The following is a 45,216-nucleotide window of genomic DNA, read 5'->3' on the forward strand; positions in this document are numbered from 1 at the left end:
AGATCCTGGCGTCGGGGGTGGCGGTGCCGTCGGCGCTGAACGCCGCGCAGATGCTGGCCGCGGAGTGGGACGTCGCCGCCGACGTGTGGTCGGTGACCAGCTGGGGCGAGCTGAACCGCGACGGCGTGGCCGTCGACCGGGCGCGGCTGCGCCATCCGGACCGGCCGGCCGGCGTCCCGTACGTCACCCAGGCCCTGTCAAACGCCGTCGGGCCGGTGGTCGCCGTTTCGGACTGGATGCGTGCGGTGCCCGAGCAGATCCGGCCCTGGGTGCCGGGCACCTACGTCACCCTGGGCACTGACGGGTTCGGCTTCTCCGACACCCGGCCCGCGGCGCGGCGGTACTTCAACACCGACGCCGAGTCGCAGGTGGTGGCGGTGCTGGAGGCGCTGGCCCGCGACGGCGAGATCGACCCGTCGGTGCCGATCGCGGCCGCCCGCCAGTACAAGATCGACGACGTGCTGGCCGCCCCGGAGCAGACGTCCGACCCCGGCGTGGCCTGACCCCGGGACGCACCTCGCTCGGCCCAGGACCTGCACCCCGCTACCCGCAACCTTGAGGCATTCTTAAGAACGCCACGCGCCGCCTTTGGCGGAAACTTCCAGAAAAGGCGCGTAGGTTTTAGGGGTGAATGACAACCCCTTCGCCGGTCCGTTCGCCAAGCAGCCCCGATCCCCCCTGGAGCTGCTGGACACCGTGCCGGATTCCGTCCTGCGGCGGCTGAAGCAGTACTCCGGTCGGCTGGCCACCGAAGCGGTCTCGGTGATGGGCGATCGGTTGCCGTTCTTCGCCGACCTGGAAGCGTCGCAGCGGGCCAGCATGGCGTTGGTGGTGCAGACAGCCATCAACAACTTCGCCGAGTGGATGCAGGACCCGCACAGCAACGTCAGCCACACCGCGCAAGCGTTTGAGCTGGTGCCCCAGGACCTCGCCCGCCGCATCGCGCTGCGCCACAGCGTCGACATGGCGCGCGTGACCATGGACTTCTTCGAAGAGGCCGTCCCGCTGCTGGCCCGCTCCGACGAGCAGCTGACCGCGCTGACGGTGGGCATCCTCAAGTACAGCCGCGACCTGGCGTTCACCGCCGCGACCGCCTACGCGAACGCGGCCGAGGCCCGCGGGACCTGGGACAGCCGGATGGAGGCCAGCGTCGTCGACGCGGTTGTCCGCGGCGACACCGGCCCCGAGCTGCTGTCCCGCGCAGCCGCACTGAACTGGGACACCACCGCCCCGGCGACGGTCGTGGTCGGCACCCCGGCCCCCGGGCGTGACGGGTCGACCGGCCCGGACGACAGCGAGCGCGCGAGCCAGCACGTCCGCGATATCGCCGCACAGCACGGGCGCGCGGCCCTCACCGACGTGCACGGCACCTGGCTGGTCGCGATCGTCTCCGGCCAACTGTCACCAACCGACAAATTCCTGGGCGATCTGCTGGTCGCGTTCGCCGACGGCCCCGTGGTCGTCGGACCTACCGCGCCCATGCTGACGGCCGCCTACCACAGCGCCAGCGAGGCGATATCCGGCATGAACGCCGTCGGCGGCTGGCGCGGGGCGCCACGTCCGGTGCCGGCCCGCGAACTGCTGCCCGAACGGGCCCTGATGGGCGATGCGTCGGCGATTGTGGCGCTGCACACCGACGTGATGGGCCCGCTGGCCGACGCCGGTCCTACGCTGATCGAGACTCTTGACGCTTACTTAGATTGTGGCGGCGCGATTGAGGCTTGTGCCAGAAAGTTGTTCGTTCATCCAAACACCGTGCGCTACCGACTCAGGCGGATCACCGACTTCACCGGCCGCGATCCCATGCAGCCCCGTGACGCATATGTGCTGCGAGTGGCAGCGACGGTCGGCCAGCTCAACTATCCGACCACTCCGTCCAGCGCCGCTGGCAACGCCATGCCAGCGGTCCCGCTGCCGGTCAAAGGGGCCGTTGTGAGGCAATCCGGGTGACAGTGACTTAGGCGACAGGTCGCGCCACGATATCAAACCAGTAGCTTAAGGAGCCGTTTTGTAGGGTCTACACAAAAAGCTAAGACGAGGTTCATAATCTGTTACACCCGCCAAAACCGTTTCCACAGTGTTCTCTTAAACACGTGATTGCATTGCTTGCGCCCGGACAGGGTTCGCAGACCGAGGGGATGCTCTCGCCATGGCTGGAGCTCGCCGGTGCCGCTGACCAGTTGGCGCTGTGGTCCAAGGCCAGTGGCCTCGATCTCGCGCGCCTGGGCACCACCGCATCGACCGAAGAGATCACCGACACCGCGGTCACCCAGCCGCTGGTCGTGGCCGCCACGCTGCTGGCCCACCAGGAGCTGACCAAGCGCGGTCTGCTGTCGGACGCCGACCTGGTCGTGGCCGGCCACTCCGTCGGAGAGATCGCCGCCTACGCGATCGCCGGCGTGATCGCCGCGGACGACGCCGTCGCGCTGGCCGCCACCCGTGGCGCCGAGATGGCCAAGGCTTGCGCCCTCGAGCCGACCGGCATGTCTGCGGTGCTCGGCGGCGACGAGGGCGAGGTCCTGGCCCGTCTCGAGCAGCTCGACCTGTTCCCGGCCAACCGCAACGCCGCCGGGCAGATCGTCGCCGCCGGCCCGCTGACCGCGCTGGAGAAGCTGGCCGAAGACCCGCCGGAGAAGGCCCGGGTGCGTGCCCTCGGTGTGGCCGGAGCGTTCCACACCAAGTACATGGCGTCGGCTCTCGATGGCTACGCCGCCGCGGCGGCCGCCATTCAGACGTTCGAGCCCACCGCCAAGCTGCTGTCGAACCGCGACGGCAAGCCGGTCGCCTCGGCGGCCGCGGCGATGGAGGCGCTGGTCAATCAGCTGACCCAGCCGGTCCGCTGGGACCTGTGCACCGCGACGCTGCGTGACCTGGAAGTCACTGCGGCAGTGGAGTTCCCGCCCGCGGGCACGCTCACCGGCATCGCCAAACGAGAACTTCGGGGGGTGACGGCTCGTGCCGTCAAGTCGCCCGCAGACCTGGACGCTTTGGCCGAGCTCTAAAGCCAGCTCGACCAGTTGCACAACCAGTACAACCGCATATCAAGTCAATTCGACTAACACGCAACACATCACGAAGGGAAGCACGCTGTGGCTGTCAGCCAGGAAGAAATCATCGCCGGTATCGCCGAGATCATCGAAGAGGTGACCGGTATCGAGCCCTCCGAGGTCACCCCGGAGAAGTCCTTCGTCGACGACCTGGACATCGACTCGCTGTCGATGGTCGAGATCGCCGTTCAGACCGAAGACAAGTACGGCGTCAAGATCCCGGACGAAGACCTCGCCGGTCTGCGTACCGTCGGTGACGTCGTCTCCTACATCCAGAAGCTCGAGGAAGAAGACCCCGAGGCCGCCGCAGCACTGCGGGCGAAGCTCGAGTCGGAGAACCCCGACGCCGTGGCCAACGTCAAGGCGAGGCTGGAAGCGGACACCAAGTGAGCAAGCCTTCCACTGCTAATGGCGGTTACCCCAACGTTGTGGTAACCGCCGTCGCGGCGACGACTTCGATCGCGCCGGACATCGAGAGCACGTGGAAGGGATTGCTGGCCGGCGAAAGCGGCATCCACGTACTCGAAGACGAGTTCGTCCATAAGTGGGACCTGCCCGTCAAGATCGGCGGTCACCTCAAGGAGCCCATCGACGAGCTCATGAGCAGGCTGGACATGCGGCGCATGTCGTATGTCCAGCGGTTGGCCAAGCTGCTGAGCAGTCAGCTGTGGGAGACCGCCGGTAGCCCCGAGGTCGATCCCGACCGGTTCTCGGTCGTGGTCGGCACCGGGCTCGGCGGCGCCGAGCGGATCGTTGAGACCTACGACCTGATGAACGAGGGTGGCCCCCGCAAGGTGTCGCCGCTCGCCGTTCAGATGATCATGCCCAACGGCGCCGCGGCGGTGGTGGGCCTGCAGCTCGGTGCCCGCGCCGGGGTCATCACCCCGGTCTCGGCCTGCTCGTCGGGTTCGGAGGCCATCGCCCACGCGTGGCGTCAGATCGTCATGGGTGACGCGGACTTCGCCGTCTGCGGTGGGGTCGAGGGCCCCATCGAAGCGCTGCCCATCGCGGCGTTCTCGATGATGCGGGCGATGTCGACGCGTAACGATGAGCCCGAGCGCGCATCGCGGCCGTTCGACAAGGACCGCGACGGCTTCGTGTTCGGTGAAGCCGGGGCGATGATGATCATCGAGACCGAAGAGCACGCCAAGGCTCGTGGCGCCAAGCCACTGGCCCGGTTGATGGGTGCCGGCATCACCTCGGACGCTTTCCACATGGTGGCACCGGCGGCGGACGGCGTGCGCGCCGGTCGCGCAATGACCCGGTCGCTGGAGTTGGCGGGGTTGTCCCCCAAGGACGTCGACCACGTCAACGCCCACGGGACGGCAACCCCGATCGGTGATACGGCCGAGGCCAACGCCATTCGCGTCGCGGGTTGCCAGGAGGCGGCCGTGTACGCACCGAAGTCGGCTCTGGGGCACTCCATCGGTGCCGTCGGGGCTCTGGAATCTGTTCTCACGGTATTGAGCCTTCGGGACGGCGTGATACCGCCAACACTCAACTACGAAACCCCCGATCCCGAGATCGACTTGGACGTTGTCGCGGGCGAACCTCGCTACGGCGACTTCCGTTATGCGATCAACAACTCGTTCGGGTTCGGTGGCCACAACGTGGCACTCGCCTTCGGGCGTTACTGAGCGCTGCCAAGCACGGAAGGAACTTTCGCAAGACCCATGACAGAGCTGGTTACCGGGAAAGCGCTCCCGAATGTGGTCGTCACTGGCATTGCCATGACGACCGCCCTGGCAACCGATGCCGAGAACACGTGGAAGTTGTTGCAAGACGGGCAAAGTGGCATCCGCACTCTCGAGGATCCGTTTGTCACGGAATACGACCTGCCGGTCCGCATCGGCGGCCACCTGTTGGAGGATTTCGACAGTCAGCTCACCCGCATCGAGCTGCGCCGGTCGGGCTACCTGCAGCGGATGTCCACCGTTCTGGGCCGGCGGGTATGGGAGAACGCTGGTTCGCCCGAGGTCGACACCGGCCGACTGATGGTGTCGATCGGTACCGGCCTGGGCTCGGCCGAAGAGCTCGTCTTCGGGTATGACGAGATGCGCACGCGCGGCTACCGGGCCATGTCCCCGCTGACCGTGCAGAAGTACATGCCCAACGGCGCGGCTGCGGCGGTCGGCCTGGAACGGCACGCCAAGGCCGGGGTGATGACGCCGATCTCGGCCTGTGCTTCCGGTTCGGAGGGCGTCGCGCGGGCCTGGCAACAGATCGTGCTCGGCGAGGCCGACATCGCGATCTGCGGTGGCGTGGAAACGAAGATCGAGGCGGTGCCCATCGCCGGCTTTGCCAACATGCGCATCGTGTTGTCCACCAACAACGACAACCCCGCCGGTGCGTGCCGCCCCTTCGACCGGGACCGCGACGGGTTCGTGTTCGGCGAGGGCGGCGCGCTGATGGTGATCGAGACCGAGGAGCACGCAAAGGCGCGTGGCGCGAACATCCTGGCCCGGATCATGGGGGCCAGCATCACCTCGGACGGGTTCCACATGGTGGCGCCGGATCCCAACGGCGAACGCGCCGGCTACGCCATGAGCCGGGCGATCCAGCTCGCGGGCCTCACTCCCGGCGACATCGACCACGTCAACGCCCACGCCACCGGCACCTCGGTGGGTGACCTGGCCGAGGGCAAGGCGATCAACAACGCCCTGGGTAGCAACAAGCCCGCGGTGTACGCGCCCAAGTCCGCCCTCGGCCACTCGGTGGGTGCGGTCGGTGCGGTGGAATCCATTTTGACCGTGCTCGCCCTGCGCGACCAGGTGGTCCCACCCACGCTCAACCTGGAAAACCTCGACCCCGAAATCGACCTGGACGTCGTGGCCGGCAAGCCCCGTCCCGGTAACTACGAGTACGCGATCAACAACTCGTTCGGCTTCGGCGGACACAACGTGGCCATCGCCTTCGGGCGGTACTGAACCGAGCAACACCGAATATCAGGAGACCTGCGATGACTATCACGGCCCCCGAGACGGTTGGCGAGTCGCTCGACCCTCGCGACCCGCTGTTGCGCTTGAGCACCTTCTTCGACGATGACACCGTCGAGCTGCTGCACGAGCGCGATCGTTCCGGCGTCCTTGCCGCCGCGGGGACCGTAAACGGAGTGCGCACCATCGCGTTCTGCACCGACGGCACCGTCATGGGCGGCGCGATGGGCATCGAGGGTTGCACGCACATCGTCAACGCCTACGACACCGCCATCGAGGAACAGAGCCCGATCGTGGGCATCTGGCACTCCGGCGGTGCGCGGCTGGCCGAGGGTGTGAAGGCACTCCACGCGGTAGGCCTGGTCTTCGAGGCGATGATCCGGGCGTCCGGCTACATCCCGCAGATCTCGGTGGTCGTCGGCTTCGCGGCCGGCGGCGCCGCCTACGGGCCGGCCCTGACCGACGTGATCGTGATGGCTCCGGACAGCCGGGTGTTCGTCACCGGGCCCGACGTGGTGCGCAGCGTCACCGGCGAGGACGTGGACATGTGCTCGCTCGGTGGCCCGGAGACCCACCACAAGAAGTCCGGGGTGTGCCACATCGTCGCCGACGACGAGCTCGACGCGTACGAGCGTGGTCGGCGGTTGGTCGGGTTGTTCTGCCAGCAGGGGCATTTCGACCGCAACAAGGCCGAGGCCGGTGACACCGACATCCATGCGCTGCTGCCCGAGTCGGCGCGGCGGGCCTACGACGTGCGCCCGATCGTGACCGCGATCCTCGACGCCGAGACACCGTTCGACGAATTCCAGGCCAACTGGGCACCGTCGATGGTGATCGGCCTGGGCCGGCTGTCCGGCCGCACAGTCGGCGTGCTGGCTAACAACCCGCTGCGTCTGGGCGGTTGCCTGAACTCCGAAAGCGCCGAGAAGGCAGCACGTTTCGTGCGGCTGTGTGACGCCTTCGGCATTCCGCTGGTGGTGATCGTCGACGTGCCCGGCTATCTGCCCGGTGTCGACCAGGAGTGGGGCGGCGTGGTGCGCCGCGGCGCCAAGCTGCTGCACGCGTTCGGCGAGTGCACGGTTCCGCGCGTCACGCTGGTCACCCGAAAGACCTACGGCGGGGCCTACATTGCGATGAACTCGCGGTCGCTCAACGCGACCAAGGTGTACGCGTGGCCGGACGCCGAGGTTGCGGTGATGGGCGCCAAGGCCGCCGTCGGCATTCTGCACAAGAAGAAGCTGGCCGCCGCGGCGGATCACGAGCGCGAAGCGCTGCATGACCAGCTGGCCGCCGAGCACGAGCGGATCGCGGGCGGTGTGGACAGCGCCATCGAGATCGGCGTGGTCGACGAGAAGATCGACCCGTCGCACACGCGCAGCAAGCTCACCGAGGCGCTGGCCCAGGCGCCCGCGCGTCGCGGCCGGCACAAGAACATCCCGCTGTAATTTTTTGGCGCCCCAGCGCGCTTATGCTCGCGGCGCCAGCGGGCCCAGGATCGCCGAAAGCGCTTGCCGTAGCGCCCCTTCGGGGTCGTCGGGAAGTTCGTCGACGCGCCACCCGACGAAGTCGTCCGGGCGGATCAGCAGCGCCCCGTCCGGCGGCAGTCCGGTGACCGCGGCCCACTCGTCACTGTAGAAGCGATGCGCGGCCAGCGACGCCGAAGCCGCTGCCGCACACCATCGCCCGTCCCCGGACAGCACGGTGAATCGGGGCCCCAGCAGGTCGAGCGTCGAGATGCCCTCGCGCACCCAGACGTGCGGCACCCGGGTGCCGGGTTGGGCGCGCAGCTCGTCCACCAGGCCGTCGCCGTCCGCATCGCTTGTCACGACCGCGGCCGAGCGATACCGGTATCCGATAAGCAGGGCGAACATCGAGCACTCCTCGTCGGCCGGCAACTGCGGCACGTCGCTACCCGCCCGCAGCAGCGCCACCGACGGTCCGGTGAGCGACTGGCGCGCGGCGAATCGGCCCACAGGATGACGCTCGGCCTGGTAGGTGTCGAGCAGTTCGGGTCCGGCTTCTCCGCCGAGAACGGCGGCGAGCTTCCACGCCAGGTTGTGCGCGCTTTGAATGGCGGTGTTGGCGCCCCCGGCCTTGAACGGTGGCATGGTGTGCGCCGAGTCTCCGACGAGAAATGCTCGCCCACAACGGAATTGGTCGGCCACCCGTTCGTAGGGTTGCCATGCCGCCACCTCGATGATCTCGATGTCCATCGGCTCGCCGAAGGCTTTGGTCAGCACCTCGCGGCAGCCTTGCGGGGTGAACTGCTCGGCCGTCTCGCCCGCGCCTGGAAAGTAGGTGGTGATGAACATGCCGAGATCGTCCTTGACGACCAGGAAGATGCCGTCCACGTCGTCGTTCTTGACCTGCACGCCGTCGCCGTCGTGCAACTCCGCGAGGAACCGTCGCCACGGCGCCCGGAAGTAGACGAAGACGACGTAGATCGGCAGTGCGCCGTACCCGGATGTGGTGATGCCCAGCCAGTCACGGATCGGGCTGTGCACGCCGTCGGCGCCGACCAGATAGTCGGCGCGGACGGTCTCCGGCTCCCCCGACACCGCGTCGCGCACCACCGCGGTGACACCGGTCTCGTCCATCTCGATCGAAGACAACTCCGTGCCGTAACGCACGTCGCTGCCGCCTCGTCGCGCCGCATCGCGCAGTATCGGCTCGAGCCGACTCTGCGGGCAATACTGTGCCGCCGGCTCGGGGCTCAGCTTGTCCAGGCCGGCGAAAATCGCCTCGACGTCGAGCGCCGGTTCTTCCACGGCGCTGTTCAGCGTGGGTCTGACCACCATCGCCGAGACGTGTTCGGCGACCGCGCGCACCTCGTCGCGAAGCCACAGGCCGCGCAGCACTTCAGAGCTGCGGAAACTCAGATTGCGGGCCTTCGGATAGAGGAAGGACTCCCGTCGCTTCTCGACCAGTAGCGAGCGGACCCCGTGCTGGGCCAGCAGCGCCGACGTGGCCAGCCCGCCGACGCCGGCTCCGACGATGAGCACCGGAACACGCGTTGCCACCGCACCACCTCCGACCGCCAGAACCCGACAAAGTGATAGTAACTGTCATTACATATTGACTGTCATCAATTGGTGTTGATGTTCTCCAGAAATTCCCGCAGAGGGCCCGTTGCCGCTTCAGCTGAAGTGGGTAAACAACGCACCAGCGGGCGTCAGTGGAATCAGTTCCTAGTCAGAAGGCGGCATCGAATGGTTCGTGAAGAAGGGGGCCGGTGGGACGTCGGCATCCAGAACAACGCGGTTTACCTCGCGCGCATATCGGAGAGCGACAAACGGATATTCGACGATTCGATATCAGCTGAAGAGGCCCGTGATCTCGCTGGCCTATTGACGAAGTTCGCGGCCAAGCTCGAAGAGGCCGCGGACTCCGACACCACCGAGGAGTCCAAGGAGTCCAAGGAGTCAAAAGACGACAAAGACTCCGAGGACGACAAAGACTCCACAGACGACAAAGACTCGACAGACGACAAAGACTCCACAGACGGCAAAGACTCCGAGGACGACAAAGACTCCGAGGACGACAAGGACTCCGCTAAGTCGTCGGACTAGGTTCGGCTAGCCGAAGCGCGCCAGGAACTCCTCGGCGACGGCGACAGCCCGCTCCCGATCGCGCGCCACCAACCCGATCCGGGTTCGTCGGTCGAGGATGTCGGAGACATCCAGCGCGCCCTCATGGGTTATCGCGTAGGCGAATTCCGCTCTGCTGACGTCGATTCCGTCCACGACCGGCTCGGTCGGCCGGTCGCAGGCTGCGACGGCGACAACCTTGGGGCCCTCGGCGCCGTAGCGCTGCCCCAGCGACGCCGGCAGCGCGGTGTCGTCGGCCGCGATCACGCCGGGATTGGCCGGCGCCCCGACTAGCGGCAGGTTGCGGGTCTGGCATTTCCCGGCGCGCAGGCGGCGCACCCGAATCGCGCGATCCAACACATCCTGTGCCATATAGCGATACTCGGTCAGCTTGCCGCCGATCACACTGATCACCCCGGACGCCGATTCCACGACGGCATGCTCGCGGGAGACGTCGGCGGTGCGGCCTTCGCCGGTATCGATCAGCGGCCGCAGCCCGGCGTAGGCGCCGATCACGTCGGTGGCGGTGAGCCCGGTGCCCAACGCGGTATTCACCGTGTCCAGCAGGAAGGTGATCTCTTCGACCGACGGCTCGGGCACATCCGGAATCGGGCCGGGAGCCGCTTCGTCGGTCAGCCCCAGATAAACCCGGCCCAGTTGTTCGGGCATGGCGAAGACAAAGCGGTTCAGCTCGCCCGGAATCGGAATGGTCAGCGCCGCAATCGGATTGCCGAAGGCCTGCGCATCGAAGACCAGATGCGTCCCGCGACTGGGCCGCAACCGCAACGCGCCGTCGATCTCGCCCGCCCACACCCCGGCCGCGTTGATGACCGCGCCCGCCGACACGTCGAACGATTCCCCGGCGCGCAGGTCGGTCAGTCGCACCGAGGTGCCGGTGGCCCGCGATGCCGACACCCGGGTCAGGATCCGCGCGCCGTGCTGCGCCGCGGTGCGTGCGACCGCGGTCACCAGTCGGGCATCGTCGATCAATTGACCGTCGTAGGCCAGGAAGCCGCCATCCAGGCCGTCGCGCCGCACGGTCGGCGCCATCTCCACGACGCGCTGGGCCGAAACCCGGCGCGAGGGGGGCAGGGTCGACGCCGGGGTGCCGGCGAGAAACCGCAGCGCGTCACCGGCAAGGAAACCGCCACGCACCAGCGCCCGCTTGCCCGGGCTCATTGACGGCAGCAGCGGAACCAGCTGGGGCATCGCGTGAACCAGGTGGGGGGCGTTGCGCGTCATCAGGATTCCGCGCTCGATGGCGCTGCGCCGGGCGATGCCCACGTTGCCGGTCGCCAGGTAGCGCAGCCCGCCGTGCACGAGTTTCGAGCTCCAGCGGCTGGTGCCGAACGCCAGATCGTGCTTTTCCACCAGCGCCACCCGCAGGCCGCGCGCCGCGGCATCCAGCGCGATGCCGGCCCCGGTGATACCGCCGCCGATCACGACGACGTCCAGCGCCTCCCCGTCGGCGAGCGCGGCCAGATCGGCGGCGCGGCGCGTGGCGTTCAGGGCGGTCGGATCGGGTATCACGACAGGTATCCGTTCAGCGAGTAGGCCAGCTCGGTGGCCAGCGCGTCGGCGTCGAGCATCGGTTCGACGATCCCCGCCGACTGGATGGTCGACTGGGCGATCAGCAACACCATGGTTGCCATCTGGACGGGGTCGCCGAGCCGGACGCTGCCGTGCCGCTGAGCCGCCCGCAGCCGGGCGGCGAGGGCATCGATCAACATGCGCTGGCTGGTCCCCAGGCGTTCGGTGATGTACGTCGACGCGAGATCCGAGTGCAGCACCGACATCACCAACTTGTCCGCCCGCAACAGATCGGTCACCGTAACTATCTGTCGCACAAGCGATTCCCGGTCGTTCCCGAGCAATGGGGCGTCGCGCATCACCTCGGTGATGTGCTGGGTCAGCAGCGCCGCCACGATCGACGGCGTGTCCGGCCAGCGCCGGTACACCGTCGGCCTGCTGACGCCCGCGCGCCGGGCTATCTCGGCGAGGGTCACCCGGTCCACGCCGAAATCCACCACGCAGCTGGCGGCCGCCGCGAGGATGCGCTCGCCGGTGTCCAACTTTGTGTTACGGATTAACAACATATGTAATACTGTAACGCATGACCGATCCCCCGGGGCTGTTGCCGCCGATGAAATGGAACGCGTGGGGAGACCCCGCCGCGGCCAAGCCGCTCTCGGAAGGGATCCGGTCGTTGCTGCAGCAGGCCGTGGGGGTCGAGGGGTCCCGCACGGCCGAACTGCGATCCGACCAGGTGCAATTGCGCCCGTCGGCGTTGTCGCAGTCCGATCGGGACGCACTGGCCGAACTCGTCGGCGCCGAATACTGCCGCACGGCCGACCCCGATCGGTTGCTGCACGCGGGCGGTAAATCCACCATCGACCTGCTGCGTCGCCACGACCAAGGGGTCCAGGATGCGCCCGACGCCGTGTTGCTTCCCGACGATGACGACGCCGTTGCCGCGATCCTGCGCTACTGCTCGCAGCATCGCATCGCCGTCGTACCCTTCGGCGGGGGCACCAGCGTTGTCGGTGGGCTCGACCCCGACCGCGGGGAGTTCTCCGCCGTCGTCTCGCTTGATCTGCGCCGCTTCGACCAACTGATCTCGCTGGACGACGTGTCCGGGCAAGCCGTTTTCGGGGCCGGGGTCACCGGACCGGAAGCTGAACGCCTCCTTGGTGCACAAGGCTTTTCGCTCGGCCATTTCCCACAGAGTTTTGAGTACGCCACCATCGGCGGCTTCGCCGCGACCCGCTCCTCCGGTCAGGACTCGGCGGGCTACGGCCGGTTCAACGACATGGTGCGCGGTCTGCGCGTGGTCACTCCGGTGGGCACCCTGGATCTGGGTCGCGCACCGGAATCAGCGGCGGGCCCCGACCTACGCCAGCTGTTGATCGGCTCGGAGGGCACCCTGGGCGTCATCACCCAGGTGCGGCTGCGCGTACACCGCGCGCCGGAAGCCGTCCGCCACGAGGCGTGGTCGTTCCCCGACTTCGCGACCGGGGCCGCGGCCCTGCGCGCCGTCACCCAGAATGCCACCGGCCCCACCGTCATTCGCCTCTCCGACGAGGCCGAGACCGGAGTCAACCTGGCCACCACCGAGGCGATCGGCGAATCTCAGATCACCGGCGGGTGCCTGGCCATCACCATGTTCGAGGGGACCACCGAACACGTCGAAAGCCGGCACGCCGAAACCAGCGCGCTGCTGGCGGCCCAGGGCGGAACCTCGCTGGGCGACGGTCCGGCGCAGGCCTGGGAGCGCGGCCGATTCGGCGCACCGTACCTCCGCGATTCGCTGCTCGCGGCGGGCGCGCTGTGCGAAACGCTGGAGACCGCGACCGACTGGTCCAATCTCACCGCGCTGAAAACCGCTGTCACCCAAGCACTTACTGAAGCACTCGCGGCGACCGGCACGCCGGCCCTGGTGATGTGTCACATCTCCCACGTCTACCCCACCGGCGCCTCGTTGTACTTCACCGTCGTCGCCGGGCAACGGGGCAACCCGATCGAGCAGTGGAAAGCCGCCAAAAAGGCCGCGTCGGATGCCATCATGGCCACCGGCGGGACCATCACCCACCACCATGCGGTCGGTGCCGACCACCGGCCGTGGATGTGCGACGAGATAGGCGAGCTGGGAGTGCAGGTGTTACGCGCGGTCAAGGCGACACTGGATCCGGCCGGAATTCTCAATCCCGGCAAGCTGATTCCGTGACGGCCGAGCTGCGCCGCCGAGAGATCGGCAAGGTGATCGCGCTGACCAATCCGGTGTCGGGTCACGGCGCCGCGGTTCACGCCGCCCAGCTGGCGATCGCCCGGTTGCACCGCCGCGGCGTGGAGGTCGTCGAAATCATCGGCGACGACGCGCAAGACGCGCGCCACCTGGTCGGCGCGGCCCTGGAGAAGGGCACCGACGCGGTCATGGTGACCGGAGGCGACGGCGTCGTCTCCAACGCCCTGCAAGTGTTGGCGGGCACCGACGTTCCGCTGGGCGTGATTCCGGCAGGCACCGGCAACGACCACGCCCGCGAATTCGGCATCCCCACCAAGGACGCCGAGGCCGCCGCGGACATCGTCGTCGACGGCTGCACGGAATCCATTGACCTGGGCCTGATTCAGGGAAGCAGCGGCGCCAAAAGCTGGGAGAAATGGTTCGGCACGGTGGCGGCCACCGGCTTCGATTCGCTGGTCACCGATCGCGCCAACCGGATGAGCTGGCCGCACGGCCGGCTGCGCTATTACGTCGCGATGCTCGCCGAGCTGTCACAGCTGCGGCTTTTGCCATTTCGCATGGTGCTCGACGGCAGCAAAGAGATCGACGCGGATATCACGCTCGCCGCCTTCGGCAACACCCGCAGCTACGGCGGCGGGATGCAGATCTGCCCCGGCGCCGACCACACCGACGGTCTGCTCGACATCACCATGGTGCACGAGGCGTCGCGCACCAAGCTGGTCCGCCTGTTCCCCACCGTCATGAAGGGGACCCACATCAACCTCGACGAGGTGAGCACGGCGCGGGCCAAATCCATCCACGTCGAGTGCCCCGGCATCAACGTCTACGCCGACGGCGACTTCGCCTGCGCGCTACCGGCCGAGATCTCGGTGGTTCCGGGCGCTCTGCAGATTTTGCGCCCGGCCGACCGATAGTCCGCGCTCTCCAGGGACCATCAACGCGTGTTTGAGAGTCGCTCATTGCTTCCAAACAGGCGGCCCGAGTGAGCCGCCGATCGACTAACCGACGCCCCGGCTGAGCCAGGTCACCTCGCCGACGTCGCCGCCGTCGCGGTAGGCCTCGAGCGCCTCGTCCCAGGCCGTGCCCAGCACCGAGTCCAATTCCGCGGCCAGGGTGTCGGCGCCCTGGGCCATCATCGCCCGCAGCCGCATCTCCCCGACCATGATGTCGCCGTTGGCGCTCATCGCCCCGCTCCACAGGCCGAGCTGCGGGGTGTGGCTGAACCGGTGGCCGTCGACGCCGGGGCTGGGGTCCTCAGTGACCTCGAACCGCAGCACGGACCAGGACCGCAGCGCGTTGGCCAGTTTGGCGCCGGTGCCCACCGGCCCGACCCAGTTGGTGACCGCGCGCAGCTGCCCGGGCATCGCCGGCTGGGGCGTCCAGTTCAGATTCGCTTTGGCACCCAGGGACGACGACAACGCCCACTCGACATGCGGGCAAACCGCCGCGGGCGACGCGTGCACGTACACCACGCCGGTCGTCACGTCGGCAAATTGATTCGACGCTCGCATTTCCTGCTCCTTCGGTTCCACGAGGGACGTCTTCCCCAACGACCTGCGGACCCGACAAACAGGGCAGCTTGCTTGAAATCTTCGATTTTTTGTGTGTCGTGCGTGTCTATTGTGCCTTGTGATACCCCTGTTGCGCTAGTGTGCATTTCCCACTAGCTGTAATCGGCTATCACGGCGTCCGAAATCGCCGGCCACGGCCGCAGCGCCCACTCCCCGAAATCCCGGTCCGTGAGGACCACCAGCGCCAGGTCTTTTTCGGGATCTGCCCAGATAAACCCGCCTGCCTGGCCGAAATGCCCGTACGTTCGCGCGGAATTCTGCGCGCCCGTCCAGTGCGGCGATTTCGTGTCCCGCAGCTCGAAACCCAGCCCCCAATCGTTGGGCCGCTGCACCCCATAACCCGGCAGAACGCCGTCCAGACCGGGAAACTGCACCGTCGTCGCCTCGGCGTGCAGGCCCGGCGAGACCGTCGCCGGGCGCAGCAGGTCCCCGGCGAACGCCGCCAGGTCGGTCACCGTCGACCTCGCCCCGAATCCGGCGGCCACCGCGCCGCCGTGCAGCTCGGTCGCCGACATGCCCAGCGGCTCGCACACCGCCTCGGTCAGGTAGCGGGCAAACTCGATGCCGGTCTCCTGCTCCACGGTCTGGCCCAGCACGGTGAAGCCCTGATTGGAGTAGATCCGCCGGGCGCCGGGCGCGGCCAGCACCCGGTCGTTGTGCATCGACAGACCCGAGGTGTGGGCAAGCAGGTGGCGGACGGTCGCGCCGGGCGGGCCGGCCGGCGTGTCGAGCTCGACCGCGCCTTCCTCGATGGCGACCTGCACGGCCCGGGCCGCCAGCGGCTTGGTCACCGAGGCCAGCTCGAAGACCCGCTCGGTGTCGCCGTGGCTGGCCAGGACGCCGCCCGGACCGATTACCGCTGCGGCGGCGGCCCCGACCGGCCAGTCGTTCAGGGCGTCGAGGGCCGCCATCACTTCCGGGCGATGTAGTAGTTGTTGATCGGGTCCGACTCGATCTCGGCCACGCTCACGTCGCCGAACCCGGCATCGCCCAGCATCGACACGGCCAGTTGTGTCCCCCAGGCGGTGCCCAGTCCGGCGCCGTCCAGCGCCAGCGACACCGTCATGCAGTGCATCAGCGACGTCGTGTACAGGTACGTGCTCATCGGGACGCCGACGTTCTCCTCAAGGCGGCTCGACGCCTTGATGTCGGCCATCAGCAGCACACCGCCGGGCCGCAGCGCCCGGTAAATGTTCTCCAGGACCCGCGCCGGCTGCGCCTGATCGTGGATGGCGTCGAAGACGGTGATGACGTCGTAGGCGTCCGCCTTGTCCAACTCAGCGAGATTGTGGCTTTCGAAGCCCGCGTTGGACAGGCCCCGCTCGGCTGCCTCCGCGATTCCGGTGGCGATGGCCTGCTCGGAAAAGTCGATGCCGGTGAAGCGGCTGGCCGGGAACGCTTGTGCCATCACGTTGATGGCGTGTCCGCTGCCGCAGCCGAAATCCGCCACGTCGGCGCCGGACCACAGCCGCTCCACGAGGCCGTCCACCAACGGCAGCACCACGTCGATCAGCGCGGTGTCGTACACGACGCCGCTCTGCTCGGCCATCAATGCGTGGAAGCGGGGAAACTCGCTGTACGGCAACCCGCCTCCGGCGCGGAAGCACCCGATGATCTTTTGTTCGACCTCGGCGAGCACCGGGACGAGCAGGGTCACCAGGGCCAGGTTGTCCGGTCCGGCCTCGCGCGTCAGCACTTTCGCGCGCTGCGCGGGCAGCGAGTAGGTCGCGGTGTCGGGGTCGTAGTCGACGACGCGTCCGGTGGTCATGCCGGCCAGCCACTCCCGGACGTAGCGCTCGTTGAGCCCGGCCGCCTCGGCGATCTGCTCGCTGGTGGCCGGTGCCTGCCCGGCCATCGTGTCCAGCAGCCCGGTCTGATGCCCGATGCTGAGCAACAGCGTCAGGCTGGCGCCGTCGATGGCCGCGGTGATTCGTTCGGTGAATTCTTCGGTGGTTTCCAAAGCCGTCACGCCCAGGGACGCTACACCCGGTTGCTGGCCGGCCGGTTGCCAACAGCGGATGGGTGGACAACCCGCCGCGAGATGTATGGCGGCGGTCAGTAGGTTGGAGCCCATGAGTCAGACAGTGCGCGGCGTGATTTCACGCAAGAAGGGCGAACCCGTTGAGCTGGTGGACATCGTCGTCCCGGATCCCGGGCCCGGGGAGGCTCTGGTCGACGTCATCGCTTGCGGGGTGTGCCACACCGACCTGACCTACCGCGAGGGCGGCATCAACGACGAGTATCCCTTCCTGCTCGGCCACGAGGCCGCCGGCCGGGTCGAGGCCGTCGGCCCGGACGTCACCGCCGTCGCGCCGGGCGACTTCGTCGTCCTGAACTGGCGCGCGGTCTGCGGGCAGTGCCGGGCCTGCAAGCGCGGCCGCCCGCAACTGTGCTTCGACACCTTCAATGCCACACAGAAGATGACGCTGACCGACGGCACCGAGCTCACGCCCGCGCTGGGCATCGGCGCGTTCGCCGACAAGACGCTGGTGGCCGCCGGCCAGTGCACCAAGGTCGATCCCCAGGCCGACCCCGCGGTAGCGGGCCTGCTGGGCTGCGGGGTGATGGCCGGGCTGGGCGCGGCGATCAACACCGGCGCGGTCACCCGGGACGACACCGTCGCGGTCATCGGTTGCGGCGGCGTGGGCGACGCCGCGATCGCCGGCGCGGCGCTGGTGGGCGCCCGGCGGATCATCGCCGTCGACACCGACAACACCAAACTGGACTGGGCCCGCAAGTTCGGCGCCACGCACACCGTCAACGCCCGCGAACTCGACGTGGTCGAGACCATTCAGGACCTCACCGACGGGTTCGGCGCCAACGTGGTGATCGACGCGGTGGGCCGGCCCGAAACGTGGAAGCAGGCCTTCTACGCCCGCGACCTCGCGGGAACCGTTGTGCTGGTGGGTGTTCCGACCCCCGACATGCGCCTGGACATGCCGCTGGTGGACTTCTTCAGCCACGGCGGTTCGTTGAAGTCGTCCTGGTACGGCGATTGCCTGCCCGAACGCGACTTCCCCACATTGATCGACCTGTATCTGCAGGGCCGGCTGCCGTTGGAGAAGTTTGTGTCCGAGCGAATCGGGCTAGACGGCATCGAGGAGGCGTTCGAGAAGATGCATAGCGGCAAGGTCTTGCGTTCGGTAGTGGTGCTGTAAATGGTGCACATCGATCGGGTCGTCACCCACGGCACCTTCGAACTTGACGGTGGCAGCTGGGAAGTCGACAACAACATTTGGCTGTTCGGCGACAATTCGAACGTCGTGGTGTTCGATGCGGCCCACGACGCTGCACCCATCATCGAGGCGGTGGGCGGTCGCCACGTGGTGGCGGTGGTGTGCACACACGGCCACAACGACCACGTCACGGTGGCGCCCGAACTCGGCAAGACACTCGACGCGCCGGTGCTGCTGCACCCCGCCGACGAAGTGCTGTGGCGAATGACGCACCCGAACAGCGGCTTTCGCGCAGTCTCCGACGGAGACACGTTGAAGATCGACGGCACCGAGCTCACCGCAATCCACACGCCGGGCCACTCCCCTGGATCGGTGTGCTGGTACGTACACGACCTCGGTGTGGTGTTCAGCGGCGACACCTTGTTCGCCGGCGGGCCGGGCGCAACGGGTCGTTCGTACTCCGACTTCCCGACCATCCTGCAGTCGATTTCCGGCCGGCTCGGCACGTTGCCCGGCGACACCGTCGTGCATACCGGGCACGGCGACAGCACCACCATCGGCGACGAAATCGTGCACTACGAGGAATGGGTGGCCCGCGGCCACTGATTCCTCCACGCCGAACTGCCAACCGTCCGGCCTCTATCGTTGACCCATGCCGCCTGAACCCCGGATGCCCGAATCGAGCATTGTGGTGCGGCCCGAGCCTGACTACACCGAGGCGTCGCGGCTGCGGGCCGCCGGGTTGGCGCAGGCGATCGCGGCGTTCAAGCGGGCCGCCGAACAGGTGACGCTGCCCAGGGCTCCGCAGCCGATCGTCATCGCCGACTACGGCGCGGCCAACGGCCACAATTCGCTCAGGCCGCTGTCGGCGGCCATCGCGGTGCTGCGTCGCCGCACCCGCCACGATCACGCAATCCTGGTGGCGCACACCGATGTACCGGGCAACGACTTCGCTGCGCTGTTCGAGACGGTGCACGACGATCCGGAAAGCTACCTGCACTCCGACACGGCGACGTTCACCTCGGCGGTCGGCCGTTCGTTTTATGACCAGATCGTGCCGTCCAAGACGGTAAACCTGGGCTGGACATCGTGGGCGACGCAGTGGCTGAGCCGAACTCCCTGCGCGGTGCACGATCACGTGCACGTCTCGCGCAGCAGAGACGACGCCGTGCACTCCGCCTACGCCGACCAGGCGGCGCTGGACTGGCATAACTTCGTCGCCTTCCGCGGCCGGGAGTTGGCCCCGGAGGGCCGGCTGGTGGCGCTGACGGTGGCCGCCGACGAGGACGACACCGCAGGCTTCGCCCCGCTGCTCGACGCCATCGTCGAGGCGCTGGACGATCAGGCGCGCGAGGGCCTGCTACATCCAGATGAGTTGCGGCGCATGACGATTCCCACCTTCGCCCGTGCCGAAAAGGATTTTCGCGCCCCGTTCGCGCCGAAGGGGCGGTTCGAAGGCCTGATGATCGAGCACCTCGAGATGTTCAACGCCGAGGACCGGTTCTGGGCTCGCTATCAACTAGACCACGATGCAGAGGCTTTCGGGGCGCAGTGGGCGGCCTTCGCCCGATTCGCGCTGTTCCCCTCACTGCTGGCCGCGCTCGACGGTGGGGTCCACGACGAGCGGGCGACGCAATTCGTCGAGCAGCTGGCGGGCGCGGTGGCCTCGCGGCTGTCCAGTGCGCCCGAGCCGATGCGGATCCCACAGGCCGTGGTCGTGCTGGTCAAGCGCGACGCATTGCGCTGATGAGAGTTTCAGCACGTCGGCACAGCGGGTAACCCACTGCAATCGTCAACCTGCGACTGCAAGGGGGTAGATGCATGAGCGTGCAGGACGACAAAGGGACTGATCGGGACGAAAAAGCTGATCAGACTGATCAAGAGACTGATCGAGCCGACCGAGCCGATCAAACTGACCAAGACGATGAGCAACGGCTAACCGAAAAGCCAGAGCCGGACGAGGACGACAAAAAGAAGGCCGCCGAGATGATGGAGGCCTATAAAGACAAGCCCACGATCGTCCTACCCGGCACCGGCGGCAGTGTGTCCGGCACCGCGGTCAACGAGTGGCTGGACGAAGACGGCAATCCGAAGCACGAAACGCCCGAGGGATCGGATGCCGGTGACACCCAGGACAAGGGCGACGGCCAGCGCGACGAGAAGGACCTGAAGGAACAGATCGAAAAGGACAAGGCCCTCAACGAGAAGCTGAGAGAAGCCGCCCAAGAGGAGAACAAGGGCGAAAAGAAGTGAGCTGTAGCCGGGTTCCCAGATCCGGCGATCAGTGAGGGGGTATCGGCCCCAGCGCGGTGATGCCCAGGTTGCCCTCGATCTCCTGAATGATCTGGTTGACGCGATCGAGCCCGGGAATGGGTTCGTCGATGCCCGGTGGGATCGGCGGGGCCGCCACTTTGCGCGGAGCCGCCGGACGTGCGGGCACGGGCGGGGCCGCCTGAGGAGTCGCCCGGGGCGTGGTGGTCATCGGCGTCTCGGTCTCGGCGGGCGGGGTGGTATCGGAGGTTGACGGCACCGGAACGTCCGGTGGCGGCGGGGCAGGCTCAGCCGTCGCGCTATGCGGCGCCGGGGGTGCGGTACTCAATGTCGGCGTTGGCGTAGTCGCTGACCTGTTCTGCGCGGTCAGCCCTATCGCCACGGCGGTTCCCACCAGCAGCACCGCCGCGACCGTGATGACGATTGCCGCCGCGGGCAGCAGATGCCAGCGAGACACCAGCCGATTGCGCTTGACGGTCTCAGGTGCGACCCCGGTCGACCCGGTCGCGGCCATGGCCGCCCCGGTCGCCGCGTCGGGGTTCGGCCCGGAATACCCGGCGCCGGTGACCCGCGAGTTGTGTCCGGTGGCCGACCAGGCCCGGGCCAGCTCGGCCTGAGTCGGCTCCGCCGGCGGCGCCTGCGTGGTCGCGGTCGCTTCCGGGCGCGGATCCGGCCGCACCGACGCCCGAGCCGCGACGGGCGCGGCCGGCGCCGAGAGCGTCGCGGGCGTGGCCTGCGCGGCGGGCGCCGAGAGCGTCGAGCCGGCATCGCCGGGGCCGTGCGCGGCCCGCAACGCGGCGCCTACCGCGGCGGTGAGTTGCGGGCGCGGCGTCGTGGTGACGGGAACGCGAAAGTGCCGCGACAGCGCGGTGGTGACGGTCGGCAGGTTCGCCCCGCCACCCGTCGAGACCACCGCGACGAGATCACGGATTCCGTTGCGCGCCAAGGCTTCGTCCAATGCCGAGATCGCGCTGTTCAGCGAGGGGCGGATCGCGTCGTCAAGTTCGTGCCGGGTGAGCCGGACTTCGCCGCGCGTCCCGGTCAGCCCGTCGGTCAGCGTGGCGACCGTACCCGACGAGAGCTCTTCCTTGGCGATCCGGCATGCGCTGCGCAGCCGGCTCAGCGAGCCGATCGCCGCGTTGCCGGACGGGAACGCACCGGTGGTCGGCATGTTGGCGATGACGGCGCCCAGCACCGCCTGATCGATCAGGTCGCCGGAGAAATCGCGGTGCCGAAAGGTCGGGGCCAACGCCCGGTAGTCACCGTCGGCGTGCATCAAGGTGATGTTGGTACCGCTGCCACCGAAGTCGCAGACCGCGACGGTTCCGCGGGGCGGGATGCCCGGGCTGGTCCGCACGGCGAGCAGTGTCGCCGCGGCGTCGGGGATCAGCAGGATCGGGCGCGTGCGTCGCGACCACTCGGCGATCTCGCTCAGGGCCGCGCCGAGGGCCTCCACAGCGTGTGACTCCCAGTGGGCCGGATAGGTGACCGCGACGTCGTCGGGCAGGGCGCGTCCGCCGGTGGCGGCATACGCGAGCGCCCGCAACCCGTCGGCGACCAACACCTCGCTGCGGTGCACCGAGCCGTCGACCGCCACGACTCCACGCGGGTCGCCGACCCGGTTGACGAAGCCGGTGATCACCACGCCCGGCCCCTGCAATCGTGGGTTCTCCGCGGGGATGCCGATCTCGGCGGGCCGATCCGGATAGAGCGTCAGAACGGGCTTGCGGGTGATGGCGTTGTCGGCGGTGACGGCAGCCAGGTTGGTGGCACCTATCGATAAGCCCAGCGCGGTCCCGACTCCATTGGCCATATCCCGATCCCCGTATCCGCAGTACCGACTCGCATCCGGCTAGCCGATATTGTGCCGCCAAATGCTGTATTCCGTGTCAGCGGCAGCTATGCGCCCGCTGTGCGCCGGTCACCGGATGCTGCCTTCGCCGGCGATCAGCGGGAGGTCGAGCGGGGTGACCCAGCCCGGCCGCAGGTCGTTGACCGCCGGAACCGCATTGAGCGCGCGCAGGCCGGTCGCCAGGCATCCGGCCGCGGCCGCGTCCCGGCCCGAACCGTCGGTGAACCGGAATGCGGTCTCCTGGAAGATGCTCGGGGTCCCCTCGATGTCCACGCGGTAGACGTCGTTGTCGTGGCCGGTCGGCCAGTCCGGGGCGGCGTCCAGCCCAATCCGGTTGACGTGTTCGAGCTGGATGCAGGTCTCGCCCTGGTACACGCCGTTGATGGTGAACCGGACGGCGGCCACGTGCCCTGGTTTGATGACGCCCCTGGCGGAGTTGCGCTCCGTGGGTGTCACCCACTTGTCCCAGGTGGTGGTGATTTCGTCGAGCATGATGCCGGCGGCGTGCGCGATCATTGGGACGGTGGCGCCCCACGCGAAGATCAGCATGTCGCGGTCTTCCAGCATCGGCTTGAACTCCGGCTCGCGACCGATGCCCATCTCGAATTCGTAGTCGCCCTCGTAGTTGGTGTAGTCCAGCAGTTCGGATGCCCGGACCCGGCGCACCTCGGAGCACAGCCCCATCAGCGTCATCGGGAACAGGTCGTTGGCGAATCCGGGGTCGATGCCGGTGGTGAAGCAGGACGACTCCCCCAGCTCGCAGGCCTCGGTGATCGGCTGGATCCAGTTCGGCGGGTTGAGGCTCATGGTCGGCCAGACCCACGGGGTCATCGCGGTCGAACACACGTCGATGCCGGCCCGCAGGAAGCGGGTGATCAACGAGATGTTCTCCTTGGCGTGCATCGCCGTCGGGCCGTAGTGCACCAGCGCATCGGGTTTCAATGCGATCAGGGCGTCGACGTCGTCGGTGGCGGTGATGCCGACCGGCTCGGGCAGCCCGCAGATCTCGCCGACGTCGCGGCCGACCTTGGCGGGATTGCTCACGCCGACGCCGACCAACTCGAACAACGGATGCTTCACGATCTCGGCGATCACCATCTTGCCGACGAAGCCGGTTCCGTACACCACCACACGCTTCGAGCCGTGTCCCGCCATGCCTCGACGCCACCTTTCGGTCACCAGCCCCCGCTTCACATTAAGCGCGCGGGCGGGCCGCATCTAGCCCGGCATGGGCGAAAGCGCTTCCGTGCCGTCGCTCGTGGTGACACGATGCAATTCATGACGAAGCACCTCGCCGGACCTTCGGTCCTGTTGGCCGTCGGTTTCGGGTTCGCGAACGCGTGCGGCGTAGCGCACGCCCTTCCACAGATGCCGAAGGTCCGCTACGAGATCAACGGGCCCGCTGTCGCCGAGTTCATCTACTACCAAACCGACAACGGGCAGCTGCATCAAGCGAATGCGCCGCTGCCCTGGTCGACGGAGTTCACCGGCTACGGCGGCGAGGTGTTCACCATCAGCGCGCAGGGGCCGGGCCCCATCTCCTGCAAGATCCTGCTCGACGGGAACGTGGTGAGTGCCGCGACGGCTACCACGGGTGCGCCGGCCAGAACCGTCTGCACGCACTGACCAGCACTCCCCTTTTTTCACGACGAAGGAGGTCTCGGTGAGCCTCAAGACGGGCCCCAAGAAAGGCCTGGCGCCGCGGACGAACGGGGCGCCACCGCTTGACATTGCGCTCGCCGACATCCATCTCGATTCGCTGGACTTCTGGGCGTTGGACGACGACTTCCGCGACGGCGCGTTCGCCACCCTGCGCCGCGAGGCGCCGATCTCGTTCTGGCCCGCGATCGAGTACGAGGGTTTCGAACCGGGCGACGGGCATTGGGCGCTGACCAAACACGACGACGTGCATTTCGCGAGCCGTCACCCGGACATCTTCAGCTCCAGCCCCAACATCACGATCAACGACAACACCCCGGAGATCAGCGAATACTTCGGCTCGATGATCGTGCTCGACGACCCGCGGCACCAGCGGCTGCGCTCGATCGTCAGCCGCGCGTTCACCCCGAAGGTCGTGGCGCGTATCGAGGCCTCGGTCCGCGAGCGGGCCCGCCGACTGGTCGCGTCGCTGATCGCCAATCATCCCGACGGGGAGGCCGAGCTGGTCAACGAGCTCGCCGGTCCGCTGCCGTTGCAGGTCATCTGCGACATGATGGGCATCCCCGAAGAGGACCATCAGCGCATATTCCATTGGACCAACGTCATTCTCGGGTTCGGCGATCCGGATCTGGCGACGGATTTCGATGAGTTCCTTCAGGTCTCGATGGACATCGGCGCCTACGCCAGCGCGCTGGCCGAGGACCGGCGGTCCAATCACCACGACGATCTGACCACCAGCCTGGTGGAAGCCGAGGTCGACGGGGAACGGCTGTCGTCGACGGAGATCGCGTCGTTCTTCATCCTGCTAGTGGTGGCCGGCAACGAGACGACGCGCAATGCCATCAGCCATGATGTGCTTGCGCTGTCGCGCTACCCCGCCGAGCGGGAGAAGTGGTGGTCCAACTTCGACCGCCTGACCCCTACCGCCGTCGAGGAGATCGTGCGGTGGGCGTCCCCGGTGATCTACATGCGGCGCACTCTGACCCGGGACTTCAAGCTCAGCGGCACCAAGATGAAGGCCGGCGACAAGGCCACGCTGTGGTACAACTCGGCCAATCGCGACGAGTCGACGTTTGAGAATCCGTGGGCTTTCGACGTGGCGCGCACCCCCAACCCGCACTTCGGCTTTGGCGGCGGCGGTGCCCATTTCTGCCTGGGCGCCAACCTCGCTCGTCGCGAGATCAGGGTCGTCTTCGACGAATTGCGCCGCGAGATCCCCGATATCGTGGCGACGGACGAGCCCGCGCGGCTGCTGTCGCAGTTCATCCACGGCATCAAAACCCTGCCGGTGGCCTGGACCCCGCCGCGGTAGCGCCGGTAGCCGAAATCGGCTCTACCGGAGGGTATACCGCTGTCTCGAAACCGATAGCACATGCGCTATCAATTCCGGGATTACGCTGACCCCGTGACCATTCCCGCGTTCCCCGCCGCCGAGGTGCTGGCCGCCCGCCAGAAACTCGTGCTCGACCACTTCCACGACGAGGTCCGCCAGGCCTGGGACGACGTCCTGTCGACGTTCCCGCACCCGCGCTACGAACTGATCCCCCAAATGCTCGTGCACGACGGCGATGTCGCAGTGCGCGACTACTACGCCTACACGCGGACCGCATTTCCCGACCAGGATCACGAAATCATCGCGCTGCGTCACAGCGCCGATGCGGTGATCGTCGAATTCTGGTTGATGGGCACCCACCGCGGTTACCTGGGCAAGGTCCCGCCCACCGGCAGCCGGTTCCGCGTCCGCATGACCGCCTACTTCGTCTTCGACAACACGGAAACCCTTGTCTGCGAACGCATTTACTTCGACACACTGACCATGATCAAGCAGCTCCTGGGCGGGCTGGACATGAAGAAGCCGGCGAACTGGTGGCTGGCCGCGCGGTGCCTTCGCGGGTTCTTGTCGATGTCGTCGGAAAAACCGGACCCGGCGCTGACCAATACCATCCCCCCGGCCTTCCCGAGCGCCTAGACTGCACCGCATGCGCGGACTTCATGCGCTATGCGGACTCATCGCGGGCACCCTGACAGCGGCCTGCGCCACCGTCAGCGCGTCTCCGGCGCCGCCGGGTTCGCACACCGAAAAGTGGATCGACCTACAGGCCGGTCAGTGCGTGGCCGACCTGCCGCCGGCAGACGGCAGTCGCGTCAACGTCACCGTAGTCGATTGTGCGACAGCGCATTTGGCCGAGGTCTACCTGCGCGCTCCGATGGCCGTCGACGCCGCCATCGCCACCGTCGCCAATCGCGCTTGCCAAAGCGGATTGGTCCCATACACCGGCCAATCCGTTGACGGCGCCCGGTTCTCGATCACCTATCTCATCGACTCCAACCAAGACCGCACCGGCGCCAACCCCACCCCGAGCACCGTCATCTGCCTATTGCAGGCCGGCAACGGGCAGCCGTTGACCGCCTCCGCGCACCGCTGAGGCACGACGAAACCATCCAATCGGTCCCTGGCTACGAATAATTGGAGTGGACCACAGGGCGACGTTCGGCGATAGGCTATCGATCGATGACGCGACCGCCACCGCCGAGCAACGAGCTGGATGCGCTGCTGCGCAAGGTGGCGTGCGGCGACCGCGCCGCCTTCGCCGACGTCTACGACCTCACTAAAAGTCGGGTATACGGACTGATCATACGGGTTTTGCGCGATGCGGGGTATAGCGAAGAGACCACCCAGGAGGTTTACCTCGAGGTATGGCGACGGGCACCGGAGTACGACTCCGGCAAAGGGTCCGCCCTGGCCTGGATACTGACCATGGCGCACCGGCGGGCCGTCGATCGGGTGCGCACCGAAACGGCGTCCACCGCGCGGGAGTCCCGCTACTTCGCGGCCAACGCCGACCCGTCCACCGACGTCGTCGCCGAATCGGCGATCGCCGGTGACGAGCGCCGCCGGGTGAACGATTGCCTGGGCGCGTTGACCGATGTGCAGCGGCAGTGTATCCAGTTGGCGTACTACGAGGGACTCACGTATAGCGAAGTGTCGCAGCGGTTGTCCGCGAACCTGTCGACGATAAAATCACGCATGCGCGACGCGTTGCGCGGCCTGCGTAACTGCCTGGAAGTGCCATGACTGAACCCAACGACTTCGAACTGCTGGAGCTGGCAACGCCATACGCGCTGGATGCCGTGTCGAACGAGGAGCGTGCCGAGATCGAGCGGCGGGTTGCGGCCGCACCACGGCCGGTTGCGGCGGCCTTCGAAGACGAGGTTCGTGCCGTCCGCGAGACACTGGCAATGGTGTCGTCGGCCACCGCAGCCGAGCCCCCGGCCCGGCTGCGGGCCGCCGCGCTGGCGGCCACCAACCGCGGCAAGCGCCAATTCGGTTGGCGGGCGGCGGCTTTAGCGGCGACCGCGGCGGCGATCATGGTCGCTGCCGCAGCGTTCGGCGTCGGCGTGCTCGTGCGGCCGCACCCCGCATCGACCGTCGCCGAACAAGTCCTAGCGGCCCCCGACGTGCGTACCGTGTCCCGCCCCCTTGCCGGCGGGACCGCCACCGTGGTCTTCTCGCACGACCGCAATGCGGGTGTGCTGGTAATGAACAACGTCCCGCCGCCATCTCCGGGCACCGTGTACCAGATGTGGTTGCTGGGCGCCAAGGGTGCGACTTCGGCGGGGACGATGGCGGCGGTCACCCCCTCGACGACCGCGACTCTCGTCAACCTCGGATCATCGACGGCCCTGGCGTTCACGGTCGAACCAGGTACCGGCTCGCCGCAGCCGACCGGAACGATACTGGCCCAATTGCCCTTGACCTGAAACCCGTCCCTGGCGACGGTGGCTCCGAATAACTCGCGTCCGATCAGAACGCGCCCAAACCGGGCCGTCCATGATGAAGGAGTACAACGCGATGATCAACGCTCGGGCCAAAACGATCGCTGCGGCAGGCCTCGCAGCGATTGCGCTAGTCGGCATCTCGGCCTGTTCGAACAACAAGTCGGCCTCCGCTCCGACGACCGGTAGCAGCACGGAGACCAGCATGGCGGCGACGGCGACGACATCGGTCACGGCCAATCCCGCGGCGGACCTGATCGGGACCGGCTGCGGCGACTATGCCAAGCAGAACCCCACCGGACCCGGGTCGGTAGCGGGGATGGCCCAAGACCCGGTCGCAACGGCGGCGTCGAACAACCCGATGCTGACCACCCTGACCTCGGCGCTGTCGGGCAAGCTGAACCCGAATGTCAACCTGGTCGATACGCTGAACAACGGCCAGTACACGGTATTCGCACCGACCAACGCCGCCTTCGACAAGCTGCCCTCGGCCACCATCGACAAGCTCAAGACGGACTCGCAGCTGCTGAAGAACATCCTGACCTATCACGTGGTGCAAGGTCAGGAGAGTCCGATGAAGGTCGACGGTGACCACGCCACCCTGCAGGGCGCCAAGTTGTCCGTGAGCGGTCAGGGCAACGACCTCAAGGTCAACGGCGCCGGCTTGGTGTGCGGCGGGGTGCACACCGCCAACGCGACGGTGTACATGATCGACACCGTACTGATGCCGCCGGGCCAGTAAGGCCGCACCGCCCTCGGAGAACAGCCCGACCTCGGTCGGGCTGTTTTTCTTTGCGGCACCACCAATCCGCGACGGGCTCGGTGGCGAATAGTTTCCGTGTTGACCATCGCGCTTATCGGCTTCGTCGGAGGCCTGCTCACGGGAGTATCGCCGTGCATCCTGCCCGTGCTGCCCGTTGTTTTCTTCGCGGGCGCTCAGACCGCCGGCGATCATGTTGCGGCACCGCCGGTCTCCCGAGGCGGCGCAGGCGTCGCGGTCGAGCAGAAGGCCGCGAACGGAGTTCGGCCTTATCTCATCATCGGCGGACTGGTGCTCAGCTTCAGCGCGGTGACGCTCACCGGCTCGGCGCTACTGTCGCTGCTGCATCTGCCGCAGGACGCCATTCGCTGGGTCGCGTTGGTCGCACTGGTGGCGATCGGCCTCGGCCTGATATTCCCAAGTGTCCAAAATCAGCTGGAGCGTCCATTTGCCCGCATCCCACAACGGGACTTCGGGGGCCGGGGAGGCGCCTTTGGTCTCGGCTTGTCGCTGGGCGTGCTCTATGTCCCTTGCGCCGGACCAGTTCTCGCCGCGATCGTGTTGGCGGGCGCCACGGCTCCCCTTGGCCTGCGTACGGTGGTGCTGACGGGCGCATTCGCGCTGGGCACCGCCGTGCCATTGTTGGTCTTCGCGTTGGCCGGCCACCGGGTGGCACAGCGGGTTGGGGCGTTTCGGCGCAGGCAGCGGCAGATCCGTATCGCGGCGGGGGTCGTGATGATTCTGCTCGCGGTGGCGTTGGTGTTCAATCTGTCCGCGGCGCTGCAGCGAAGCATCCCGGACTACACCGGCCGGCTGCAGGACAGGCTGGCCACCGATCATGGGATCCGGGAGAAGCTGAACCTCGGGGGCATCGTCAACGAGCAGAACGCACAATTGTCCAATTGCAGCAACGGAGCGGCAAAGCTCGAAAGCTGCGGTCCAGCACCGGATCTCAAGGGCATCGACGGCTGGCTGAACACACCCGGTGACCAGCCGATCGGGCTCTCGTCCCTGCGCGGCAAGGTCGTGCTGATCGACTTCTGGGCGTATTCCTGCATCAACTGCCAACGCGCCGTCCAGCACGTCGCCAACTGGTACAACACCTACAAGGACCTCGGATTCGAGGTCATCGGGGTACACACCCCGGAGTACGCGTTCGAAAAGGTTCCGGACAACGTCGCGAAAGGCGCCGCCGACCTGGGCATCAAATACCCGATCGCCCTGGACAACGGCTATGCCACGTGGACGAACTACCGGAACCGCTACTGGCCCGCGGAGTATTTGATCGACGCCACCGGTCGGGTGCGCCACATCAAATTCGGCGAGGGCGACTACGACGTCACCGAGCAGTCGATCAGGCAGTTGCTCGTGAGTGCGCAGTCCGGGCTCAAGCTGCCGCCACCCAGAGACGCGAGCCGTTCGACCCCGTCACACGAACAGACCACCCCCGAGACCTATTTCGGCGTGGGCAAGGTCGTCAATTACGGGGGTGGTGGGTTATATGACGAGGGCACAACCACATTCGACTACCCGCCGACTCTCGCCGCCGACAGCTTCGCACTGAGCGGCCCCTGGTCGTTGGATTACCAAGGCGCGATCGCCGCCGGTAACCAGTCCGGCATCAGGCTGAATTACCGCGCGAGAAGCGTCTACATCGTCGTCGGCGGAACGGGAACACTCACGGTCACGCGTGACGGACGATCCGCCGTGGTCGCGATCAGCGGGCCGCCGACGTCGCACCAGATCGTCTCGGACGATCACCTGCAGTCGGGAACGCTCGAGGTCCGCCCGGCCCAAGGGCTGCAGGTGTATTCGTTCACGTACAGCTGATTGCAATGCCTTTGATGCCTTCGTCGGCAATCCAAAAGCGTTCGGGCTCCGAATCACCGATGTAACCCGGGGGCGAGATCCGCTGCCGGCAAGATTGAGGAGGCCAAACACGATGAAAACGCACAAGGCGTCGGTTGCGGCTAAGGGTGTTGCGGCAGCCGCCATGGTCGGTCTTGGACTGGTGACCGCTCCGACCGCGGCAGCAGCCGACTTGGTGGGGCCAGGTTGCGGGGATTACGCGGCCGCAAATCCCAGCGGTCCCGCGTCGGTCGACGGAATGTCGCAGGTCCCAGTGGCGCAGGCGGCATCCAACAATCCGATGCTCACCACCCTGACCTCGGCGCTGTCGGGCAAGCTGAACCCGGACGTCAACCTCGTCGACACGTTGAACAACGGCCAGTACACGGTGTTCGCGCCGACCGATGCGGCGTTCAACAAGCTGCCGGCGCAGACGATCGACCAGCTCAAGACCGATTCGAACATGCTGAAAAGCATCCTGACCTATCACGTGGTGCAGGGTCAGCTGAGCCCCACACGAGTCGTCGGCTCCCACAAAACCCTGCAAGGCGCGAACGTGACCGTGACGGGCCAGGGCAACGGACTCAGGGTCAACAACGCCGGGGTGGTGTGCGGCGGCGTTCCTACCGCCAACGCGACGGTGTACATGATCGACACGGTGCTGATGCCACCGGCGTAGTGGGTGTCGATAGTGCCGCGGCGGTGACTACTCGTTCGTCTTAACGGTCAGGCGAACGAGTAGTCGCTGAGCGAGAAGGTCCGGCCTTCTCGCACTGCGTTGAGTGTGGACGTCGGCCGCAGCAAGGTCGCCTCACCGCTGGGATTGAAATAGTAAGACCGCGACGTCGCACAGTTACCATTGTTGAACACCGAGGTTTCCAACAGTTCGCTCATCCGTTCGCGGAAACGGCTATTAGCTTCCTCGGTCACCTCGAACGTTGTCGCGCCGCGGCGCTTGACCTCACCCAAAAGCCGGTCGATGTGCCGCATCTGGTATTCGATGGTGTGGAAGAACGAGAACCCGGAGAAAGCAAACGGACTGGCCAGGCCCAAGTAGTTGGGGAAGTAGGGAACTGACACCCCCTGGTAGGCCTGAAACTTCGTCTCCCGCCACCACTTTCCGAGGTTGCGCCCTTTGCGGCCGATGACCTCGATGGCCGGGAAGTTGGCTTCCCAGAGGTCAAAACCGGTCGCTAGCACCAGAGTGTCGATGACGGTCTTACGCCCGTCCGCCGTGACGATGCCGTCGGCCTCGATGCGCTCGATCGAGTTCGTCTCCAGGTGTACGTGCGGCATGGTGAAAGCGCGGTAGAAGTCGTTGGACATGGTGGGCCGCTTGCAGCCGCAGTCGTAGTCCGGTGTCAACTTGGCGCGCAGATCCTTATCGCGGAGCGTTCTGAACCGGTTGATCTTGGCCAGGTCGGCGAAGGCGATATTCCCCCGCCCCCGGGTCTGCACGAATTTCAGCGCACCGATGACCAAGATGAGCTCCATGATGATGTCGGTCACCCAGCGCAGCGCACGTTGCAGCACGGGCAGCCGGGCAAACATGCGTTGCACGCTTGGAGAGAACGGGAAATCCGGCTTGGGCAGGATGTGCGCCGCGGTGCGCTGGTAGACGGTCAGGTCCGCGGCCTCTTTGGCCAACTCGGGAATGACCTGCACCGCGGAGGCCCCGGTGCCGATGACCGCAATACGGCGTCCCTCATAGCTATAGCCGTGGTCCCACGCGGTGGTGTGCACCACCTTGCCTTCGAAGCTGGCGATGCCCGGAATGTCCGGCATGCGCGGCTGGGACAGGAAGCCGGTCGCGGTGATCAGGAACCGGCAGGTCAGGCTATCGCCGCCGGCCAGTCCGACCCGCCATTCGGCGGTTTCCTCATCCCACTGCGCGCCCTCGACGGTCGTGTTGAACCGCATGTGGCGGCGCACGTCGTACTTGTCGGCGACGTCCACCGCGTACTGCTTGACCTCGGCACCCGGTGCAAACAGCCGTGACCAGTCAGGATTGGGCTCAAACCAGTACGAATAAGTCGTGGACGGGATGTCGACGGCGACGCCGGGGTAGTGGTTGACATGCCAGGTGCCACCCAAGTCGTCCTCGCGGTCGAGGATGATGAAGTTGTCAAACCCGAGGCGCTTGAGCTGAATCGCGGCACCGATGCCGCCGAAACCTGCACCTACGATGATCGCGTCGAAACGGTCCGTATCCACAGCCCCTGCTCCGTGCTACCTGTTTCCCTACTTAACGAATCATAAGCTTTCCCTAAGATACGTAACTCTAATAGGGCGCCACGCCGAACGCATCCGGGCTTTGTCCGTATGTGACCTTGTTGACACAAGTGCGGTTACTCGTCGACGGGTCTATCAGACCTGACCATCCAGCGATCAACCTGCGCAAACGACCACACTCTCAACGATTAGGTGGCCCTCGGTCGCGATCGGCGCCGCCAACTTAGCTCAGGGCGAAGGCGACCGTCCGCGCAGATCTCTTATCTTGTGGCCGGCCCAGCTGTCAGGCGCCCTGCAGCCGGCCCAAGAACTCGTGGCATCGCTGGGCGCGCTCGGAGTCTTGAGCCATCACTTCGCGGACGAACGACGCGACGTCATCTAGGCCGGCGTTCTTCGCGTCGCGCACGTACTGGCCGTAATCGTGCCCCCTTTGAGCGAGTGATATTGAAGGGAAATAAGATCGAAGGTCACGTCGTCGAAACCCGTTTCACCCGTTGCCATGTCGCCACCCTCTGACCGTGAGCGCCAGATCTGGTACTCGCCGTCCCCGGCTACCCCGAATGGACAACACCAAACGACGGCTTAAAGTGTTTTTGTAGGCAACCCGACACGCAATGGCTGCGTCGGTCCGATGGCGGCAACGCCGCCGCTATCCGCCGCCTGTCGCTGCGCCCCGGTATACAGGAAAACATCACCAACTAGTTGGCAACTTGACAGTTTTGGGAGGGGCTTGCATGGGCATCTCGGACGCCATGATCGCGCGTCACATCGTTCGTTCACTTGGTCCAGCAGTTGTTATCGCAGCGTCGGGCGTGGCCGCTTCCGCCTTGACCACTTCCGTTATCCCCTCCGCCTCGGCCCAGTGTCCGGACGTGCAAGTGGTGTTCGCCCGTGGCACCGGTGAAGCGCCAGGCGTCGGCCCCACCGGTCAGGCCTTCGTCGATGCGCTGCACCAGCGCGTCGGCGAGCGGTCGTTCGATGTGTATCCGGTCAACTACCCCGCCAGCGACCAATGGGCCACCGGCATCGACGGCGTCCGAGACGCCGGCGCCCACGTCAACTCGATGGCCCACGACTGCCCCAACACCAAGATGGTGCTCGGCGGCTACTCGCAGGGCGCGGCCGTCATGGGCTTTGTCACCTCGGCCGCCGTGCCCGACGGCATCGACCCCAACACCGTGCCCAAACCGCTCAGCCCCGACGTGGCCAACCACGTCTCCTCGGTCGTGCTGTTCGGCATGCCCAACGTGCGGGCGATGAACTTCCTCAACGAACCGCCCGTGGTCATCGGCCCGCTCTACCAGGACAAGACGGTCAAGGTGTGCGCCACCGAGGACCCGGTCTGCTCCGACGGGATGAACTTCGCCGCACACGACACCTACGCCGACGACGGCGCGATGATCGACAAGGGAGTCGCCTTCGCCTCCAGCCACTTGGACACGGGCGCGGCGGCACCGACGCCGGCGCGCGGCGGTTTTGGCGGCTGAGATAGCGCTCGGTTAGCCGCGCGCGCCTTTGGAGTTCAGAAAGGCGATTACGCCCTGGGTGACCGCGGCGGCATATTTCGCCCGGCCGTCCGGACTTTCCATACGCGCCAAGTCACCCGCATTTTTCATGTTGCCCAGTTCGACCAGGACCGCCGGGTACTGCGCCAGGTTCAGGCCGGCAAGATCGTCGCGGCCGTACAAGCCGTCCGAGCCGATGTAGGTGGCCGGCTGTAAACCCGACTGAACCAAGGCATCCCGCATCGCGTGCGCCAGCTGCACGGCGGGCCCGGCTTGAACGTCGTTGAGCGGCGGGCTGGAGTAGTTGACGTGGAATCCACTGCCGGACGGCGGCCCTCCGTCGGCGTGGATGCTCACGATCGCGTCCGGGTGCATGGCGTTGGCCGCCGCGGCGCGTTGGTCGATGCACGGGCCGACCCCGCCATCGCTGTCGCGCGACAGCTGGGTGCGAACACCCATCTGGTTCAGCGAATCGTTGATCAACCCCACCACCGCCCAGGTGAAGGCGTGCTCGGGATAGCCGTCGTCGGCGACCGCACCCGACGTCTGGCACGGCTTGGTGCCGCCACGGCCGTTGGGAACCTGCTGGTTGATGGACGCGTCGTTCACGGCGTTGTGGCCCGGGTCGAGGAAGACCGACATTCCGTCTACACCGGCCGTGGCGCGTGGGGCGGGCAGCCATGCGCCGGCGGTGACGATCGCCGGCACGACACCGGCGATCTTCAGGACGTCGCGGCGTGCGACGGATCGCAGCCCGCCCGGGCGATCACTCACCGCGCGATGGTAGCAATCGGCGTCACAAGGCCGCCCTGACGACCGGTTAAAACGATGACGCTGAGCGGGATTCGCGCTGGATCGCCCACCGCATGCCGACATACTAAAAAGTATGTTACGGTCGGGCCATGTCCGTGGTCGAAAGCCGCCCGCTGCACGGCGTCACCGACGAATTCGTTGCGCGGCTCGCCGATCGCGCCGAGGAGGCCGAGCGATTGCGGCGCCTGCCCGCGGCGACGATCGACGACTTCCGGCAGACCGAGCTGTTCCGGCTATTGCTGCCCGCCCGCTTCGGCGGCCTTCAGGCCTCGTTTCCCGAACTGCTGCAACCGATTCGGCGCATGGCACACGGCTGCGCATCGAGCGCATGGACGCTCGGCTTCTACACGCTGCACAACTGGATGCTGTCGCTGTTCGACCCGCGCCTGCAGGACGAGGTCTTCGCGTCGGGACCCGTGCTGGCGCCGGCTCCCCTGGCCCCCGCCGGCCGCGGCGTGCCGGCCGACGGCGGAGTGCGCCTGACCGGCAGGTGGTCTTGGGCAACGGGCGCGATGGACGCCGATTGGATGATCGTCGGCGCGCTGATCGAACGCCCGGACCGGATCGATCCGGCGCTGGCCGTGCTGCCCGCCGACCAGGTGGAGGTCATCGACACCTGGCACACCGCTGGCATGCGCGGCACCGGCTCGCACGATCTCGTCATCACCGACGCCCGGGTTCCCGAGCATCGATTGGTCGCCGTGGCCGACATCTACGGCGGCACGGCACCCGGCGCGCGGGAGCACGGGGTGCCGACGTACCGGTGGCCGATGGTTCCGGCGCTGGCGCTGACGGCGGCCATGCCCGTGCTCGGGACCGCGGAATGGGTGTGCGAGCTTTTCGCCGAACGGCTCAGCGGGCGCGTGCTGGCCTACAGCGGGGTGGCGCAAAAGGACCAGCCGGCCGCGCAGATCAGGCTGGGCGAGGCCAGGGTGCGGCTGAGCTCACTGCGGGCGTTGGTCGACAAGACCGCCGACGATATCGAGGCGATCGTAGTCAGCGGCGAACGGGTGAGCCGATCGGTGCGGGCCGACGCACGGCTGGCGGCCGCGCGCACGGTGCACGAAAGCCGCGCGATCATCGCCGATCTCATGGAAGCCGCCGGTGCCAGCGCTCATTTCTTGTCCAGCCCCTTGCAGCGCGCCAAGCGCGACGTGGACATCGCCGCGGGGCATGTGGTGTTCGATTACGACACGAGTCGAGAGTTGGCAGGGGCGTTGGCGATTGGCGCCAAGATCTCACCCATCGCCATGGTGTGAGCGGGCCGTCCCCGACTCCCCCAGCATCACCGCCAGGAATCGTTCTCGTTGAGCCACCGATTGGGCCTGCTCGGCCGAGCTGGTGAGATGCAGCAGCCCGATTCCCGCGGCGAAGGTCAATTCGGCACGCAGCCTGGCGTCCTCGAGGCTGAACCCGTAGTCGCTGTAGGCCTTTATCACGGTGCGCAGCAGCAGCCGGTCGGCCGCGCGGATGTTCTCGGCCGCCACCGGGTCCAGGCGGGCCCACTCCCGCATCGCCCGCTCGAGCATCCAGTACTGGGGGCTGACCAGCGTGTGCGTCAACGCCGACAGGCGTTCCCGGGGTGGCAGCGCGTCGAGCTTTGACAGCGCCTGACGGTCGCGTTCGAGGAATTTGTTCCACGATTCGACCAGCGCGGCCCGATATTGCTCGATGTCCTCGAAGTGCCAGTAGAAGCTGCCGCGGGTGACGCCCGCCTGCTGGCAGAGGCGTTCGACTTTGAGTGCGCGCACTCCCTCATGAGCAAGCACGTTGTAGCCCACCTCGAGCCAGTCCTCGGCCGACAGGCGGGTCGACGACTGCTTGTGCATCACCACACCATGCAGATTACGGGAGGCGTCCCTGGTCGGAGGGGAGATTAGGCAATCTCGGTAATTACCGTTCTGCTCACTTTGTCGGCGCAACGGGCAGTCTGGCGGTGTCGTCCAGGTCCACGTCGAGCGCGTTGAGCATCAACGCCAGGCCCGCATATCGGCCGATGACCATCAGCGCTTCGACGGTGGCCTCCGAGCCGAGTGCCGTGTGCACTTGGTCGAAGAGCGGGGCCGCGACGCGGCGGGTGGTCACCAGTTCGGTCGTCAATCGCAGGATCGCCAGCTCGGTGGGGTCGAATTGCTTTGTTTGCCAATCGGACTCGGTGATGATTGCGTTGATGGTGTCGACATCGACCCCCACCGTTTGCGCGACGTCTGTGTGCTGGCCGAGTTCGTAGGCGCAGCCCATGAGATACGCGGTGCGCAGCACGATCAGTTCGCGAAGCCGCCGGGATAGCACCGGGCTGCTCAGGGCCGCGTCACCGGCCACCATCCAGCCGGTGAACACCTTCTCGGCGTTGGCCAGTGCGCGGTAGACGTTGAGATTGCCCTGCCGCGCAGTCAATTCGCGCGCGAGCTCGGGCATGTCTTCGGGTTGGCGATACGGGATGCGGGTCACTGGGCCAGGCTTTCGTCGGGGCTGGAGAAGGTCGGTGTGTCGATCTCCAGGTCGACGGCGTTGAGCACCAGCGCCAGGCCGTAGTAGCAGCTGACGATCATCAGCAGTTCGGTGAGCGCCTCGTCACCGAGCAGTGCTTGGGCGGTGGCGAAGGTGTCGTCGCCGAGCCGGCGGGTGGTGCACAACTCGGTGACAGTGTCGATCACGGTCCGTTCGTCGCCGCTGAATCCGGCCGCGTCCAGATCCCCCTTATCGAGCAGGGCGTCGATCTGTTGGTCGGTGAGCCCCGCGGTGCAGCCGAAGATCACGTGCTGGGCGAGTTCGTAAGGCGAGTCCTGCAGATGCCCCACCCGCAGGATGATCACTTCGCGCATCCGCGGGGTGAAGGTGGGACTTCTGAACAGTTCGCCCGTCATCTGCGCCCATCCGTCAAAGATGTTGGGGGCGTTGGCGAGCAGCCGAATCACGTTGAGCGTGTCGGGGCGTGCAATGGGCTGCTGGATCCGCTCGGGTTGCCGGTCGGTGCTGACCAAGGGCATTCGCGTCACGCGGACGATTTTAGTTCCGTCGGCATTGCCCCTGTCCTATGGTGCAGAAGGTTACGAAAACCACTAGCGCATGTGCTATCACTTTCGACAGTCGCTGATAACGCCCAACCAACCGGGCACTCGCATAAATTCCGGGCTTCCTGGGAATGCGCGGACGATTTCTTGGCACTGATGTTCGGCACCGTCTGCCATCCTCGGCTTGCTCGCTCAGTAGGTGAGTTGCATGACGCCCGCAGGTCCCCCTGACATGGGCGCAGGGCCCAAAGAAGCGCAGCGACACCATTAAAGTTGAGGCGGCAACGCCGCCAACCACCCATCCGAAAGCAACTCCAACAACTGCCCATCCGGATCCCGGATCATCGCCATCGCCTCACCCACGGTCCCGTCGACCACCGCTCCCCCAAATTCCGCCGCCTGAGCCAACACCCCCGAAAGGTCGGACACCGAGAACGAGATGTGCGTCAGCCCCACCTGGTCCATCGCCCGCTCCGAGCCGGCGTGGACCTGACGCTCCGAGTAGTCCATCAGTTCGAGCACCAAGCCGTCCCGCACCAAGTAGGTCGCATGCACGCCGAGCGGCTCGGGCAGCCCCACCAGCTGAGAGGTCGGGCCGTCAGGCGGGTCGAGCTCCCACCAGAACTGGAACCCCAGCAGGCCCTCGTAGAAGCGGCGCGACCGCTTGCGGTCCGCGACGCATAACCCAACGTGATTGAAAACCGTCCGATGGCTCGCCATGACAACCTTTCCGCAGCAAATCAGGCCCCAGCGGTCACGCGACCGATCTCGACACCGCTTCCACCACGCAGCTCAAACGCGTAATAATGCAAAAATAATAAGCGCACAGCCGAATAAGCAGATCACCTTCGCTTGGAGGGCTTTTCGATGGCCACACGTCCGAACGTCAGCGCTGACGCGATAGTTGACTTCGACCATCATTCAGACGCTTTCAACCTCAACGAGCTGGCCGTCAACGCCGACTTGCGGCAGCGATGTCCCGTGGCGTGGAACGAGAACTACGGCGGGTTCTGGTTCCTCAGCAGCTACGACGCCGTAAGCCAAACCGCCCGCAACGGCGGCACTTTCGCCCACAAATACGAGCCCAACGCCGCAGACGGTGTCGACTATCAGGGCGAGATGGGCGTCCCCCGTCCCGACGGCCAGCCGGCCCTGGGCATCGGCGAGGTCGACGGCCCCTACCACCAAGCCCTACGGCACGCGCTGGCGCCGTTCTTCTCCCCCGGCGCCGTCGAAAAACTCAAGCCATTCATGGAGCAATCCGCCCACTGGTTCCTCGACCAACAAATAACAAAAGGACACCTGGACCTGGTGCTCGACTACGCCAGCCCCGTCCCAGCCATCCTCACCATGAAGCTGATGGGCCTGCCGTATGACAACTGGCACCTGTACGCCAACCTCTTTCATTCCGTCATGGCCGTCCCGCAGGACAGCGACGAGTACGCGAGCGCGATCGCCAAAGTGCCCGCCATGATGGAAGAGGTCCTCGAGTTCGCCGCCCACCGACGGGCCGACGCCCGAGAAGACTTGACCAGCTTCCTCATTCAATTCGAATTCGACGGCCACCGCCTCACCGACGAGCAGCTGCTCAACATCCTGTGGAACCTCATCGGCGGCGGCGTCGACACCACCACCTCTCAGACCGCGCTGACCCTGCTGCACCTGGGCACCCACCCGGACATCAGGCAGCAGCTCATCGAGCACCCCGAGCTCTACCGCACCGCCACCGACGAATTCCTGCGCTACTTCTCCGTCAACCAAACCCTCAGCCGCACAGTCACTCACGACGTCGTCCTCGCCGGCCAGCGCCTCCGCAAGAATGACAAAGTCGTCATCAGCTGGCTCTCGGCCAACCACGACGAGAACGAGTTCGACCGGCCCGACGAGGTCATCCTCGACCGTGCACCCAACCGTCACGTCGCCTTCGGGCTGGGACCGCACCGCTGCATCGGATCGCACCTGGCCCGGCTGATGTCCGGCGTGATGGTCAAGGCCGTCCTCGACCGCCTCCCCGACTACCAGGTCGACGTCGAAAACGTCCACCAATACCTGGGCAACCCGAGCATGACCGGCCTGGGCACGCTCCCGGTCACCTTCACACCGGAAGAGACCCGGGAAACGTCACGCCCCTGGTAATCGCTCAAAGCACTTGCGCCACAACGCCTGCGATCAATTCGTCGGGGGCTTGGACAATCCCGACAGCGGTCAGTTGGCCACCGATGGCGAGTGACGCGATGCCATGCACAAGCGACCAGAGCGGCGCGGCGACGTCTCGTGGATCCCGACCCTCGACGATCCCCGCCTCCTGGCACTTGGTGATCGCGTCGAGCAGGTCGCCGAACGCCTGCTCGCCGACGACCGCCACGCTCGGCTGCTCGGCCTTCAGCGACTCCGCGCCGAACATCACCTGATAGTGGTCGGGATGGGCGACGGCCCATTGCACATAGGCCCGGCCGAGTTCGACGACCCGCCCCTTCGGATCCGATGCGCGGTCGGCGGCCGCGGCCAGAGCGGCGTGCAGGTCGTGGAATCCCTGTTCGGCGACGGCGGCCAGCAGCTCGGCCTTGTCGGCGAAGTGCCGGTACGGAGCCGCGGCGCTGACGCCGGCGCGGCGCGCGGCCTCGGTGAGGGTGAATCCTTTCGGCCCCTTCTCGGCCACCAGCGATAGCGCAGCGCTGGTCAGCGCGCGTTTGAGATCGCCGTGGTGATAGCTCTGACGCCGCGCGGGCGACCGCTTCACTGCCATGTTGACGACATTAACATTGAGGTCTATGTTAATGCTATTCACATCGGCGAACCAAGGAGATGAAAATGTCGAATCTGCTTGAAACCACCTCAACGCTCGCCGGCACCCGCGACCGGGAGAAGACCGCCGACCTGCTCGGTCAGGCGCTCGCCCAGGGCTATCTGCAGGTGGGCGAGTACGACCAACGGCTGCAAACGGCGTTCCAGACGCACACGGCCCAAGAGCTAAGCGAACTCGTCGCCGACCTGCCGCTCGATCGCATCCGGCGTCACGATCCCCGTCGGCATGCCGCTCGCGTCGCCGCGGCCCGCCGCGGAGTGCGCGCCCACCTGGCCGCGTACCTCGCCATGGTCGTCATCGTGCTCACCGTCTGGGCCGCGGTCGCCCTGACCACCGACGCCACCTACTTCTGGCCGATCTGGCCCATCCTCGGCGCGGGAACCGGACTCGTCAGCCACGCCCTGTCGATACCGCGCGGCACGCAAAGCCGTTGAGCACCAGCACGACTCGTAAGGAGGAGTCATGAAGAACACGGCAGTGGTCACCGGCGCCAGCTCAGGCCTGGGCGCGATCTTCGCCGAACAACTGGCGCAGCGGGGATTCTCGTTGGTGTTGGCCGGGCGGGACAAGGCCCGGCTCGACGCGGTCAAGCAACGGATAGGGCAGGCCACCGAGGCCGAACTGGTTGTTGGGGACCTTGGCACCGACGACGGCGTCGACGATCTGATCGCCCACCTGAACGGCCGGGTGATCGACGTGTTGGTCAACAACGCGGGCTTCGGCACCTACGGCCCGTTCGCAGAAATCGACGCCGGTCGCGAACGCGAACTGGTCGCGGTCAACGTCGCCGCGCCGGTCCGCCTCACCCACGCGGTCCTGCCCGGCATGCTGGCCCGCGGTCGCGGCGGCATCTTGAATGTCGCCTCCACCATCGCCTTTCAGCCCGGCACCTATCAAGCCACCTATGGCGCCTCGAAGGCGTTCGTGCTGTCGCTGAGTCAGGCGTTGTGGGCCGAGACCCGCGGCTCCGGCGTCACTGTGACCGCGCTCTGCCCCGGGCCCACCCACACCGGATTCGTCGACGCGCTCGGGTCGGACGTCTCGCACACCGCGATCTATCGACACCTCGCCGCACCCGGACCCGTCGTGGCCGCCGGGTTGCGCGGTCTTGACCGCGGCCGCGCGGTGGTCGTGCCCGGCTGGCGCTACCGGATGATGGCGACGGGCGGACGGCTCGCGCCCGGATGGGTGTCGGCGCTCATGAGCGGGCGGATGCTGCGGCCCACCGACGCGCCAGCCAACGTCTCGCCGCGCTAACGCAGAGACATTGCGCCCGTGGTGTTTACGATGCCGTGGCGTATTGCAGCACTCGTTCCGAGGAATCGACGTGGCCGTAGCTGATGATTCGCAGCCGGTTCGGCCGCACCTCGTAGACCACGCCGTCGACCGGATTGGTGACGTCGAATCCGTCCTCGACCTGCTCGGCATTGGACAGCTCGATGTGGGCGCCGTCGCGAATCCGCTCGCCGCGGTAGTAGTAAGTCCCACTGAGGTTCTTACACACCACCGCCAGTGACTTGGCGGTTCGCACCACGGCGGCCGGCGGATTGCCCGGGTCGCAGCGGGCCGTCTCGCCGACGAACCCTAAGCCGTCGGCGCCCTTCACCGGACGCGACAGCGTCGGGGTCAGCGGTGGCGGCGGGGTCGTCGAGGACGGGGGCGCCCCCGCCTGTGCCGACGAAAGCGGCGGAGAGGCCGAACCGTTGTGATGCTTTCCCCCAACCAAATTCACCGACAACAGCAACCCGGCGATCAACAGCACCGCCGCCACCGCGGCCACCACGAGCGGTGTGCGACCGATCGCCGGCCAGTGCCACGAGCGTTCGGGCGCAGCAGGCGACGAAGGGCTGTTGTCAGCGGGCTCCTCGAGTTCGGCAAGCGAGACAGTCGGCAACGGGCGCGTCTTGGGCGGGGGACCGCTTTGGCCGGCCGCAGCGCCTACCGGTTCGTAGGCCGCGAACACCGCCTCACTGGCGGCGCGGGCGAGCTCACCCGCGGATGCGAACCGCGCAACGCGTGGCTTGGCCATGCCCCGGGTGATGATGTCGTCGTACTCGCGCCCGACGCCGCGGCGCATGATGCTGGGCCGGGGCGCCGGCGCCAGCATGTGCGCGCGCTTCAGCTCCCCCGCGTCCTCGCTGTCGAATGGTGGCTGGCCGGTGAGGCACTCGTAGAGCACGCACGCCAACGAGTAGACGTCGGTCTGCGGGCCGGTGCGCCCGGTGGTGAAGCGCTCGGGCGCCATGTAGGTCCGCGAGATGTTCTCGTCGCCGGCGGCCTGGGCGATGCCGAAGTCGGCGAGGTAGGTGAAGTGGTCGTGGGTGAGCAGGATGTTCTCGGGCTTGACGTCGAGGTGCACCAGCCCACCGGCGTGCGCGGCGTCCAGCGCGCGCGCCACCTGCGCGGTGATCGATGCCGCGCGCGACGGCTCCAGCCCGCCCTGCTCGCGCAGCAGATCCTTGAGGCTGCCCCCGTCGTCGACCAGGTGCATGTCGATGAAGGGCACCCCGTCGATCTCGCCGAAGTCATGCAGCGGCAGGACATGCGGCTCCTGCAGTCGCGTCACCTTGCGGCACTCGCGCCAAAGGCGTTGCTGGAAGCCAGGGTCCGCGGCCGTCTCGCCACGTAAAAGCTTGAGCGCGACCATCCGGTCCTTAACCGTGTCGTACGCGCGGTAGACCTCGCCCATTGCCCCGGTGCCGATCAGTGATCGCAGCTCGTACGGCCCGAACCGGGTACCGAGCCGCGAACCGCGGGACGAGGAGGTCACGTCAGCAATCCTTTCTTAAGACAGTCCAGCTCGCGAGTTCCCGAATCGGGCGTCGACATAACGTGGGCAGCCTCACGCGTGTCGCTACACCGAGACACCGCTGATGCCCGCTAATAATCGCCGGCCGGCTGGCCAACCAGATCGGCCTGCACGAAACCGCGCCTTCCCTACCCTAGCGGCAGCGACACCGTCCACGCAGACCGGCAATCTCAACCAGCGCCCCCGATACAGTGAGTAATTGTCCGGCAGGTAAGAAGGTGAGGCCTTCGATGACCGACATGACGGCGCGGTTCACGGAGATCGTCGGCGCGCACAACCTGCTTACGGGCGACGCCATTTCCGACGACTACTCGCACGACGAGGTGCTGACCAAGCCGCCGCAAAAGCCGGCATACCTGGCCAAGCCCGCGACCGCCGACGAAGTCGCCAAACTGCTCAAGGCCGCCACGGAAAACCGGGTGCCGGTGACGGCCCGCGGCTCGGGCACCGGCCTGTCGGGCGCGGCGATCCCCCGCACGGACGGGCTGCTGATCTCCTTCGAGCGCATGAACGCCGTGCTGGAGGTCGACGTCACCAACCAGGTCGCCGTCGTGCAACCCGGCGTGACGCTCTCCGAACTGGACGACGCGACCGCCGGCACCGGGTTGCGGTACATGGTGCACCCGGGCGAGCTGTCCTCCAGCGTCGGCGGCAACGTCGGCACCAACGCCGGCGGCATGCGCGCGGTCAAGTACGGCATCGCCCGCCACAACGTGCTCGGGCTGCAGGCCGCGCTGCCCACCGGCGAGCTCATCCGCACCGGCGGCAAGATCGCCAAGGTCTCCACCGGCTACGACCTGACCCAGCTCATCGTCGGCTCCGAAGGCACCCTGGCCCTGGCCACCGAGGTGACCGTCAAGCTGCATCCGCGCCTGGACCACAGCACCACCGTGCTCGCCCCGTTCGCCGACTTCGACCAGGTCATGGAGGCGGTGCCCAAGATCCTCGCCAGCGGCCTGGCGCCCTACATCCTGGAGTACGTCGACAACGTGACGATGGCCGCGCTGGTGCACACCCAGAATCTGGAGCTCGGCGTTCCCGACAACATCCGCGACAGTTGTCAGGCTTATCTGGTTGTGGCGCTTGAGAATCGGACCACCGACCGGTTGGACGAGGACGTCGAGAAGACCGGTGAACTACTCGCCGAACTGGGTGCCGTGGACGCTTATGTGCTCGAGGGCGGCTCGGCGCGCAAGCTCATCGAGGCGCGCGAGAAGGCGTTCTGGACGCTCAAGGCGCTCAACGCCGACGACCTCATCGACACGGTCGTGCCGCGCGGCGCGATGCCGAAGTTCCTGTCCGGGGCGCGCGGCCTGGCGGCGGCGGCCGGCGGCGCGGCGGCGGGCTGCGGGCACGCGGGTGACGGCAACGTGCACCTGGCCATCTTCTGCCCGGACGCGGCGATCCGGAAGAAGCTGTTGACCGACATCTTCGCGCTGGCAATGGAATTGGGCGGCGCGATCTCCGGCGAGCACGGCCTGGGCCGCGCCAAGGCCCCGTACTTCGTGGAACTCGAGGATCCGGTCAAGGTCGACCTGATGCGCCGCATCAAGGCCAGCTTCGACCCGGCGGGCATCCTCAACCCAGACGTGGTGTTTGCGTCGAACGACGCGTAAACCTCAGCTAGGCAACGGCTCTCGACCGATTGCCGGTGTCACCGACGCGTCCACGTCGGTTTCTTCGTGGTCGGTGAGCCAGCGTTCGGCGTCGATGGCGGCCGCGCAGCCGCTGCCCGCGGCGGTGACGGCCTGGCGGTAGGTGCGATCCACCAGGTCCCCGGAGGCGAACACCCCATCAATCGAGGTAGCCGT

The 45,216-nt window shown here is 66.8% G+C and carries 45 protein-coding genes and 2 pseudogenes (1 of these 47 only partly in view); 29 read left to right on the forward strand and 18 right to left on the reverse strand.

The features are described from left to right. The 7 genes from aceE to B8W69_RS21145 form a co-directional block, all read left to right on the forward strand. Nucleotides 1-503 carry the final stretch of a pyruvate dehydrogenase (acetyl-transferring), homodimeric type gene (gene aceE / locus B8W69_RS21115; protein ID WP_085291714.1) on the forward strand. It extends 2,287 nt beyond the left edge of the window, so 503 of the gene's 2,790 nt are visible here — the last part of the coding sequence; the start codon falls outside the window, past its left edge; the stop codon is at nt 501-503. 124 nt (nt 504-627) lie between these two features. After that, nucleotides 628-1,950 carry a PucR family transcriptional regulator gene (locus B8W69_RS21120; RefSeq protein WP_085291715.1) on the forward strand — a complete coding sequence of 441 codons (1,323 nt, stop codon included), beginning with the start codon at nt 628-630 and terminating at the stop codon, nt 1,948-1,950. A gap of 143 nt (nt 1,951-2,093) precedes the next feature. Then, nucleotides 2,094-3,002 (forward strand): ACP S-malonyltransferase, encoded by a 909-nt coding sequence (locus B8W69_RS21125; protein WP_085291716.1) that lies wholly within the window; start codon nt 2,094-2,096, stop codon nt 3,000-3,002. Between the two features lie 87 nt (nt 3,003-3,089). After that, the gene (acpM, locus tag B8W69_RS21130) at nt 3,090-3,437 is read left to right on the forward strand and encodes a meromycolate extension acyl carrier protein AcpM (protein WP_065030511.1); all 348 of its coding nucleotides are present in this window, start codon (nt 3,090-3,092) and stop codon (nt 3,435-3,437) included. Further along, a complete protein-coding gene (gene kasA / locus B8W69_RS21135) occupies nt 3,434-4,684 on the forward strand; it encodes a 3-oxoacyl-ACP synthase KasA (RefSeq protein WP_085291717.1) in 1,251 nt (416 codons plus the stop codon). The genes acpM and kasA overlap by 4 nt, the downstream gene beginning before the upstream one ends. Before the next feature lie 36 nt (nt 4,685-4,720). Continuing rightward, on the forward strand, nt 4,721-5,974 hold the full coding sequence (gene kasB / locus B8W69_RS21140) for a 3-oxoacyl-ACP synthase KasB (protein WP_085291718.1): 1,254 nt from the start codon (nt 4,721-4,723) through the stop codon (nt 5,972-5,974). Nucleotides 5,975-6,006: 32 nt separating this feature from the next. Next, nucleotides 6,007-7,428, forward strand: a complete 1,422-nt coding sequence (locus B8W69_RS21145; protein WP_085291719.1) for an acyl-CoA carboxylase subunit beta — start codon at nt 6,007-6,009, stop codon at nt 7,426-7,428. Nucleotides 7,429-7,449: 21 nt separating this feature from the next. Here B8W69_RS21145 and B8W69_RS21150 read toward each other — a convergent pair whose 3' ends face one another. Then, a complete protein-coding gene (locus B8W69_RS21150) occupies nt 7,450-9,003 on the reverse strand; it encodes an FAD-dependent monooxygenase (protein ID WP_085291720.1) in 1,554 nt (517 codons plus the stop codon). 189 nt (nt 9,004-9,192) lie between these two features. Between B8W69_RS21150 and B8W69_RS21155 the strand changes: the two genes are divergently transcribed. Continuing rightward, nucleotides 9,193-9,552 carry a hypothetical protein gene (locus B8W69_RS21155; protein WP_085291721.1) on the forward strand — a complete coding sequence of 120 codons (360 nt, stop codon included), beginning with the start codon at nt 9,193-9,195 and terminating at the stop codon, nt 9,550-9,552. A 6-nt stretch (nt 9,553-9,558) separates the two neighbouring features. Here B8W69_RS21155 and B8W69_RS21160 read toward each other — a convergent pair whose 3' ends face one another. Continuing rightward, complete coding sequence (locus tag B8W69_RS21160) at nt 9,559-11,100, reverse strand: glycerol-3-phosphate dehydrogenase/oxidase (RefSeq protein WP_085291722.1); 1,542 nt, start codon at nt 11,098-11,100, stop codon at nt 9,559-9,561. Further along, on the reverse strand, nt 11,097-11,666 hold the full coding sequence (locus tag B8W69_RS21165) for a TetR/AcrR family transcriptional regulator (protein ID WP_085291723.1): 570 nt from the start codon (nt 11,664-11,666) through the stop codon (nt 11,097-11,099). Before B8W69_RS21165 ends, B8W69_RS21160 begins: the two co-directional genes overlap by 4 nt. Nucleotides 11,667-11,713: 47 nt before the next feature. Between B8W69_RS21165 and B8W69_RS21170 the strand changes: the two genes are divergently transcribed. Beyond that, the gene (locus B8W69_RS21170) at nt 11,714-13,294 is read left to right on the forward strand and encodes an FAD-linked oxidase C-terminal domain-containing protein (protein WP_110882015.1); all 1,581 of its coding nucleotides are present in this window, start codon (nt 11,714-11,716) and stop codon (nt 13,292-13,294) included. Beyond that, nucleotides 13,291-14,226: a diacylglycerol kinase gene (locus B8W69_RS21175; RefSeq protein ID WP_085291725.1), complete on the forward strand. Its 936-nt coding sequence runs from the start codon at nt 13,291-13,293 to the stop codon at nt 14,224-14,226. Before B8W69_RS21170 ends, B8W69_RS21175 begins: the two co-directional genes overlap by 4 nt. Before the next feature lie 84 nt (nt 14,227-14,310). Here B8W69_RS21175 and B8W69_RS21180 read toward each other — a convergent pair whose 3' ends face one another. The 3 genes from B8W69_RS21180 to B8W69_RS21190 form a co-directional block, all read right to left on the reverse strand. Further along, entirely contained in the window at nt 14,311-14,823 is a 513-nt protein-coding gene (locus tag B8W69_RS21180; protein ID WP_064953105.1) for a DUF3145 domain-containing protein, read from the reverse strand. Nucleotides 14,824-14,975: 152 nt separating this feature from the next. Then, on the reverse strand, nt 14,976-15,794 hold the full coding sequence (locus tag B8W69_RS21185; protein ID WP_085291726.1) for a serine hydrolase domain-containing protein: 819 nt from the start codon (nt 15,792-15,794) through the stop codon (nt 14,976-14,978). Further along, nucleotides 15,794-16,852 (reverse strand): class I SAM-dependent methyltransferase, encoded by a 1,059-nt coding sequence (locus B8W69_RS21190; RefSeq protein WP_085291727.1) that lies wholly within the window; start codon nt 16,850-16,852, stop codon nt 15,794-15,796. The genes B8W69_RS21185 and B8W69_RS21190 overlap by 1 nt, the downstream gene beginning before the upstream one ends. Nucleotides 16,853-16,955: 103 nt before the next feature. On the opposite strand from B8W69_RS21190, the gene B8W69_RS21195 reads away from it, so the two are divergent. From B8W69_RS21195 to B8W69_RS21210, 4 genes are all read left to right on the forward strand, one after another. Then, entirely contained in the window at nt 16,956-18,041 is a 1,086-nt protein-coding gene (locus tag B8W69_RS21195) for an S-(hydroxymethyl)mycothiol dehydrogenase (RefSeq protein ID WP_085291728.1), read from the forward strand. Then, on the forward strand, nt 18,042-18,665 hold the full coding sequence (locus tag B8W69_RS21200; protein WP_085291729.1) for an MBL fold metallo-hydrolase: 624 nt from the start codon (nt 18,042-18,044) through the stop codon (nt 18,663-18,665). Between the two features lie 46 nt (nt 18,666-18,711). Continuing rightward, entirely contained in the window at nt 18,712-19,806 is a 1,095-nt protein-coding gene (locus tag B8W69_RS21205; RefSeq protein WP_085291730.1) for a class I SAM-dependent methyltransferase, read from the forward strand. 239 nt (nt 19,807-20,045) lie between these two features. Continuing rightward, nucleotides 20,046-20,312, forward strand: coding sequence for a hypothetical protein (locus B8W69_RS21210; RefSeq protein WP_085291763.1), 267 nt, complete (start codon nt 20,046-20,048; stop codon nt 20,310-20,312). Nucleotides 20,313-20,340: 28 nt separating this feature from the next. On the opposite strand, the gene B8W69_RS21215 is transcribed toward B8W69_RS21210, so the two are convergent. Together B8W69_RS21215 and B8W69_RS21220 are read right to left on the reverse strand one after the other, a co-directional pair. Beyond that, nucleotides 20,341-22,143, reverse strand: a complete 1,803-nt coding sequence (locus tag B8W69_RS21215; RefSeq protein WP_085291731.1) for an Hsp70 family protein — start codon at nt 22,141-22,143, stop codon at nt 20,341-20,343. 108 nt (nt 22,144-22,251) lie between these two features. Further along, entirely contained in the window at nt 22,252-23,337 is a 1,086-nt protein-coding gene (locus B8W69_RS21220; RefSeq protein ID WP_085291732.1) for an NAD(P)H-dependent amine dehydrogenase family protein, read from the reverse strand. A 123-nt stretch (nt 23,338-23,460) separates the two neighbouring features. Between B8W69_RS21220 and B8W69_RS21225 the strand changes: the two genes are divergently transcribed. The 9 genes from B8W69_RS21225 to B8W69_RS21265 all read left to right on the forward strand — a co-directional run bounded on the left by B8W69_RS21225 (nt 23,461) and on the right by B8W69_RS21265 (nt 30,905). Further along, the gene (locus tag B8W69_RS21225) at nt 23,461-23,808 is read left to right on the forward strand and encodes an MmpS family transport accessory protein (RefSeq protein WP_181447451.1); all 348 of its coding nucleotides are present in this window, start codon (nt 23,461-23,463) and stop codon (nt 23,806-23,808) included. A 37-nt stretch (nt 23,809-23,845) separates the two neighbouring features. Next, the gene (locus B8W69_RS21230; protein WP_085291734.1) at nt 23,846-25,153 is read left to right on the forward strand and encodes a cytochrome P450; all 1,308 of its coding nucleotides are present in this window, start codon (nt 23,846-23,848) and stop codon (nt 25,151-25,153) included. Nucleotides 25,154-25,246: 93 nt separating this feature from the next. Next, complete coding sequence (locus tag B8W69_RS21235) at nt 25,247-25,810, forward strand: ester cyclase (RefSeq protein ID WP_085291764.1); 564 nt, start codon at nt 25,247-25,249, stop codon at nt 25,808-25,810. A 10-nt stretch (nt 25,811-25,820) separates the two neighbouring features. Beyond that, nucleotides 25,821-26,267: a hypothetical protein gene (locus B8W69_RS21240; protein WP_085291735.1), complete on the forward strand. Its 447-nt coding sequence runs from the start codon at nt 25,821-25,823 to the stop codon at nt 26,265-26,267. An 86-nt stretch (nt 26,268-26,353) separates the two neighbouring features. Then, nucleotides 26,354-26,917 carry a sigma-70 family RNA polymerase sigma factor gene (locus B8W69_RS21245; RefSeq protein WP_085291736.1) on the forward strand — a complete coding sequence of 188 codons (564 nt, stop codon included), beginning with the start codon at nt 26,354-26,356 and terminating at the stop codon, nt 26,915-26,917. Continuing rightward, nucleotides 26,914-27,603 (forward strand): anti-sigma factor, encoded by a 690-nt coding sequence (locus tag B8W69_RS21250; RefSeq protein ID WP_085291737.1) that lies wholly within the window; start codon nt 26,914-26,916, stop codon nt 27,601-27,603. Before B8W69_RS21245 ends, B8W69_RS21250 begins: the two co-directional genes overlap by 4 nt. A gap of 220 nt (nt 27,604-27,823) precedes the next feature. Beyond that, nucleotides 27,824-28,360 carry a fasciclin domain-containing protein gene (locus B8W69_RS21255; RefSeq protein WP_439330633.1) on the forward strand — a complete coding sequence of 179 codons (537 nt, stop codon included), beginning with the start codon at nt 27,824-27,826 and terminating at the stop codon, nt 28,358-28,360. A gap of 96 nt (nt 28,361-28,456) precedes the next feature. Beyond that, the gene (locus B8W69_RS21260) at nt 28,457-30,208 is read left to right on the forward strand and encodes a cytochrome c biogenesis protein DipZ (RefSeq protein WP_085291738.1); all 1,752 of its coding nucleotides are present in this window, start codon (nt 28,457-28,459) and stop codon (nt 30,206-30,208) included. A 163-nt stretch (nt 30,209-30,371) separates the two neighbouring features. After that, nucleotides 30,372-30,905: a fasciclin domain-containing protein gene (locus B8W69_RS21265; RefSeq protein WP_245843325.1), complete on the forward strand. Its 534-nt coding sequence runs from the start codon at nt 30,372-30,374 to the stop codon at nt 30,903-30,905. 47 nt (nt 30,906-30,952) lie between these two features. Here B8W69_RS21265 and B8W69_RS21270 read toward each other — a convergent pair whose 3' ends face one another. Further along, nucleotides 30,953-32,440, reverse strand: coding sequence for a flavin-containing monooxygenase (locus tag B8W69_RS21270; protein WP_085291740.1), 1,488 nt, complete (start codon nt 32,438-32,440; stop codon nt 30,953-30,955). A gap of 278 nt (nt 32,441-32,718) precedes the next feature. Then, a pseudogene (locus B8W69_RS21275) lies at nt 32,719-32,959 on the reverse strand (acyl carrier protein). A 233-nt stretch (nt 32,960-33,192) separates the two neighbouring features. Here B8W69_RS21275 and B8W69_RS21280 point away from each other — a divergent pair. Further along, nucleotides 33,193-33,945, forward strand: a complete 753-nt coding sequence (locus B8W69_RS21280) for a cutinase family protein (RefSeq protein WP_085291741.1) — start codon at nt 33,193-33,195, stop codon at nt 33,943-33,945. A gap of 12 nt (nt 33,946-33,957) precedes the next feature. Here the strand turns inward: B8W69_RS21280 and B8W69_RS21285 are convergent, their stop codons facing one another. Further along, entirely contained in the window at nt 33,958-34,737 is a 780-nt protein-coding gene (locus tag B8W69_RS21285; RefSeq protein ID WP_085291742.1) for an Rv3717 family N-acetylmuramoyl-L-alanine amidase, read from the reverse strand. 128 nt (nt 34,738-34,865) lie between these two features. On the opposite strand from B8W69_RS21285, the gene B8W69_RS21290 reads away from it, so the two are divergent. Beyond that, on the forward strand, nt 34,866-36,035 hold the full coding sequence (locus tag B8W69_RS21290) for an acyl-CoA dehydrogenase family protein (RefSeq protein ID WP_085291743.1): 1,170 nt from the start codon (nt 34,866-34,868) through the stop codon (nt 36,033-36,035). Here B8W69_RS21290 and B8W69_RS21295 read toward each other — a convergent pair. The 4 genes from B8W69_RS21295 to B8W69_RS21310 form a co-directional block, all read right to left on the reverse strand. Continuing rightward, entirely contained in the window at nt 36,015-36,557 is a 543-nt protein-coding gene (locus tag B8W69_RS21295; RefSeq protein WP_181447454.1) for a TetR/AcrR family transcriptional regulator, read from the reverse strand. The genes B8W69_RS21290 and B8W69_RS21295 overlap by 21 nt on opposite strands. 124 nt (nt 36,558-36,681) lie before the next feature. Further along, entirely contained in the window at nt 36,682-37,227 is a 546-nt protein-coding gene (locus tag B8W69_RS21300; RefSeq protein WP_085291745.1) for a carboxymuconolactone decarboxylase family protein, read from the reverse strand. Next, the gene (locus B8W69_RS21305; protein WP_181447452.1) at nt 37,224-37,775 is read right to left on the reverse strand and encodes a carboxymuconolactone decarboxylase family protein; all 552 of its coding nucleotides are present in this window, start codon (nt 37,773-37,775) and stop codon (nt 37,224-37,226) included. Before B8W69_RS21305 ends, B8W69_RS21300 begins: the two co-directional genes overlap by 4 nt. A 282-nt stretch (nt 37,776-38,057) precedes the next feature. Then, a complete protein-coding gene (locus B8W69_RS21310; RefSeq protein ID WP_085291747.1) occupies nt 38,058-38,510 on the reverse strand; it encodes a VOC family protein in 453 nt (150 codons plus the stop codon). 147 nt (nt 38,511-38,657) lie between these two features. Here B8W69_RS21310 and B8W69_RS21315 point away from each other — a divergent pair, with 147 nt between their 5' ends. Further along, a complete protein-coding gene (locus tag B8W69_RS21315; RefSeq protein WP_085291748.1) occupies nt 38,658-39,926 on the forward strand; it encodes a cytochrome P450 in 1,269 nt (422 codons plus the stop codon). 4 nt (nt 39,927-39,930) lie between these two features. Here the strand turns inward: B8W69_RS21315 and B8W69_RS21320 are convergent, their stop codons facing one another. Next, nucleotides 39,931-40,530, reverse strand: coding sequence for a TetR/AcrR family transcriptional regulator (locus tag B8W69_RS21320; RefSeq protein ID WP_085291766.1), 600 nt, complete (start codon nt 40,528-40,530; stop codon nt 39,931-39,933). A gap of 71 nt (nt 40,531-40,601) precedes the next feature. On the opposite strand from B8W69_RS21320, the gene B8W69_RS21325 reads away from it, so the two are divergent. Next, the gene (locus B8W69_RS21325; RefSeq protein ID WP_085291767.1) at nt 40,602-41,030 is read left to right on the forward strand and encodes a DUF1707 domain-containing protein; all 429 of its coding nucleotides are present in this window, start codon (nt 40,602-40,604) and stop codon (nt 41,028-41,030) included. Between the two features lie 28 nt (nt 41,031-41,058). Continuing rightward, complete coding sequence (locus B8W69_RS21330) at nt 41,059-41,853, forward strand: SDR family NAD(P)-dependent oxidoreductase (RefSeq protein ID WP_085291749.1); 795 nt, start codon at nt 41,059-41,061, stop codon at nt 41,851-41,853. Between the two features lie 25 nt (nt 41,854-41,878). On the opposite strand, the gene B8W69_RS21335 is transcribed toward B8W69_RS21330, so the two are convergent. Further along, nucleotides 41,879-43,366: a serine/threonine-protein kinase gene (locus B8W69_RS21335; RefSeq protein ID WP_085291750.1), complete on the reverse strand. Its 1,488-nt coding sequence runs from the start codon at nt 43,364-43,366 to the stop codon at nt 41,879-41,881. A gap of 269 nt (nt 43,367-43,635) precedes the next feature. On the opposite strand from B8W69_RS21335, the gene B8W69_RS21340 reads away from it, so the two are divergent. Beyond that, on the forward strand, nt 43,636-45,021 hold the full coding sequence (locus B8W69_RS21340; protein WP_085291751.1) for an FAD-binding oxidoreductase: 1,386 nt from the start codon (nt 43,636-43,638) through the stop codon (nt 45,019-45,021). Nucleotides 45,022-45,024: 3 nt separating this feature from the next. Here B8W69_RS21340 and B8W69_RS21345 read toward each other — a convergent pair. Next, a pseudogene (locus B8W69_RS21345) lies at nt 45,025-45,216 on the reverse strand (thioredoxin-disulfide reductase); the annotation flags it as partial.

The sequence above is a fragment of the Mycolicibacterium vulneris genome (assembly GCF_002104765.1).
In the GTDB taxonomy this organism is placed as follows: Bacteria; Actinomycetota; Actinomycetes; order Mycobacteriales; family Mycobacteriaceae; genus Mycobacterium; species Mycobacterium vulneris.

Bases quoted from the DNA above. Each gene is read 5' to 3' on its own strand.
- B8W69_RS21200 (WP_085291729.1), top strand. From the start codon at position 18,042: ATGGTGCACATCGATCGGGTCGTCACCCACGGCACCTTCGAACTTGAC.
- B8W69_RS21315 (WP_085291748.1), top strand. From the start codon at position 38,658: ATGGCCACACGTCCGAACGTCAGCGCTGACGCGATAGTTGACTTCGAC.
- B8W69_RS21155 (WP_085291721.1), top strand. From the start codon at position 9,193: ATGGTTCGTGAAGAAGGGGGCCGGTGGGACGTCGGCATCCAGAACAAC.
- B8W69_RS21180 (WP_064953105.1), bottom strand. From the start codon at position 14,823: ATGCGAGCGTCGAATCAATTTGCCGACGTGACGACCGGCGTGGTGTAC.
- B8W69_RS21170 (WP_110882015.1), top strand. From the start codon at position 11,714: ATGAAATGGAACGCGTGGGGAGACCCCGCCGCGGCCAAGCCGCTCTCG.
- B8W69_RS21205 (WP_085291730.1), top strand. From the start codon at position 18,712: ATGCCGCCTGAACCCCGGATGCCCGAATCGAGCATTGTGGTGCGGCCC.
- B8W69_RS21330 (WP_085291749.1), top strand. From the start codon at position 41,059: ATGAAGAACACGGCAGTGGTCACCGGCGCCAGCTCAGGCCTGGGCGCG.
- B8W69_RS21165 (WP_085291723.1), bottom strand. From the start codon at position 11,666: ATGTTGTTAATCCGTAACACAAAGTTGGACACCGGCGAGCGCATCCTC.
- kasB (WP_085291718.1), top strand. From the start codon at position 4,721: ATGACAGAGCTGGTTACCGGGAAAGCGCTCCCGAATGTGGTCGTCACT.
- B8W69_RS21225 (WP_181447451.1), top strand. From the start codon at position 23,461: ATGACGAAGCACCTCGCCGGACCTTCGGTCCTGTTGGCCGTCGGTTTC.
- B8W69_RS21310 (WP_085291747.1), bottom strand. From the start codon at position 38,510: ATGGCGAGCCATCGGACGGTTTTCAATCACGTTGGGTTATGCGTCGCG.
- B8W69_RS21210 (WP_085291763.1), top strand. From the start codon at position 20,046: ATGATGGAGGCCTATAAAGACAAGCCCACGATCGTCCTACCCGGCACC.
- B8W69_RS21195 (WP_085291728.1), top strand. From the start codon at position 16,956: ATGAGTCAGACAGTGCGCGGCGTGATTTCACGCAAGAAGGGCGAACCC.
- B8W69_RS21265 (WP_245843325.1), top strand. From the start codon at position 30,372: ATGGTCGGTCTTGGACTGGTGACCGCTCCGACCGCGGCAGCAGCCGAC.
- B8W69_RS21280 (WP_085291741.1), top strand. From the start codon at position 33,193: ATGGGCATCTCGGACGCCATGATCGCGCGTCACATCGTTCGTTCACTT.
- B8W69_RS21220 (WP_085291732.1), bottom strand. From the start codon at position 23,337: ATGGCGGGACACGGCTCGAAGCGTGTGGTGGTGTACGGAACCGGCTTC.
- B8W69_RS21255 (WP_439330633.1), top strand. From the start codon at position 27,824: ATGGCGGCGACGGCGACGACATCGGTCACGGCCAATCCCGCGGCGGAC.
- B8W69_RS21145 (WP_085291719.1), top strand. From the start codon at position 6,007: ATGACTATCACGGCCCCCGAGACGGTTGGCGAGTCGCTCGACCCTCGC.
- B8W69_RS21215 (WP_085291731.1), bottom strand. From the start codon at position 22,143: ATGGCCAATGGAGTCGGGACCGCGCTGGGCTTATCGATAGGTGCCACC.
- B8W69_RS21185 (WP_085291726.1), bottom strand. From the start codon at position 15,794: ATGGCGGCCCTCGACGCCCTGAACGACTGGCCGGTCGGGGCCGCCGCC.
- B8W69_RS21340 (WP_085291751.1), top strand. From the start codon at position 43,636: ATGACCGACATGACGGCGCGGTTCACGGAGATCGTCGGCGCGCACAAC.
- B8W69_RS21245 (WP_085291736.1), top strand. From the start codon at position 26,354: ATGACGCGACCGCCACCGCCGAGCAACGAGCTGGATGCGCTGCTGCGC.
- B8W69_RS21240 (WP_085291735.1), top strand. From the start codon at position 25,821: ATGCGCGGACTTCATGCGCTATGCGGACTCATCGCGGGCACCCTGACA.
- B8W69_RS21250 (WP_085291737.1), top strand. From the start codon at position 26,914: ATGACTGAACCCAACGACTTCGAACTGCTGGAGCTGGCAACGCCATAC.
- B8W69_RS21290 (WP_085291743.1), top strand. From the start codon at position 34,866: ATGTCCGTGGTCGAAAGCCGCCCGCTGCACGGCGTCACCGACGAATTC.
- B8W69_RS21325 (WP_085291767.1), top strand. From the start codon at position 40,602: ATGTCGAATCTGCTTGAAACCACCTCAACGCTCGCCGGCACCCGCGAC.